48 protein-coding genes (1 of these 48 running past the window's edge) are annotated in these 45,546 nt (G+C 56.3%); 25 read left to right on the top strand and 23 right to left on the bottom strand.

All coding sequences use genetic code 11. The features are described 5' to 3' along the window. Nucleotides 1-190: 190 nt before the first annotated feature. Both FHC49_RS24220 and FHC49_RS24215 read right to left on the bottom strand, forming a co-directional pair. Entirely contained in the window at nucleotides 191-2,623 is a 2,433-nt protein-coding gene (locus tag FHC49_RS24220; RefSeq protein WP_220441055.1) for a formate C-acetyltransferase/glycerol dehydratase family glycyl radical enzyme, read from the bottom strand. 4 nt (nucleotides 2,624-2,627) lie between these two features. Beyond that, nucleotides 2,628-3,530, bottom strand: a complete 903-nt coding sequence (locus tag FHC49_RS24215; protein WP_220441054.1) for a glycyl-radical enzyme activating protein — start codon at nucleotides 3,528-3,530, stop codon at nucleotides 2,628-2,630. 133 nt (nucleotides 3,531-3,663) lie between these two features. On the opposite strand from FHC49_RS24215, the gene fsa reads away from it, so the two are divergent. After that, complete coding sequence (fsa, locus tag FHC49_RS24210; protein WP_220441053.1) at nucleotides 3,664-4,326, top strand: fructose-6-phosphate aldolase; 663 nt, start codon at nucleotides 3,664-3,666, stop codon at nucleotides 4,324-4,326. Between the two features lie 101 nt (nucleotides 4,327-4,427). On the opposite strand, the gene moeB is transcribed toward fsa, so the two are convergent. Together moeB and moeA are read right to left on the bottom strand one after the other, a co-directional pair. Beyond that, entirely contained in the window at nucleotides 4,428-5,177 is a 750-nt protein-coding gene (gene moeB, locus FHC49_RS24205; RefSeq protein WP_220441052.1) for a molybdopterin-synthase adenylyltransferase MoeB, read from the bottom strand. After that, nucleotides 5,177-6,412, bottom strand: a complete 1,236-nt coding sequence (gene moeA / locus FHC49_RS24200) for a molybdopterin molybdotransferase MoeA (protein ID WP_220441051.1) — start codon at nucleotides 6,410-6,412, stop codon at nucleotides 5,177-5,179. The genes moeB and moeA overlap by 1 nt, the downstream gene beginning before the upstream one ends. A gap of 178 nt (nucleotides 6,413-6,590) precedes the next feature. Between moeA and iaaA the strand changes: the two genes are divergently transcribed. The 5 genes from iaaA to gsiD are packed head-to-tail and all read left to right on the top strand — an operon-like array spanning nucleotide 6,591 to nucleotide 12,851. Next, a complete protein-coding gene (iaaA, locus tag FHC49_RS24195) occupies nucleotides 6,591-7,532 on the top strand; it encodes a beta-aspartyl-peptidase (protein WP_185666667.1) in 942 nt (313 codons plus the stop codon). Between the two features lie 11 nt (nucleotides 7,533-7,543). Next, on the top strand, nucleotides 7,544-9,403 hold the full coding sequence (gene gsiA / locus FHC49_RS24190; protein ID WP_220441050.1) for a glutathione ABC transporter ATP-binding protein GsiA: 1,860 nt from the start codon (nucleotides 7,544-7,546) through the stop codon (nucleotides 9,401-9,403). Nucleotides 9,404-9,426: 23 nt separating this feature from the next. After that, on the top strand, nucleotides 9,427-10,965 hold the full coding sequence (gene gsiB / locus FHC49_RS24185) for a glutathione ABC transporter substrate-binding protein GsiB (RefSeq protein ID WP_220441049.1): 1,539 nt from the start codon (nucleotides 9,427-9,429) through the stop codon (nucleotides 10,963-10,965). A 52-nt stretch (nucleotides 10,966-11,017) separates the two neighbouring features. Then, nucleotides 11,018-11,938, top strand: coding sequence for a glutathione ABC transporter permease GsiC (gene gsiC, locus FHC49_RS24180; protein WP_185666664.1), 921 nt, complete (start codon nucleotides 11,018-11,020; stop codon nucleotides 11,936-11,938). A gap of 1 nt (nucleotide 11,939) precedes the next feature. Then, nucleotides 11,940-12,851 carry a glutathione ABC transporter permease GsiD gene (gene gsiD, locus FHC49_RS24175; RefSeq protein ID WP_185666663.1) on the top strand — a complete coding sequence of 304 codons (912 nt, stop codon included), beginning with the start codon at nucleotides 11,940-11,942 and terminating at the stop codon, nucleotides 12,849-12,851. A gap of 48 nt (nucleotides 12,852-12,899) precedes the next feature. Here the strand turns inward: gsiD and FHC49_RS24170 are convergent, their stop codons facing one another. Continuing rightward, nucleotides 12,900-13,229, bottom strand: a complete 330-nt coding sequence (locus FHC49_RS24170) for a DNA-binding transcriptional regulator (RefSeq protein ID WP_185666662.1) — start codon at nucleotides 13,227-13,229, stop codon at nucleotides 12,900-12,902. Continuing rightward, the gene (locus tag FHC49_RS24165) at nucleotides 13,226-13,606 is read right to left on the bottom strand and encodes a type II toxin-antitoxin system RelE/ParE family toxin (RefSeq protein ID WP_220441048.1); all 381 of its coding nucleotides are present in this window, start codon (nucleotides 13,604-13,606) and stop codon (nucleotides 13,226-13,228) included. Before FHC49_RS24165 ends, FHC49_RS24170 begins: the two co-directional genes overlap by 4 nt. Nucleotides 13,607-13,892: 286 nt before the next feature. Between FHC49_RS24165 and FHC49_RS24160 the strand changes: the two genes are divergently transcribed. Beyond that, nucleotides 13,893-14,276 (top strand): biofilm formation regulator BssR, encoded by a 384-nt coding sequence (locus tag FHC49_RS24160; protein WP_185666660.1) that lies wholly within the window; start codon nucleotides 13,893-13,895, stop codon nucleotides 14,274-14,276. Between the two features lie 41 nt (nucleotides 14,277-14,317). Here the strand turns inward: FHC49_RS24160 and FHC49_RS24155 are convergent, their stop codons facing one another. Together FHC49_RS24155 and FHC49_RS24150 are read right to left on the bottom strand one after the other, a co-directional pair. Then, nucleotides 14,318-15,604, bottom strand: coding sequence for an ABC transporter substrate-binding protein (locus FHC49_RS24155; RefSeq protein WP_220441047.1), 1,287 nt, complete (start codon nucleotides 15,602-15,604; stop codon nucleotides 14,318-14,320). 24 nt (nucleotides 15,605-15,628) lie between these two features. Continuing rightward, entirely contained in the window at nucleotides 15,629-16,708 is a 1,080-nt protein-coding gene (locus FHC49_RS24150) for a cellulase family glycosylhydrolase (protein WP_220441046.1), read from the bottom strand. 143 nt (nucleotides 16,709-16,851) lie between these two features. On the opposite strand from FHC49_RS24150, the gene FHC49_RS24145 reads away from it, so the two are divergent. Beyond that, nucleotides 16,852-17,862, top strand: coding sequence for a LacI family DNA-binding transcriptional regulator (locus FHC49_RS24145; protein ID WP_220441045.1), 1,011 nt, complete (start codon nucleotides 16,852-16,854; stop codon nucleotides 17,860-17,862). Nucleotides 17,863-17,867: 5 nt separating this feature from the next. Here FHC49_RS24145 and FHC49_RS24140 read toward each other — a convergent pair whose 3' ends face one another. Beyond that, entirely contained in the window at nucleotides 17,868-18,488 is a 621-nt protein-coding gene (locus FHC49_RS24140; protein ID WP_220441044.1) for a glutathione S-transferase family protein, read from the bottom strand. 232 nt (nucleotides 18,489-18,720) lie between these two features. On the opposite strand from FHC49_RS24140, the gene dacC reads away from it, so the two are divergent. Continuing rightward, nucleotides 18,721-19,923 (top strand): serine-type D-Ala-D-Ala carboxypeptidase, encoded by a 1,203-nt coding sequence (dacC, locus tag FHC49_RS24135; RefSeq protein WP_220441043.1) that lies wholly within the window; start codon nucleotides 18,721-18,723, stop codon nucleotides 19,921-19,923. Nucleotides 19,924-19,930: 7 nt separating this feature from the next. Here dacC and deoR read toward each other — a convergent pair whose 3' ends face one another. Beyond that, nucleotides 19,931-20,689 (bottom strand): DNA-binding transcriptional repressor DeoR, encoded by a 759-nt coding sequence (gene deoR / locus FHC49_RS24130; RefSeq protein WP_185666654.1) that lies wholly within the window; start codon nucleotides 20,687-20,689, stop codon nucleotides 19,931-19,933. Between the two features lie 70 nt (nucleotides 20,690-20,759). After that, nucleotides 20,760-21,368, bottom strand: a complete 609-nt coding sequence (gene ybjG / locus FHC49_RS24125; RefSeq protein ID WP_220441042.1) for an undecaprenyl-diphosphate phosphatase — start codon at nucleotides 21,366-21,368, stop codon at nucleotides 20,760-20,762. A 272-nt stretch (nucleotides 21,369-21,640) separates the two neighbouring features. Here ybjG and FHC49_RS24120 point away from each other — a divergent pair, with 272 nt between their 5' ends. Then, a complete protein-coding gene (locus FHC49_RS24120) occupies nucleotides 21,641-22,876 on the top strand; it encodes an MFS transporter (RefSeq protein WP_185666641.1) in 1,236 nt (411 codons plus the stop codon). Nucleotides 22,877-22,962: 86 nt separating this feature from the next. Here FHC49_RS24120 and FHC49_RS24115 read toward each other — a convergent pair whose 3' ends face one another. Together FHC49_RS24115 and FHC49_RS24110 are read right to left on the bottom strand one after the other, a co-directional pair. Next, complete coding sequence (locus tag FHC49_RS24115; RefSeq protein ID WP_185666640.1) at nucleotides 22,963-23,775, bottom strand: Cof-type HAD-IIB family hydrolase; 813 nt, start codon at nucleotides 23,773-23,775, stop codon at nucleotides 22,963-22,965. Continuing rightward, nucleotides 23,775-24,977: an MFS transporter gene (locus FHC49_RS24110; RefSeq protein ID WP_220441041.1), complete on the bottom strand. Its 1,203-nt coding sequence runs from the start codon at nucleotides 24,975-24,977 to the stop codon at nucleotides 23,775-23,777. The genes FHC49_RS24115 and FHC49_RS24110 overlap by 1 nt, the downstream gene beginning before the upstream one ends. Before the next feature lie 81 nt (nucleotides 24,978-25,058). Between FHC49_RS24110 and FHC49_RS24105 the strand changes: the two genes are divergently transcribed. Beyond that, complete coding sequence (locus FHC49_RS24105; protein WP_185666638.1) at nucleotides 25,059-25,607, top strand: TetR/AcrR family transcriptional regulator; 549 nt, start codon at nucleotides 25,059-25,061, stop codon at nucleotides 25,605-25,607. 43 nt (nucleotides 25,608-25,650) lie between these two features. Next, complete coding sequence (locus FHC49_RS24100; protein ID WP_220441040.1) at nucleotides 25,651-26,043, top strand: GFA family protein; 393 nt, start codon at nucleotides 25,651-25,653, stop codon at nucleotides 26,041-26,043. On the opposite strand, the gene FHC49_RS24095 is transcribed toward FHC49_RS24100, so the two are convergent. Continuing rightward, on the bottom strand, nucleotides 26,040-26,837 hold the full coding sequence (locus tag FHC49_RS24095; protein ID WP_220441039.1) for an SDR family NAD(P)-dependent oxidoreductase: 798 nt from the start codon (nucleotides 26,835-26,837) through the stop codon (nucleotides 26,040-26,042). The genes FHC49_RS24100 and FHC49_RS24095 overlap by 4 nt on opposite strands. Nucleotides 26,838-27,134: 297 nt before the next feature. Beyond that, complete coding sequence (locus FHC49_RS24090; protein ID WP_220441038.1) at nucleotides 27,135-28,823, bottom strand: aspartate:alanine antiporter; 1,689 nt, start codon at nucleotides 28,821-28,823, stop codon at nucleotides 27,135-27,137. A 384-nt stretch (nucleotides 28,824-29,207) separates the two neighbouring features. Between FHC49_RS24090 and FHC49_RS24085 the strand changes: the two genes are divergently transcribed. Continuing rightward, complete coding sequence (locus tag FHC49_RS24085) at nucleotides 29,208-29,594, top strand: inner membrane protein YbjM (protein ID WP_220441037.1); 387 nt, start codon at nucleotides 29,208-29,210, stop codon at nucleotides 29,592-29,594. A 21-nt stretch (nucleotides 29,595-29,615) separates the two neighbouring features. Here FHC49_RS24085 and FHC49_RS24080 read toward each other — a convergent pair whose 3' ends face one another. Next, nucleotides 29,616-29,879, bottom strand: a complete 264-nt coding sequence (locus tag FHC49_RS24080) for a GrxA family glutaredoxin (RefSeq protein ID WP_035894505.1) — start codon at nucleotides 29,877-29,879, stop codon at nucleotides 29,616-29,618. Between the two features lie 210 nt (nucleotides 29,880-30,089). Here FHC49_RS24080 and FHC49_RS24075 point away from each other — a divergent pair, with 210 nt between their 5' ends. The 10 genes from FHC49_RS24075 to rlmC all read left to right on the top strand — a co-directional run bounded on the left by FHC49_RS24075 (nucleotide 30,090) and on the right by rlmC (nucleotide 38,998). Next, nucleotides 30,090-30,368 (top strand): YbjC family protein, encoded by a 279-nt coding sequence (locus FHC49_RS24075; RefSeq protein WP_220441036.1) that lies wholly within the window; start codon nucleotides 30,090-30,092, stop codon nucleotides 30,366-30,368. After that, nucleotides 30,352-31,074: an oxygen-insensitive NADPH nitroreductase gene (gene nfsA, locus FHC49_RS24070; protein WP_220441035.1), complete on the top strand. Its 723-nt coding sequence runs from the start codon at nucleotides 30,352-30,354 to the stop codon at nucleotides 31,072-31,074. Before FHC49_RS24075 ends, nfsA begins: the two co-directional genes overlap by 17 nt. A 95-nt stretch (nucleotides 31,075-31,169) precedes the next feature. After that, nucleotides 31,170-32,072, top strand: coding sequence for a 30S ribosomal protein S6--L-glutamate ligase (rimK, locus tag FHC49_RS24065; protein WP_185666632.1), 903 nt, complete (start codon nucleotides 31,170-31,172; stop codon nucleotides 32,070-32,072). Nucleotides 32,073-32,200: 128 nt separating this feature from the next. Next, a complete protein-coding gene (locus FHC49_RS24060; RefSeq protein ID WP_185666630.1) occupies nucleotides 32,201-32,680 on the top strand; it encodes a YbjN domain-containing protein in 480 nt (159 codons plus the stop codon). 405 nt (nucleotides 32,681-33,085) lie between these two features. Continuing rightward, nucleotides 33,086-34,198 carry a spermidine/putrescine ABC transporter substrate-binding protein PotF gene (potF, locus tag FHC49_RS24055; protein WP_185666629.1) on the top strand — a complete coding sequence of 371 codons (1,113 nt, stop codon included), beginning with the start codon at nucleotides 33,086-33,088 and terminating at the stop codon, nucleotides 34,196-34,198. 141 nt (nucleotides 34,199-34,339) lie between these two features. Further along, a complete protein-coding gene (gene potG, locus FHC49_RS24050) occupies nucleotides 34,340-35,473 on the top strand; it encodes a putrescine ABC transporter ATP-binding subunit PotG (protein WP_220441034.1) in 1,134 nt (377 codons plus the stop codon). A 9-nt stretch (nucleotides 35,474-35,482) separates the two neighbouring features. Continuing rightward, on the top strand, nucleotides 35,483-36,436 hold the full coding sequence (gene potH / locus FHC49_RS24045) for a putrescine ABC transporter permease PotH (protein WP_220441033.1): 954 nt from the start codon (nucleotides 35,483-35,485) through the stop codon (nucleotides 36,434-36,436). Further along, nucleotides 36,433-37,278, top strand: coding sequence for a putrescine ABC transporter permease PotI (potI, locus tag FHC49_RS24040; protein WP_185666623.1), 846 nt, complete (start codon nucleotides 36,433-36,435; stop codon nucleotides 37,276-37,278). Before potH ends, potI begins: the two co-directional genes overlap by 4 nt. A 40-nt stretch (nucleotides 37,279-37,318) precedes the next feature. Then, a complete protein-coding gene (locus FHC49_RS24035; RefSeq protein WP_185666756.1) occupies nucleotides 37,319-37,828 on the top strand; it encodes a YbjO family protein in 510 nt (169 codons plus the stop codon). A 42-nt stretch (nucleotides 37,829-37,870) separates the two neighbouring features. Further along, complete coding sequence (gene rlmC, locus FHC49_RS24030) at nucleotides 37,871-38,998, top strand: 23S rRNA (uracil(747)-C(5))-methyltransferase RlmC (RefSeq protein WP_220441032.1); 1,128 nt, start codon at nucleotides 37,871-37,873, stop codon at nucleotides 38,996-38,998. A gap of 79 nt (nucleotides 38,999-39,077) precedes the next feature. On the opposite strand, the gene artJ is transcribed toward rlmC, so the two are convergent. The 6 genes from artJ to FHC49_RS24000 all read right to left on the bottom strand — a co-directional run bounded on the left by artJ (nucleotide 39,078) and on the right by FHC49_RS24000 (nucleotide 43,679). Further along, a complete protein-coding gene (artJ, locus tag FHC49_RS24025; RefSeq protein WP_123651343.1) occupies nucleotides 39,078-39,809 on the bottom strand; it encodes an arginine ABC transporter substrate-binding protein ArtJ in 732 nt (243 codons plus the stop codon). A 174-nt stretch (nucleotides 39,810-39,983) separates the two neighbouring features. Next, complete coding sequence (gene artM, locus FHC49_RS24020; RefSeq protein WP_185666619.1) at nucleotides 39,984-40,652, bottom strand: arginine ABC transporter permease ArtM; 669 nt, start codon at nucleotides 40,650-40,652, stop codon at nucleotides 39,984-39,986. Continuing rightward, nucleotides 40,652-41,368 carry an arginine ABC transporter permease ArtQ gene (gene artQ / locus FHC49_RS24015; protein WP_185666617.1) on the bottom strand — a complete coding sequence of 239 codons (717 nt, stop codon included), beginning with the start codon at nucleotides 41,366-41,368 and terminating at the stop codon, nucleotides 40,652-40,654. The genes artM and artQ overlap by 1 nt, the downstream gene beginning before the upstream one ends. 6 nt (nucleotides 41,369-41,374) lie before the next feature. Continuing rightward, nucleotides 41,375-42,106: an arginine ABC transporter substrate-binding protein ArtI gene (gene artI / locus FHC49_RS24010; RefSeq protein WP_220441031.1), complete on the bottom strand. Its 732-nt coding sequence runs from the start codon at nucleotides 42,104-42,106 to the stop codon at nucleotides 41,375-41,377. A 17-nt stretch (nucleotides 42,107-42,123) separates the two neighbouring features. Continuing rightward, nucleotides 42,124-42,852 carry an arginine ABC transporter ATP-binding protein ArtP gene (gene artP / locus FHC49_RS24005; protein WP_185666614.1) on the bottom strand — a complete coding sequence of 243 codons (729 nt, stop codon included), beginning with the start codon at nucleotides 42,850-42,852 and terminating at the stop codon, nucleotides 42,124-42,126. A gap of 311 nt (nucleotides 42,853-43,163) precedes the next feature. Next, nucleotides 43,164-43,679 carry a lipoprotein gene (locus FHC49_RS24000; protein WP_185666612.1) on the bottom strand — a complete coding sequence of 172 codons (516 nt, stop codon included), beginning with the start codon at nucleotides 43,677-43,679 and terminating at the stop codon, nucleotides 43,164-43,166. 229 nt (nucleotides 43,680-43,908) lie between these two features. Between FHC49_RS24000 and FHC49_RS23995 the strand changes: the two genes are divergently transcribed. Together FHC49_RS23995 and FHC49_RS23990 are read left to right on the top strand one after the other, a co-directional pair. Then, complete coding sequence (locus tag FHC49_RS23995) at nucleotides 43,909-44,232, top strand: heavy metal-binding domain-containing protein (protein ID WP_185666610.1); 324 nt, start codon at nucleotides 43,909-43,911, stop codon at nucleotides 44,230-44,232. Next, the gene (locus FHC49_RS23990) at nucleotides 44,229-45,065 is read left to right on the top strand and encodes an N-acetylmuramoyl-L-alanine amidase (RefSeq protein ID WP_220441030.1); all 837 of its coding nucleotides are present in this window, start codon (nucleotides 44,229-44,231) and stop codon (nucleotides 45,063-45,065) included. The genes FHC49_RS23995 and FHC49_RS23990 overlap by 4 nt, the downstream gene beginning before the upstream one ends. 3 nt (nucleotides 45,066-45,068) lie before the next feature. Here the strand turns inward: FHC49_RS23990 and FHC49_RS23985 are convergent, their stop codons facing one another. Then, on the bottom strand, nucleotides 45,069-45,546 hold the final stretch of the coding sequence (locus FHC49_RS23985; RefSeq protein WP_185666607.1) for an NAD(P)-dependent oxidoreductase. Its footprint extends 536 nt past the window's final position; the window shows 478 of its 1,014 coding nt (coding positions 537-1,014); its start codon lies beyond the right edge, outside the window; the stop codon is at nucleotides 45,069-45,071.

Raw genomic sequence — 45,546 nt, 5'->3', positions numbered from 1 at the left:
GTATAACGCTTGCTTACTATGACCGGAAAAGCCGTAGTATTATCCGGATAGACTAGGAAAGTGTTACCTATGTTCCCGGTCTGAAGTGTTACCTATGTATCCGGTCGTACATGCGTTCGCCCGGGCTACCTGCTTATCGACAACGTCGATCGGTTCCCTCTCCCCAGGGGAGAGAGGGAAAAGTATCGACCTACAGCGTATGTTCCGTACGCGCAATAATATCGTCCTGCGCATCCGGCGATAGCGCGGTAAAGAACGCCGAATACCCTGCCACGCGCACCACCAGGTCACGATACTGATCCGGGTGTTTCTTCGCTTCCAGCAGCGTTTCGCGCGACACGATGTTGTACTGAATATGCCAGCCTTTGTGTACTTCGAAGAAGGTGCGCAGCAGCGCCATCAGCTTCTGCTTGTCGCTTTCGTTCTCAAGGGTTGCCTGGTTCAGCTTCTGGTTCAACAGCACACCGCCAAGAATCGCCGAGGTTGGCAACTTCCCAACCGAGCTAATCACCGCCGTTGGCCCAAGATGGTCGGTGCCGGAAGCCGGGCTGGCCCCTTCGGCAAGCGGGGTTTTGGCCTTACGGCCGTCCGGCGTTGCCATGGTCTGTGCGCCAAACGGTACGTTCGCAGAGATAGAGGACGTGCCAGCGTAGTAGTTGCCGCCAATCGGGCCACGACCGTAGCGCGGGTTGTGGTACTGCTTCAGCTCATCGATATAGGTCTGGTAAGCGCGAGCCAGCAGGGTGTCGACGCTGTCATCATCATTGCCGTACTTCGGCGCGCCGTTGATCAACCGCTGGCGGAGCTGCTCATGGGTCAGGCCGTCATAGTCTTCCGCTAGCGCTTTTGCCAGCTCCTGCTGACCAATCAGCCCCTGATCGAAGACCAGCTTTTTCACCGCCGCCAGGCTGTTGCCGAGGTTGGCGATACCGACTTGCAGGCCGGAAACCCAGTCATACTTCGCGCCACCCTGTTTGATGCTTTTCGCCCGTTCAATGCAGTCGTCAACCAGCGCCGAGCACAGAATATCATGCACGTTCTCTTCCAGCATGGTGTCGACCACGTACTCAATCTCAATCGATTTGCGGGTGTAGTAGCGAATCTGGGTATCCCAGTCGGCCAGCATTTGATCGAAGTTGGCGAAGTTGCCCTGCGACAGCGCGTGCTCTTGCGGCAAGAATACCTTGCCGCTGGTGGCATCGCGGCCGCCTTCCATCGCCGCGAGCATTACGCGGGCAAAGTTGATAAAGCTCATGCCAGTGCAGCGGTAACCCCACTTGCCGCCGACGGCGGTTTCGATACAGCCGATGGCCGCATAGTCGTAGGCATCTTCCGGCTCAACGCCGAGCTTAATAAATTCCGGGATAACGATTTCATCGTTGTTGAACGCCGGCATGCCGAAGCCGCAGCGAATTACCTGCACGCAGGCGTCGAGGAAATCGTTGCTCATGCCCGCGTGGTAGCGCACGCTCAGGTTAGGTTGAGTGGAACGCAAACGGCCGCAGGATTCGAGAATCGCGTAAGAGAGCGGGTTCACCGCGTCCAGCGCTTCACCGTTCACCAGTTTCTGACCGCCGATGGTGACGTTCTGATACAGCGGGCTACCGGCGGACGCTTTAGAGTGCGAGCCGGAGCGAATCTTGTTCACTTCCAGCAGCTTCAGCCAACAGCTGTGCAACAGCTCAATGGCGTGTTCGCGATCCAGCGTCTGTTCCAGCTCAACGTCGCGACGGTAGTACGGGTAGAGATACTGGTCCATGCGGGCAAACGACACCGAGTGGCCGTTGGACTCAATTTGCAGAATCAGCTGGATGAAGTAGCACAGCTGCAGCGCCTGCCAGAAGGTTTTTGGCGGCTCGTGGGCAATCACATCGCAGTTTTCTGCTATTGCCAGCAGTTCGTCGCGGCGGCTTTCGCGAATCTCTTCGGCGGCCATCCTGCGTGCCAGTTCAGCGAAACGTTCAATATGCAGGCTCACCGCGTCCAGTACGATATCAATCGCTTTCAGGAACTGGTCACCGTGCAGGTCTTCTAGTACGGTCAGGTTAATGCGGGTGCGGCGCTCGGCTACCTTAGCGCGCATACCGTCGAGGCCTTTTTCCAGCAGCAGCGGGAAGTTCACCGCCAGGTGGGCATCGCCGGAGGTCATGTTGCCTTCGGCTTTGATGATGCCGGTCGCCAGCAGCGCTTTTTGCTCGTCGGTGAACATGCCGTAGCAGCGGTCCTGTACGGTCTGGCCGCGCCACCATGGGCATACCTCGTGTAACACGCGTTTGTTTTCTTCGCTCACCGCAAAGCCAGCGCCTGGGCGATCGGCCAGGTCGTCGATCTCTTTTTCAATCCAGCTGACGGTATATTCCGGGAAGATAGGCGCGGCGCGCACTTCGCTTGCCTGGTTGCCGATGATCAGCTCGTCGTGTTTGATCCAGATAGTGCGTTGTGCGAGGTGATGGGCCAGGGCCAGCGCACGGCGTACCGGGATCGGTTTGTCGAGATGCTGCTGATAGGCTTCGGTATAGTGACGCGCACGTTCGGTGCACACCGGTGGCTTCACGATATGCACCAGCGCGTTTTTGTGGGCCTGAATGCGGTCGGTCAGTTTATCGAGTTTCAGAGTGGTCATCGTTTTATCCTCGTAGTGTCGCTGTTAACCCTTTTTCACCGGCATACTGTTGAGCAAAATCCAGCAGCTCAGGGTCATTCAGCGGCTTATCGGGTGCGAAGTAGGGAAGGCCGAGCAGGGCATATTTATTGATGCCGAGCGTGTGGTAAGGCAGAAAATGAATCTCGCGCACGCCGGGCATTTCGTCGGCGGCAAAATCGGTAATGGCTTTAATCGAGGTTTCGTCAGCGTTAAAGCCCTGAATCAGCGGCACGCGCAGCGTGACCTGTTTACCGGCGGCTGACAGCCGCTTCAGGTTATCCAGCACGCGCTTCGCTGAGCCGTCGGTCCACTGCTTGAAACGTGCTTCATCGACATGCTTGAGGTCGGCCAGGAACAGGTCGATATAGGGCAGCGCGGGTTCAAGGTAGCGCCACGGTACGTGCAGGCAGGTCTCAACGGCGGTATGAATCCCCTGGTCGTGCGCGCTTTTTAGCAGCGCAAGCGCCAGCTCCGGGTTCATAAACGGCTCGCCACCGGAGAGGGTCATGCCGCCACCGCTGCGGTCATAAAACGGTTTGTCGCGCAGCACGGTTGCCATGATCTCTTCAGCGCTTTTTGCTTCACCGCAGACGGTTAACGCCTGCGTCGGGCAGCAGGTGGTCAGTGTGGAAAGATGGTTGTCATCCAGTTTTTCCCGATGGATAACCAGCCCGTTCAGCGCACGTTCAATCACCGACGGCGCGGCTTTCTGGCACAGGTCACAGCCGTCCAGGCACAGACGCGGGTCGAACAGCAAATCCTGCTCGCGGGAGCGGCTCTCGGGGTTCTGGCACCAACGGCAGCCGAGCGAGCATCCTTTCAGGAAGACGACGGTGCGGATGCCTGGGCCATCGTGGGTGGAATAGCGCTGAATATTGAAAATCATATGCTGCCCTCTTCTTTCGTATAAAGATTAAAATGCTTTCGAATGAAAGTTATCTTGACGTGAGTCAACTTAAGAAGAGGTTTTGCTGTGGTAGTGTTATTCCATGCTCAATATCACGGTTTAAGGACACATCATGGAACTCTATCTCGACACCTCCGACGTCGCTGCAGTGAAGAAGCTGGCGCGCGTTTTCCCGCTGGCTGGCGTGACCACTAATCCAAGTATCGTGGCGGCAGGTAAGACGCCGCTGGACGCACTGCTGCCGGAACTGCTGGATGCCATGGGCGGTAAAGGCTGCCTGTTTGCCCAGGTGATGGCGACCACAGCGGATGGCATGGTGGCGGACGCACATAAGCTGCGGGCGATTATTCCCGATCTGGTCGTGAAAGTGCCGGTGACGGCGGAAGGTCTGGCGGCGATTAAGCTGCTGAAAGCGGAGGGGATCCCGACGCTCGGTACCGCCGTGTACGGCGCAGCGCAGGGGCTGCTGTCGGCGCTGGCGGGGGCTGATTACGTGGCGCCCTACGTCAACCGCGTAGATGCCCAGGGGGGCAACGGTATTCAGACGGTGTGTGAATTACAGGATCTGCTGACCCTGCATGCGCCGCAGGCAAAAGTGCTGGCCGCAAGCTTTAAAACACCGCGTCAGGCGCTGGACTGCCTGCTGGCGGGTTGCCAGTCAATCACGCTGCCGCTCGATGTGGCGCAGCAGTTGATTAGCTACCCGGCGGTTGATGCGGCGGTGGCGAAGTTTGAGCAGGACTGGCAGACGGCGTTTGGACGTACGTCGCTGTAGCGCGTAGCCCGGGCGAGGCATTTATGCCGACCCCGGGGCGGGGCGGAGCTGATTCCCGGCGTCGCATTCGCTCGGCCGGGCTACGATGGATTCGCCGAAGCCTACCCGCACACCTCACACGTCGGGCTACGCATCAGCTTCATCTCTCTGAACTGACAGCGCATCGCGTCATACATCACGATTTTCCCCGCTGCGGGCACCCCGTAATGGGTCAGCACCTTAATCGCTTCCATCGCCTGCATTGCGCCAATCACGCCAACCAGCGGTGACATCACCCCGGCTTCCACGCAGGTTAATGCGTTCTCGCCGAACAGGCGGCTCAGGCAGCGGTAGCACGGCTCGCCCTCCTGGTACGTAAAGACGCTGATCTGGCCTTCCATACGAATTGCCGCTCCGGAAACCAGCGGGATTTTGTGCTGGAAACAGCCCGCGTTGAGCTGGTTGCGAATGGTCACGTTGTCGGTACAGTCGAGCACCAGGTCGTGTTCGGCAATCTGCGCCCACAGCGCCGCTTCTTCCAGCATCGCATTTAGCGTATTCAGCCTAACGTGCGGGTTAATACGCGCCAGCGCCTCGCGCGCAGAGTCCACCTTCGGCTGACCGATAGTGGCATCGCTGTGCAGCGTCTGGCGCTGTAGGTTGGAGAGCGAAACGGTATCGAAGTCGAGCAGCGTCAGCTCGCCGACACCTGCGGCCGCCAGATACTGCGTGGCCGCGCAGCCCAGCCCGCCGAGGCCGACGACCAGCACGCGGGCCTCTTTCAGCCGCTCCTGACCGTCAAAATCGAAGTCGCGCAGGATGATTTGCCGGTTATAGCGCATCATCTCCGCATCGCTAAGCTCCGCTGCCATTACAGGCCTCCCAGCAGATGGTTAAACGGCTCTACCTCTACCCATTCGCCCGGCTCAACGTGACCGCGTTCGCGCTCCAGCACGATAAAGCAGTTGCCCTGGCTGAACGAACTGAAGATGTGGGAACCCTGATGACCGGTGGTGGCGACGGTCAGTTCGCCGTTTTCATTGCGGGTCAGCAGACCGCGCTGGAAGTCGAGGCGGCCCGGTGATTTTTTCAGACGGTCGGTGGTGCGTACGCGCAGACGTGGTGCCTGGGTGGCTACGCTACCGGCGCTCAGCTTCGCCAGCAGTGGCTGCACCAACTGGTAGAAAGTCAACGCCGCAGAAACCGGGTTGCCCGGCAGGCCGCAGAACCAGCTGTGGTTAAGCTTACCAAAGGCGAACGGTTTGCCCGGTTTGATGGCGAGCTTCCAGAAGCTGATTTCACCCAGCTCATCGAGGATGGTTTTGGTGTAGTCGGCTTCACCGACGGAAACACCGCCAGAGCTGATTACCACGTCGGCCTGTTGGTCAGCCTGGATAAAGGTCTGGCGCAGTTGCTCTGGATCATCACGGATGATGCCGAGGTTAATCACCTCGCAGCCCAGCTGTTCCAGCATCAGGTGCACCGCCAGACGGTTGGTGTCATAGATTTGTCCATCGCCCAGCGGCTGGCCCGGCAGCTGCAGCTCATCGCCGGTGGAGAACAGCGCGACGCGGATTTTACGCACCACGTCTACCTCAGCAATGCCGAGTGATGCCAGCACCGGCAGTTCGGCGACGGTTAAACGAGTTCCGGCAGGGAACACTACCGCGCCGTTGGCGATGTCTTCACCGCGACGGCGAATATTCTGGTTGGCTTTAACGTGGGCGGTAAAACGAATGCCGTCGTCAGTTTGCTCTGTCTCTTCCTGCATCACCACCGCGTCGCAGCCCGCAGGCACCGGCGCGCCGGTCATAATGCGAATACAGGTACCGGCAGGCCATTCACCGTGGAACGGCTGACCGGCAAAAGCTTTACCTGCCACCGTCAGCGGCGTCTGCGCCGCGAGGTCGGCCAGACGCACCGCATAGCCATCCATCGCCGAGTTATCAAAACCCGGTACGTCCAACGGGGAGACGATATCGCTCGCGGTAATGCGACCAAAAGCCTTCAGCAGCGGTACCGACTCGCGCTCGTGCAGCGGGGTAATCTGATCAAGCATTCGGCTCAACGCGGTATCAAGCGACATCAGTCCGGCGGTAAAATCCATGGGTAAACTCCTGCGGGAAACGTTCGAATGCGCACATTATGGCAGAAAAGCCTTACCGACAGTATGCCACCTGTGGTGTACCTCACTATGCGGGATGCTATTTCTATATTCAAAATTGATATAGGAACAGAGGCACTATAATGATATCTATAAAGAAAATGAGGTAAGGGATCGCTTAATGGGCAAGGCAGTCATTGCAATACACGGCGGGGCTGGCGCGATTAGCCGCAGCCAACTGCCGGCAGAAAAAGAACAACAATACGTCACCGCGCTTTCCGACATCGTCGAAAGCGTACAGGGCATGCTGGAGTCCGGCGCGAGCGCGCTGGATGCGGTCACCGAAGCGGTACGTCAGCTTGAAGAATGTCCGCTGTTTAACGCCGGGATTGGCGCGGTCTTCACCTCGGCAGAGACGCATGAGCTGGACGCCTGCGTGATGGATGGCTATTCGCTGCAGGCGGGGGCCGTTGCCGGAGTAAAACATCTGCGCAACCCGGTGCTGGCGGCCAGAAGCGTGCTGGAAAATAGTCCACACGTGATGCTGATTGGCGAGGGGGCGGAAGCCTTTGCGCAGTCGCAGGGAATCGAGTTGGTGAATAATTCGCTGTTCTCCACCGATGAACGCTTCCAGCAGCTGCTGGTGGCCCGCAGCAACGGCGACTTTATTCTCGACCATGATGCGGCTCCACTGGATGAGCAGCAAAAGATGGGCACGGTGGGTGCTGTGGCCCTGGATCTCAACGGCAACCTGGCGGCGGCAACGTCGACCGGCGGTATGACCAATAAGCTGCCGGGACGAGTGGGGGATAGCCCGCTGGTGGGGGCGGGCTGTTATGCCAATAATGCCAGCGTTGCGGTCTCTTGTACCGGTACCGGCGAGGTGTTTATTCGCACGCTCGCGGCCTATGATATTGCCGCGTTGATGGAGTACGGCAATCTCAGTCTTTATGAGGCCTGTGAGCGCGTGGTGATGGAAAAGCTGCCCGCACTGGGCGGCAGCGGTGGCCTTATTGCCATCGACCGCGAAGGTAATGTGGTACTGCCGTTTAACAGCGAAGGCATGTATCGCGCCTGGGCCTACGCCGGTGACACACCGACCATTGGCATTTATAAGGAATAGAAGGAGTTACCGTGCCGCATTCCGCTGAGCTTGATAGCGCGCAGGTGCTGAGCGTTGAAAACCTGAACGTGACGTTTCGTCAGGACGGGCAGCCCGTGCGCGCCGTACATCAGCTCTCTTTTCATCTTAATCGCGGTGAAACGCTGGCGATTGTGGGGGAGTCCGGCTCGGGGAAATCGGTCACGGCGCTGGCATTAATGCGCCTGCTGGAGCAGTCCGGCAGCCAGGTGAACATGGATAGCCTGCTGCTGCGTCGACGCAACCGCGAGGTCATTGATCTTCAGGAGCAGACACCTGCGCAGATGCGCAGCGTGCGCGGTGCCGACATCGCCATGATCTTCCAGGAGCCGATGACCTCGCTGAACCCGGTGTTTACCATCGGCGAGCAAATTGCCGAGTCTATTCGTCTGCATCAGGGGCTTGGGCGCGAAGAGGCGCTGGCCGAGGCGAAAAAAATGCTCGATAAGGTGCGTATTCCGGAAGCGCAGGCCATGCTGTCACGCTACCCGCATCAGCTTTCCGGCGGCATGCGCCAGCGGGTGATGATTGCGATGGCGCTGTCGTGCCGCCCGGCGGTGCTGATTGCCGACGAACCCACCACCGCGCTGGACGTGACGATTCAGGCGCAGATCCTGCAGCTTATCGACGTGCTGCAAAAAGAGATGTCGATGGGGGTGATTTTTATCACTCACGATATGGGCGTAGTAGCAGAAATCGCCGACCGGGTGCTGGTGATGCATCAGGGTGAAGTGGTCGAAAGCGGGCGCGTGGACGAGATCTTTACCGCGCCGCAGCACCCGTATACGCGCCGCTTGCTGGCAGCCGTCCCACGTCTAGGAGCGATGCGCGGTAGCGACTATCCTAAAAGCTTCCCGGATTTCAATGCACCGGAGAGTGAACCGCAGCAGCAAGACACCGTTGTCGAAGGTAAGCCGATCCTCAAGGTGCGCAATCTGGTGGCGCGTTTCCCGCTGCGCGGTGGCATTCTGAACCGCGTCACTCGTGAAGTGCACGCGGTAGAAAACGTCAGTTTTGATTTATGGCCTGGCGAGACGTTGGCGCTGGTGGGCGAATCCGGTTGCGGAAAATCCACCACCGGGCGAGCGCTGCTGCGGCTGGTGGAGTCGCAAAGCGGCACCATTACCTTTAACGGTGAGCGCATTGATACGCTCTCGGCGCATCAGCTTCAGCCGTTGCGCCGCGATATTCAGTTTATCTTCCAGGACCCGTACGCCTCGCTCGACCCGCGCCACACCGTCGGCTTCTCGATTATGGAGCCGCTGCGCATTCATGGCGCGTTGCAGGGCGAGGCGCTACAGCAGCGGGTGGAGTGGCTATTGCAGCGCGTGGGCCTACAGCCGGAGCACGCGTGGCGCTATCCGCATGAGTTTTCCGGCGGTCAGCGACAGCGTATCTGTATTGCCCGCGCGCTGGCGCTGAACCCGAAGGTGGTGATTGCCGATGAATCGGTCTCGGCGCTGGACGTCTCGATTCGTGCGCAGATCATCAATCTGCTGCTGTCGCTACAGTGGGAGATGGGCATCGCATTTCTGTTTATTTCGCATGATATGGCGGTGGTCGAGCGCATCAGCCACCGTGTGGCGGTGATGTACCGTGGGCGCATCGTGGAAATTGGCCCGCGCCGCGCGGTGTTTGAAAACCCGCAGCATCCGTATACCCGTAAGCTGCTCGCCGCCGTACCGGTGGCGGACCCGGCCCATCGGCGGCCGCAGCGCGTGCTGCTGTCGGACGATCTGCCGGGCAATATCTACAAACGGGGTGAAGAAGTCGAACCCATTAATTTGCAACAGGTTTCACCGGGGCACTATGTCGCCAGGGAGCCGGCTAGCAGTGCGCTGACCAATAGATAATAAAACCATAGGCAGGGGACAACATGACACAACGCGTTTCACGTAAATGGCTGGTCGCACTGGGCGTGGCTTCCGCGCTGGCGGCTTCTCCCGCGTTCGCGGCAAAAGATGTGGTCGTGGCGGTAGGCTCCAACTTCACCACGCTTGACCCATATGATGCCAACGACACGCTGTCGCAGGCGGTGGCGAAATCCTTCTATCAGGGGCTGTTTGGTCTTGATAAAGAGATGAAGCTGCAGAACGTACTGGCGGAAAGCTACACCGTTTCTGACGATGGCAAGGTCTACACTCTGAAGCTACGTCAGGGAGTCAAATTCCAGGACGGCACCGATTTTAACGCCGAGGCGGTGAAGGTTAACCTCGATCGCGCCAGCAACCCGGATAGCCACCTCAAGCGCTATAACCTGTATAAAAATATCGATAAAACCGAGGTCGTTGACGGCCAGACGGTGAAGATCACCTTGAAGCAGCCGTTCTCGGCGTTTATCAATATTCTGGCCCACCCGGCAACGGCGATGATCTCCCCGGCGGCGCTGAAGAAATACGGCAATGAAATTGGCTTCCATCCGGTGGGAACCGGGCCGTATAAGCTCGATACCTGGAACCAGACTGACTTCGTTAAGGTCAGCAAGTTTGCTGGCTACTGGCAGCAAGGGCTACCGAAGCTGGACTCTATTACCTGGCGTCCGGTGGTTGATAACAACACGCGTGCCGCGATGCTGCAAACCGGCGAGGCGCAGTTTGCTTTCCCCATTCCTTACGAGCAGGCGGCGCTGCTGGCCAAAAACAGCCAGCTTGAACTGGTGGCGAGCCCATCCATCATGCAGCGCTATATCAGCATGAACGTGACGCAAAAGCCGTTTGATAACCCGAAGGTGCGCGAGGCGATTAACTACGCCATCAACCGTCAGGCGCTGGTGAAGGTGGCCTTCGCGGGCTACGCCACACCGGCTACTGGTGTGGTGCCGCCGTCTATCGCCTACGCTCAGCAGTATCAGCCGTGGCCGTACGACCCGGCAAAAGCAAAAGCGCTGCTGAAAGAAGCGGGCTACCCGGACGGCTTTAGCACCACGCTCTGGTCGTCGCACAACCACAGTACCGCGCAGAAGGTGCTGCAGTTTACCCAGCAGCAGCTGGCGCAAATTGGTATTAAGGCACAGGTGACGGCGATGGATGCCGGTCAGCGCGCGGCGGAAGTGGAAGCGAAAGGGCAGAAAGAGAGCGGCGTGAGAATGTTCTACACTGGCTGGTCCGCCTCGACGGGCGAAGCCGATTGGGCGCTGTCGCCGCTGTTTGCCTCGTCTAACTGGCCGCCAACCCAGTTTAATACCGCGTTCTACAGCAACCCGCAGGTGGATAAAGACCTGACGGCGGCGCTGCAAACGACGGATGCGAAAGAAAAAGCGCGGCTCTACCAAGAGGCCCAGGATATTATCTGGAAAGAGTCGCCGTGGGTGCCGCTGGTGGTAGAGAAACTGGTTTCGGCGCACAGCAAGTCATTGACCGGGTTCTACATTATGCCGGACACGGGCTTCAGCTTTGACGATGCGGATTTGAAGTAAGCGAGGTCTCCCTGCGTCATGATGGCGCAGGGAGCTTACGGCAAGGAGAGTCATGCTTAACTATGTTCTTAAACGCCTGCTCGGCCTGATCCCGACGCTGTTTATCGTGGCGGTGCTGGTGTTTTTATTTGTCCATCTGCTTCCCGGCGACCCGGCGCGACTGATTGCCGGGCCGGAAGCGGACGCGCAGGTTATCGCGATGGTTCGTCAGCAGTTGGGGCTGGATCAGCCGCTGTACGTTCAGTTCTGGCACTACATCACCCACGCCGTGCAGGGCGATTTTGGCATCTCAATGGTGTCACGCCGCCCGGTATCCGAAGAGATTGCCAGCCGCTTTCTGCCAACGCTTTTACTGACCCTCGCCAGCATGGTCTGGGCGGTGATTTTTGGCATGGCCGCGGGGATTGCCGCCGCCGTATGGCGCAACCGCTGGCCGGATCGTCTCGGCATGGCGCTGGCGGTTACCGGGATCTCCTTCCCTGCGTTTGCGCTGGGGATGCTGCTGATGCAAATTTTCTCCGTTGAGCTTGGCTGGTTGCCGACCGTGGGCGCCGACAGCTGGCAGCACTACATTCTGCCGTCAATCACTCTCGGTGCCGCCGTGGCCTCGGTGATGGCGCGCTTTACCCGCGCCTCGTTTGTTGACGTGCTTAATGAAGACTATATGCGTACCGCCCGCGCCAAAGGGGTGAGCGAAAAAGTGGTGGTGCTGAAACACGGGCTGCGTAACGCCATGATCCCGGTAGTGACGATGATGGGGCTGCAGTTTGGCTTTCTGCTCGGCGGCTCGATTGTGGTAGAGAAAGTCTTTAACTGGCCGGGGCTTGGACGCCTGCTGGTGGATTCGGTGGAGATGCGTGATTACCCGGTGATTCAGGCCGAGGTGCTGCTGTTTTCGCTGGAGTTTATTCTTATCAACTTAGTGGTGGATGTGCTCTACGCCGCCATTAACCCGGCTATCAGGTATAAATAACGTGCGATTATTCAATTGGCGTCGGCAGGCGGCGCTTAACGCCATGCCGGTGATGCAAGCGGGCACGCCACGCACGCCGTGGCGAGAATTCTGGCGACGCTTTCGTCAGCAACCGGTGGCGATGGCCTCTGGTATTTTCGTTCTGCTGCTGATTATTGTGGCGGTGGTGGCGCCGTGGATTGCGCCGTTTGATGCGGAAAACTACTTCGACTACGACCGCCTGAACGACGGCCCATCGCTGATCCACTGGTTCGGCGTAGACTCATTAGGGCGCGATATTTTCAGCCGGGTGCTGGTGGGCGCACAAATCTCGCTTACCGCGGGCGTATTTGCGGTACTGATTGGCTCGCTGATTGGCACCGTGCTCGGGCTGCTGGCGGGCTACTACGAAGGCTGGTGGGACCGTATCATCATGCGTGTCTGCGACGTGCTGTTTGCCTTCCCCGGCATCCTGCTGGCGATTGCCGTGGTGGCGATTATGGGCAGCGGCATGACCAACGTGATTATCGCCGTGGCGATTTTCTCGGTTCCGGCCTTTGCCCGCCTGGTGCGCGGCAATACGCTGGTGCTGAAGCAGCAAACCTTTATCGAGTCGGCGCGCAGCATCGGCGCCAGCGACCGCGTGATCCTGTTCCAGCATATTCTGCCCGGCACGGTCTCTTCTATCGTGGTCTATTTCACCATGCGTATCGGGGTGTCGATTATCTCCGCCGCCAGCCTGTCGTTCCTCGGCCTCGGCGCACAGCCGCCGACGCCGGAATGGGGGGCGATGCTCAACGAAGCGCGCGCGGATATGGTGATTGCGCCACACGTCGCAGTCTTCCCGGCGCTGGCGATTTTCCTGACGGTGCTGGCATTTAACCTGCTGGGTGATGGCCTGCGCGACGCGCTGGATCCGAAGCTGAAAGGGTAGTCAAACTGAGAGCCCGGCTTTGCAATACCAGGCCGGGCTAGCGCTGGTTTACTTGGTGAACACTTCTGGGCCTTTAGCCGCCAGAGTATTGAGAATGCGCAGCGCTGGGCCGCTGGGTTTGATTTCGTTGCGCTCCCATTTGGACACGCTCTCTTTAGACATTCCCAGCGTGTGCGCCAATATAGACTGAGACATGCCGAAACGGGCACGAACCGCCTTAATCTCTTCACCAGACATCATCTTAACGGCGGCAATACGTGTTTTAAGCTCGCGCGCTTTTAAAAGCTTACTGATTTCAGCAACGTCGCCCTCTGGCATAAGGCCAAGTGCGTTAAGCTCTTTAGCGTCATCAAGCATTGCTTTGAGTTTGTTAGTCATTTATCTACCTCAACTAAAAAACCGGTGGTCAGGAGTTTTGCAATATCCGTATCAGTGAAGGCTAAAAACGCGCTAGCCAATTTTCGATAAGCAATAAGTTCGTCATCTTCTATTTCTTTGCCATTTCCACTGCTGACACTATTTTTCGCCCAACCATCGTAGAAAAAAATATGTCGATCGTATTTGAAAAAGATGACGGTTCTTGCGCCACCACTTTTGCCTTGCTGCAGAGGCAGGCGTTTTTTGATTACCCCTCCGCCTAAATTCGCTTCCCAAACACCCTGTTTGATATCTTCGGCAGCTTTCAATAGCACGTCGTCCGTGATGCCAGGCTTTTTGGTGTTTTGGTTGAATCGTTTTGCCTTATAGATAGCCATGATTCACCTCAACCTGGTAACTATTACTATAGTAAAGATTACGGTGTTTTCATACAAGAAGAGGAGGGGGGGCTAAGGGGAAAATTCAGAATATGACCGGGTTACTGTAACAGGTAGTCCGGTTACGTGAGTGCTCTACTGCCCGTTTGCCCTCTCAGTGCGCCTTAAAATCATTGCTATTTTGTTAAAAGTGTTATGAATGATGAATTGTTGATATCGCGCAGCATTTCTTTCGTTAAGCAATCTCATAATGAAAGAGCCAATGGGTGGCAAGGGAGGTAAATGCATGACGGATAGCAAACTGAAACGCCAGATGATGAGGCGACTCATCAATGCGCGAATTGACCTTGATGCCTATTTGCAGCTTCGAAAGGCAAAGGGGTATATGTCAGTCGGTGATAACGATCATCTGCGTACTAACCTGCTCGAACTGTGTGGCGAACTACGGGGTAACGCTGTGCCGCTTAAGCGGTGTAGTTCGTTGAACGAACTGGAAATGATGCGGCAGGCGGGTGAGGCTTTAGCATCCGCTGCCGTATGCTTGATGACGGGGCGCTACGACTGCCCGTCCTATATTGCGGTTAACGTGGAAACCCTGGAGCGCTGCCTGACGGCGTTGACGACCAGCATTCGTAAGCTGGATGCTGAATCACCAATGACTCACGCTTGAAATCAGGGGGACAGCCGTCCCCCTGTCTATGATCTTCTCCCTTAGCGCATGATTCGCCGCAGAATACGGTTCGCTTGCTCTTCAAAGTGGGTGGCGGCCTGGTCTACCGTGGCTTTGCCGTAGTCGATGCTTTGCAGCGCCGCGAGGAAAAGGGCGGTGAACTGCGGGTCTTCAAGATAGGGCAGCGCTTTCGCGTGGTTTGGCAACGCGGCGGACTGCGTCAGCCCGGTCAGCACCGGATCGTCCTCTTTCAGTAACCCGGCATCGCGCAGGATCTGCGCCCCGGCCTTACTCAGCGGCACGCCGCGCTCTAACCCCACCGGCACCACGCCCTCTTTTTCACTCATCAGGAAGTTGATCAGCAGCGCCGCTTCCTGCGGGTGGCGGGTATTTTTACTGATGGAAAGCATCAACGCGGTCTTATTAAACTGCCCGGCATCTTTGGCGCCTTCGCGCATCGGATAATCGCCCATCACCAGGTCTGCCGGGTTACTCAGGTTCTGCGACTCGGCGGTGTACATCACGTTCCAGTTGTAGATACCGCCCCATTCACCGTTAATCCACGGCTTCATTTCATAGGCAATGCCTTTGCCGAATGAGGCCATCGTGCGGGAGTCCGGCACGGTGTGCGCCGCCACCAGTTGACGATAGAAGGTGAAGGCTTGTACCAGATCGTCATGGTTCCAGCCGAGTTTACGGGTCTTCTCATCCACCATCGGTTTCTGATTCCCCTGATAGACCCAGGAGTTCAGGAGCAGCAGCGAATCCTGCTCGGTCAGGATCAGCGGATAGTAGTTATCCCCGAGCTTCTCTTTAAACACCGGCCCGGCTTTGAGCAGGTCTTCCCAGCTTTTCGGCAGCGGCACGCCGGCTTTTTTCCAGGTGGCGGCGTTGTAATAAAACAGCATTACGTTGGCGGAAACCGGGATGGCGTTGACCTTGCCATTCACCGTCGTGCTGGCGAGTGAGGCGGGGGAGAACTGATCGAGGCCGATGGGCTGGCTCAGTTTGTTGAGATCGTAAAAACCGTCGCCGGTTTTGGACAGCAGCGTCAGCCAGTTCCAGTTGGTCTGAATCACGTCGGCTTCGGTGTTGCTGTTAATCTGCGTGGTCAGCCGCGAGTAGAACCCGTCCCAGCCGGTGTATTCCGCCTTCACTTTAATATTGGGATATTTAGCCTCAAAGGCGTCCAGCGCCTTTAAGGTGGCCTGATTACGGGCCTTACCGCCCCACCAGGCAAAACGGAGTTCCACCTGATCGGCGCTGTGCGCGACAGGCATCGCACCGAAACCGCAGCAGGCAAGCAGGAACAAGGCTGACTTTTTCATGGATGAATCCTCCGTGTATCACAATTAACGATGCGTCTTGCGATAGCCGGTCAGCGCTTTCACCAGCTGCATTTCTTCTTCACACCACGGTTTGCCGTCGGGTGTCAGCACGTCGTGGAACCACAGCGATTGGGGGTCGGGATGATCTCTGTTGACGCTGGTCCACGGGATCCAGGTCTGCGTTTTGCCCTGCACCAGCCCCCATTGATAGCAGCCAGTATCGAAAGCGCAGAACAGCGGCAACTGCTCGCTGAACGTGCAGTTCATGTGCCGCGCCAGCCATTCGGTGCACAGTATCGGGCGCTGATAGGCCGTCAGGCTTTCCAGCACGCCGAGCTGGCGGGCGGCGTTGTTGTAGTTGTGGTAGCTGATGATGTCGGATAACCGCAACGCGGCGATATCAATCGGGTGCTGTAGCGTGCCGTACTGGGGGTGATCAATATGCCACGCGCCCACGGTGAGCGGCTGGCTTGGGCCCACTTCACGCGCCCAGCCGAAGGTCGCGGTCATCAGCTCCAGTGCGAAGGTCTCCAGCGCTTGGTCATACTCGGCCGATTCGGTCGCTGACAGGTTAATGCCACGGTTGCCCGGTTCGTTGTAGAGATCCCAGATGGTGATGCGCTCATCATCCTTAAAACGGCTGAGTACGTCGCGGACGTAGGCTTCAATGCGTGGCCACTGGCTTGGGTCCATCACGATGGCCCGACCGGGGCTTGCCGCCGCCTGGCTGTTGTGCACGCCCTCGCGCGGTGGCTTTTGCGGGCCGAGGTACGGCTCATCGCCGGAGAAACCACAGTCGTCCATCAGGGTGAGCATCACCTGAATCTGGTGTTTTTTCGCCAGTGCTAAAAAGGCGTCGATGCGTGCCAGCAGGCCGTCACGGTCGGCTTCCCAGACGATAAACGGCAGGTTAGTGCGCAGCGCGTTATAGCCGTAGCCGTGGGCCCAGCCCAGCTCCTGGTCGATGGTCTGCACATCGAAAGTCTCCGCCTGCCACATTTCGGTCCAGTTGACCGCGCTGCGCGGCAGATAGTTAAAGCCGCATGCCCAACCATGCTGTTGATACCAGGCCTGTGCCTGTGATTCGCGCCATTGTGAGTGCATATTTTTTCTCCTTGATAATAATTATTAGCTAATATTTATTAACTCAGGCGCAAGGCGCAATCCTGACGCGGTTGAACTGTCGGGTTGTTCACAAAAAAAGCGTGGGGTAACTGTGCTATAGTCGGCGGCGACAAGGAGTGAACATGGCGAAGAAAAACAAAATAACGATGAGTGATATTGCCAGGGAAGCGGGCGTTTCGCAGGCAACGGTCTCTCTGGTGCTCAACAATAGCCGGGCGATTCGCCTGAGTGAAGCCACCCGCGACCGCGTCTATGCGGCAGCGGCGGCGCTTGGCTATCAAAAGATTATCGTGCCTCATCGTCAGGAAGGGCAGGAGGAGATTGCCCTGCTGCTGTGCGGAATGCCGAACTATGACCCCTTCGTCGAGGCCATTAGCGATGCCGTCTCCGCCGCCTGGCAGCGGGATACTCTACTGACCGTTTATGACTATGGCGACGATCTGGAGATGGCGGCGCATATTCTGCGTCAGCTGGATCAGCGTGCTTGTGCGGGAGTTATTCTGGCAAGCCCGGTGACCCGCGCCTTTGATTTCTCGCCGTTCGACGCGCTTATTCATAAGCCGGTGGTGTTGTTAAACCAGTACGACCCGCAGCGCCCGCTGCTGCCGACCTTTCTGCCTGATGACCGCGCCAACGCCTGCCAGATAGTCAGCCATCTGCTGTTGCAGGGCATCACGCGTATTGCGCATATCATGGGCGATGACTGGATGGATGCCAGCGTGCTGCGCCTCGAAGGGTATCGCCAGACGCTGGAGCAGGCCGGGATCGCGGTGGACGACACGCTGATTAAACCGACTGACTGGTCGTTGAATGCCACCTTTAACGCCACGCTTGAGCTGATGCGCTTGCCGGAACCGCCGCAGGCTATTTTCTGCGCCAGCGACTGGATGACCCTTGGCTGCTATCAGGCGCTCGCCACGCTCAATATTGCTATTCCGCGCGACGTGCTGGTGTGTGGTTATGACGATCAGCGTATTGCGCACCAACTGACTCCGGCGCTGACCAGCGTGCAGCTAGCCTATAGCGAGCTGGGAAGAATGGCGGTGAACTACCTGTGTGAGGGGGATGATACGGCGGCGCATGTCCGGCTGGTGGGGAAACTGCAGGTGCGCGGGAGTAGCCAGCGCACCTGAGTGGTTTAACTCACCGGAATCATCACCACGTCGCGGAACGCCGGACGCTGTGCCAGTTGCTGATACCAGCGCTCAAGATGTGGCAGTGACGGCCAGGTTTTGACGGTTTCCAGCACGTTATAGACAAATGGCGCCACGGCGATATCGCCCACGCCAAACTGCTCACCGGAAAGCCAGGTTTGGTTCGCCAGCGTGTTGTCGAGGATTGCCAGCAGCGGTTTGCAGGCTTCAATCGCCGCATTGATTTCGGCCATGTTACGCTGCTCTACCGGCGTTCTCACCAGCCCGAAGAGGATTTTACGGTGCACCGGCGAGAGGGTTTCGTTGGCCCAGTCCATCCACTTTTCGCTCTTTGCCCGCTGAACCGGCGACGCCTGCCACAGGCTCTCGGCGCCGTACTGCGCCGCCAGATAACGTACGATGGAGTTTGATTCCCACAGCACGTCGTCGCCGTCTTTTAGCATCGGTACCAGGCCGTTAGGGTTAAGTGCCAGATAGGCCGAGTCGCGGTTCACGCCAAATCCCTGGCCCGCCATAATTTGCTCATACGGCAGGCCAAGCTCTGCCAGCGTCCAGCGCACTTTTTTCACGTTCGTTGAGTTATTTCTTCCCCACAGCGTAATCATGACCACTCCCGTTTATTTAGCAGAGATTAAATGTGGGCCAAAGTAAACGCTTACGCAATCTCGATCAAAAAAAATGTCAGGTTTTCAGCACAATCAGGTGATCTTGCGTAAACTTAAAAAACTTTACCAACTCACTGTTTCTTTAAGAGAGTTTCTACGTTATTACTCACGGCCTGGTGCAGCACGGTACTGTCGTGGCGTGTTTTTGGGAATGGATACTTGGGTGGCTTTTATGATGTGTAACGCTAACTCCTTCAAGAGTCTGATGGCAGGCTCAGCGCTTTTACTTTTAGTGGCACCGGCGGTGCAGGCGGCGGAACAACTTCCGGACGCGCCAGCAATCGACGCCCGTGCTTTTATATTAATGGATTACGCCAGCGGTAAGGTCCTGACAGAGGGCAATGCCGATGAGAAGCTCGACCCGGCCAGCCTGACAAAAATCATGACCAGCTACGTGGTCGGTCAGGCGCTGAAGGCGAATAAAATCAAGCTCACCGATATGGTGACCATCGGACGTGACGCGTGGGCCACCGGTAACCCGGCGCTGCGCGGCTCATCGGTGATGTTCCTCAAGCCCGGCGAGCAGGTTTCCGTTGAGAACCTCAATAAAGGGGTGATAATCCAGTCGGGCAACGATGCCAGCATCGCCATTGCCGACTACGTTGCCGGCAGCCAGGACTCCTTCGTCAGCCTGATGAACGGCTATGCGCAGAAAATCGGCCTCACCAATACCACCTTCAAAACCGTTCACGGCCTGGATGCGCCTGGGCAGTACAGCACCGCGCGCGATATGGCGTTGCTGACCAGAGCGATGATTCACGATGTGCCGGAAGAGTATGCGGTACATAAAGAGAAAGAGTTCACCTTCAACAACATCCGCCAGCCAAACCGCAACCGTCTGCTGTGGAGTTCGAACCTCAACGTTGATGGCGTGAAAACCGGTACTACGGCGGGTGCGGGCTATAACCTGGTGTCCTCGGCCACTCAGGGCGATATGCGCCTGATTGCGGTGGTGCTGGGTACCAAGAGCGACCGCGTGCGTTTTAACGAGTCGGAGAAGCTGCTGACCTGGGGCTTCCGTTTCTATGAAACCGTTACGCCAATCAAGCCGGATGCCACTTTTATCAGCCAGCGCGTCTGGTTTGGTGATAAGAGTGAAGTGAACCTTGGGGCAGGGGAAGCCGGTTCGGTGACCATCCCGAAAGGCCAGCTGAAAAACCTGAAGGCCAGCTATACCTTAAGCCAGCCGCAGCTGACCGCGCCGTTAACTAAAGGCCAGGTGGTCGGCACCATCGACTTCAAGCTTAACGACAAAACCATTGAGCAGCGTCCGCTGATCGTGATGGAAGCGGTCGAAGAGGGCGGCTTCTTCAGCCGCATGATGGACTTCGTGCTGATGAAATTCCACGAGTGGTTCGGCAGCTGGTTCTCGTAATATCCCGCTAATACAGTAGCGAAATTTGCTGCTGTTTTGCCAGCGCCACCAGCTCATCATCCGGGCAGATGTCGCTGGCAATCACATCAAAGCGCGTCAGGTCACCCATGCGGGCCGGGCGCACTTTGCCAAACTTGCTGTGATCCGCCACCAGCACATGGTAGCGCGCCTGGCGCATCGCCCAGTGCTTCACCGGCAGCTCTTCAAGATTAAAACAGGTTGCCCCCATTTCAATATCGATACCGGCTGCGGAATAGAAGGCGATGTCCGGGCAGAGGTGTGAAAGCGTGTCCTGCTCGCTCAGTGGTTTGAAAATAGCGTTGCTGGCGTGGAATTCGCCGCCGCAGAGAATGGGCCGACAGTTGGGTTTATCCTGCAGCGCTAAAAAAGTGTTTAGCGAGTAACAGACGGCGGTAAACGGCAGGTCGTTATCAATGGCATCGATAATCCACGGCGTGGTGGTGCCGCAGTCGAAAAAGGCCATCTGATGCGGTTTCAGCAGCGCTGCCGCGTGGCGCGCCGCTCGCTTTTTTTCTTCAACCAGGCGGGTTTTCTGGTCGCTTAGCAGATAGTGAGGAACGCTACGTGGCTCCAGCACGACGTAGCCGCCGAGCAGTACAACGGGCCCGCTCTCGCTGTTAAGATCGCGACGAATCGTCATTTCAGAAACGCCAAGCAGTGCTGCCGCTTCTTTGAGATGCAGCTTATCGCTACGTTTCAGTGCCTGAATCAGTTGACCCATTCGCTCGTCGCGTCGTGTTTCCATAGTTCCTCTAGCGGAAATGCCCCGGCAAGGATGCCGGGGTCAACGCGGTATTTTACCTGCGAGCGCAGGTCTAGTCACGCACCCAGCCTTTACGAATCGGCACCGAGAAGATCACGCGGTACAGCTGTTGCAGGCGCGGGTAGACGGTGGCGCCGATAAACTGCCACAGCATTTGCGACACCATGCAGCCGACAAGGCCGCTCAGGAAGCCGCCGAGCATATCCATTGGCCAGTGCACGCCGAGGTAGACGCGGGACCAGGCGATCGCGACGCCGACCACCATCAGCACCAGCCCGGACCACAGACGATGCCAGAACAAGAAGGCCAGCGCAAAGGTGAAGATCACCGTGCCGTGGTCGCTTGGGAAGGAGTTATCCGGCGCGTGGTGCAGGAAGGTGTGGCCGATGTTCTCCACAAACGGGCGTTCATGCGGGAACAGTTGACCAATCATCCACGACAGCGAGAGGCTAACGGCGATGGCTAACGCGACTTTAATCACCAGATGGCGCTGTGCCTGAACCTGCTTACGTTCCCCCCACAGCCACATCGCCGCGGCGAGCAGGGGAACGATCAGGATCAGATCCTGAGCAATAAAAGTGGCGAATGAAATTGCCCAGGGGGCGGACGCTGGGGTTGCGTTAATCAGCAAAAACAGCGAGTGGTTAAGGTTTTCCAGCATAACGTTCCGGTTTCGCAAATGACGGTTTTATGACAGCTACCTTAAAAAGCCAATCCTGGACCGTAAAGCGGTATTGTCTGAATCACGCTATCGGCGTACAAGTGTCTGAAATTAAGGTCCTGCACTCAGTGGCGTAGAGTATAACGCTCGCTACCTTAAGCGAATCTTAACAGCGTCAATTTGTGCGAAATCGTTAAGCTGCGTGATAATTAACTATCACCACTACTGCGCATTGATTAAACTTGCGCGTTTTTATGATAGATGCGAGCCACATGGATACTTCCTCTTCTTCCCGGAAACGCTTAGGGCGTAAGGCAATTTTGTTCCCGCTTTGCCTCGTGCTCTACGAATTTTCCACCTATATCGGCAACGATATGATCCAGCCGGGCATGCTTGCTGTCGTCAAAGAATTTAACGCGGGTAACGAGTGGGTACCGACCTCGATGACCGCGTATCTGGCCGGCGGCATGTTCCTGCAATGGCTGCTTGGGCCGCTATCGGACCGTATCGGCCGCCGCCCGGTGATGCTAACCGGCGTTATCTGGTTTATCGTCACCTGTCTTGCCACGTTGCTGGTGAGCAATATTGAGCAGTTTACGTTCCTGCGTTTCTTGCAGGGGGTGAGCCTGTGCTTTATCGGCGCGGTGGGCTATGCGGCAATCCAGGAGTCGTTCGACGAGGCGACCTGTATCAAGATTACGGCGCTGATGGCGAACGTCGCGCTGATTGCGCCGCTGTTGGGGCCGCTGGTGGGCGCGGCGTGGATCCACGTGGCGCGCTGGGAAGGGATGTTTGTGCTCTTCGCCGCGCTGTCGGCTATTGCCTTCGTCGGCCTGTTTAAATCAATGCCGGAAACGGCGACCCGGATCGGTGAAACGCTGTCGCTGAAAACGCTGGGCCGTGATTACCGCGAAGTGCTGAAAAACGGGCGTTTCGTTGCGGGTGCGCTGGCAACGGGTTTTGTCAGCCTGCCGCTGCTGGCGTGGATTGCTCAGTCACCGGTGATTATCATCAGCGGCGAGCATGCCAGCAGCTATGAGTACGGCCTGCTGCAGGTGCCCATTTTCGGCGCGCTGATCCTCGGTAACCTGGTGCTGGCGCGTCTGACCTCACGCCGTACGGTGCGTGCGCTGATTATCGCCGGTGGCTACCCGATTATGTTTGGTCTGGTGCTGGCTGCGGCGGCGACGGTGGTGTCATCCCATGCCTATTTATGGATGACCGCTGGTTTAAGCTTCTACGCCTTCGGGATTGGCCTTGCCAACGCCGGACTGGTGCGTCTGACGCTGTTTGCCAGCGATATGAGTAAAGGCACGGTCTCTGCGGCGATGGGGATGCTGCAAATGCTGATCTTCACGGTGGGGATTGAGCTCAGTAAGCATTGCTATGAGCTGGGCGGAATTGGTCTGTTCAGCCTGTTTAACCTGGCGGGCGGCCTGCTGTGGCTGGGGTTGATGACGATGTTCCTGCGGGATAAAGCGGTAGGTAGCGGGTTGCAACCGCAGTAAATAACCCCGGCGGCGCTTCGCTTGGCCGGGCTACTGGTGTGGTAGCCCGGACGAGGTGCGGAGCACCGACTCCGGGGTTGGCACTATCAAGCAAACGGCGCTTCACCCTTCAACGCCTTATCAATGATCTCCAGCACGCCTTCTTCATTGTTGTGCGGCGCATGATAGCCCGCCACGGCTTTCACCGCGTCGTTGGCGTTAGCCATCGCAAAACCGTAGCCTGCCTGCTTCACCATCTCAATATCGTTGCCGCTGTCGCCAAAGGCCACGACTTCATCATCGCTCACGCCCCAGCGATCCTGCAATAAGCGCAGGCCGTTGGCCTTGTGGACGCCGGGTATAATCAGGTCAATACTGCCGTGACCGGTGGTCACTGCGGTCAGCATATGGCCGAGTTTCTCATCGAGCAGCGCCTGCATTTGCGGCACTTTCTCGTCCGGGATATTCAGCGCGAACTTCAGAATGGTGTCATCGAGATTATCGAAATTGTCCACCAGTTCCAGACGGTGGTAGTAGCGTACGGCAATATCGTGGAAGCTTTGGTCGTAGCTTTTCAGCGTGTAGGCGCTCTTTTTGCCGCAGACGATAATCTCAATTTCCGGACGGGTGTGCAGGAAAGCGGCGATTTTATCGACGTGGTCACGTGGCATAGCGCAGTTATAGACGTCCTCACCGGCATCGCGCACCCAGCCGCCGTTTTCGGCGACAAAGGCAATTTCATCCACAATCTCCGGGAAGAACGATGCCAGCTGGTAATACTGGTTGCCGCTGGCGACCACAAAGTGGATCTGCTGCGCTTTCATCTGCTGATATTGTTGCTGAAAGCGCTCGCGGTTATAGGTTTTTTTATCGTTCAGGAACGTGCCATCCATGTCGACAGCGATCAGTTTAACGCTCATCAATGACTCTCCATTACAACGCGGGGCTCAGGTTTCGCCACCGCTTTCGCCACCAGAGCGGCAATAAGAACCAGCGCCAGTACGGCCAGCATCGCGCTGCGCAGGCCGTAATGTTCGCCGAGGAAGCCGAGCAGCGGCGGGCCAACCAGGAAGGCCAGATACCCGGTGGTGGCGACAACGCTCACGCGGGTAGGGGCGTCCGGGCCGGTGTCGCTGGCGGCGGAAATAGTCAGCGGGAAGCCAAGCGATGCGCCAAGGCCCCACAGAATAACCGACACGCCCGCAACCCAGGCGCTGTCGACAAAGATAATCAGGGCGATACCCAGCGCACCCATCAGCGCGCTGGCGCGTACCACGGTAACACGGCTGTAGCGGTCGATAAACCAGCCGCCGGTAAAGCGCCCGACCGTCATGCCCAGCGTGAAGCCAGCGTAAATCAGCGAGCCGGAGGTTGGGCTAAAGCCGTGGCCGTCAACCATCAGCAGCGGCAGCCAGTCGTTGGCGGAGCCTTCGGCGAAGGCCATCGCCAGTACCACCACGCCAATCAGCATCAGCTGCATATCGCGCCAGAACGGCACGCCTTTTTCCTGATGGTGCGCATCTTCCGCCGCGTTTTTGCCAGTGCCTTCCGGAATGGCTTTAATGGCGATAGCGATTGGCGCAATGCCTATCAGAGCCGCCACGAAGATGTGCCACATCGCCGGTAAGCCAAACGCGGTGACCGCCATACCAACGCCCGCGCCCACTAACGTTCCGAAGCTATAAAAGCCGTGCATCATCGGCAGCACGGTTTTTTTCATTTCACGCTCAACTGCTGCGCCTTCGACGTTGATGGCCACTTCGGCGGAACCGAAGCTAGCACCGAAAATAGCCAACCCGAAAGCGAAAATCCACGCGGAGCCAAAGTGCAGCGCGAGGCTTAAAATCACCATGCCAAAGACGGCGCACGACATGGTGGTACGGATGACCTTACGGGTCCCGAATCGTTTCACCAGAAACGCGGAACAAAGGATGCCGCTCATCGAACCAATCGACAGGCCAAACAGCACGATGCCCATCTCAGCCGTTGAAACCGATAAAATATCGCGGATTGCCGGGGTTCGCGTAGCCCAGGAGGCCATGAGTAAACCGGGTAAAAAGAAGAACATAAAGAGCGCCCACATGCGTAACTGCAGGGCTTTACGGGAGGTTAACGTTGTCATCCATTCGCGTCAGGTCGGAAAGTGTGCAGACAACACTAACAAGCTTGTGTACATTTGTACATAACCAGAAAGAGGAGAATTATGGCTCGCCGACCGAATGACCCGCAGCGCCGGGAGCGCATCCTGGATGCGACGCTCGAAACTATCGCCACGCACGGGATTAGCGCGGTAACGCACCGTAAAATCGCCAGCTGCGCCGACGTGCCGCTCGGCTCGATGACCTATTATTTTGACGGTATTGAAGCCCTGCTCGGGGAAGCGTTCAGCGCCTTTACCGAACGGATGTCACTGGAGTACACCGCCTTTTTTGATGATGTAGGGACGCCGCACGATGCCTGTGATGCGGTAGCGGAGCTTATCTTCAGCAGCCAGGTCACCACGCCGAAGAATATGACCCTGATGTACCAGTTCTATGCGCTGGCGAGCAGTTCGCCCGCGATGAAGGCGGTCATGCAACGCTGGATGCAGCGCAGCCAGCAGACGCTGGAGCAGTGGTTCGATCCGGCAACCGCACGTGCGCTGGATGCCTTTATTGAAGGGATGACGCTGCATTTCGTAACCGACCGCCAGCCGCTCGATCGCGACGCCATCCGAAAAATGGTAGGGCGGATCGCCGGGGAGAGCGCCTGAAAAGCGTGTACGCTTAGCGAGAACGCAAAACGGAGATCTCGCGATGACAACCCTGCTTTCCGGTGGCTGCCTGTGCGGCCATATTACCTTCACCGCCGCTAACCCCGGCGCTTCCCACAGCTGCTCCTGCGATCTCTGCCAGAAGCATACCGGCGCCCAGTCGGTTATCTGGCTGGAGTTTGACGCCGATGATGTGCAATGGACAGGAGAGGGCGGAAAGCCTGCGACCTGGCGCTCTTCCGAGGCATCCAGCCGGGCTTTCTGCCCACGCTGCGGCAGCTCGCTGGGGGCGATTGATGATGGCCCGGTTATTGCGCTGTTGAGCGGTGTTTTTGACCAGAACCAGGATGCGCGATTTGCACCCGCCTCCCACTCGTTTGAAGATATGAAGCCGCAGTGGTGGCGGGCGCTGTTTGCTGATGGACATGGGAACTAGCTAAGCGTTACTCCGGCGGTCACGTTAACCACCGTGGCCGTCATTGCTCCTGCGCTGCTGGAGGCGAGAAAGGTCATCACCCCGGCGACTTGCTCAAGCGTTGGCAGGCGTTTCAGCATAGTGCCCTGTGCCGCGCCTCCTAACCATTCATCGACCGTTAGCGACATCGCCTGTGCTTTTTCAGCAAACAGTTCACCGGTATAAGACCCTGCTTCGACCGCCCCCTCGATAGCATGCGACCGTACGCCTAGCACCCGAATATTACGCGGCCCCAGTTCGCCTGCCAGCGCTCTGACCATCGCCTCCATTCCTGCACAGCCAACGATATGTCCCAGATGTCCCGGCATCGCCATGGTCGCCGCGGGGGCGACAACGTTCAGCATTACGCTATCGCGCTTGCCGCCCATATAGGGTGCCGTTGATTTGGCAATGATGAACTGCGCGGTGAGGAAAGGATCAATACCTTGCTTAAACTCTGCCAGCGACAGACGTTCCAGGTGTTTGCCTTGCTGATGCATAAACCCGGTAGCGTTGACCACTATATCGATGCCCAGCGTTTGTTCCGCCAGTTGCGCCACGCGCCGTTGGGTCGCTTGTTCATCAAGCACATCAACGGTAAAGGTACTGACGGTGCCACCTTCTGAACGAATACGCTCTGCGGTAGCGTCGAGCTTCTGCTGGTTACGCGCTGCCAGATGCACCAGCGCCCCTTCCCGCGCCATGGCAAGCGCCACCGCGCCCCCAATCGCGCCGCTGCCGCCGAAGATGACGGCGACTTTGCCTGCAAGCAACATGAGTCACCTCGAGTGTTGAGTGGGTGTCATAGAAGTATGGGACAGGGGGAGGGGGATGCAAGCGAAGGGGCAACGTGGTGGTGGTTTCTGGGAGCGTAGTGGATTGATTTTTAAAGGGGATGTGAAATTCAGGCAACAAAAAACCCATCAACCTTGAACCAAAGATGGCGGGGTTGATGGGCTCCACAAAATGGGGACATCAAAGAAAAGCAGTGGCACTAATTAAGACTCGCACCCTGATAAAAAGTTCTGCGTTGCGCAAAAATTTTTTTCTTTTCTTTGTTCCCCTGGCCAGGGCTAGCCGCCTAGCCCTGGCCAGATGATGATAATCAGCGTACCGGCAAGGGTTAGCAGCACGTTGGCGATGGCGTAGGTGCCCGCATAGCCCAGCGCAGGAATGTTGCTGCGAGCCGTATCGCTGATGATTTCCATCGCCGGAGCGCAGGTGCGTGCGCCCATGATGGCACCGAACAACAGTGCGCGGTTCATGCGCAGTACGTAGGCGCCGAACAGGAAGCAAATCACTACTGGGATCAGGCTGACCAGCAGACCGGCCACCAGCATTTGACCGCCGACCACGCCGAGGCTCTTGCCGATGCCGCCGCCCGCGCTTAAGCCGACGCCTGCCATAAAGACCATCAGGCCAAACTCTTTCACCATGTTCAGCGCCCCTTGCGGGATATAGCCGAAGGTCGGGTGGTTGGCACGCAGGAAGCCCAGCATGATACCGGCGAACAGCAGACCGGCGGCGTTACCGATACCGAAGTTAAAGTTGCTGAACTGGAAGGTGATCATGCCGATCATCAGGCCGACGATAAAGAAGGCACAGAAGGCTAGCAGGTCAGTGACCTGGCTGTGAATGGAGACGAAGCCGATGCGGTCGGCGACGGTTTTCACGCGGCGGGCATCGCCGCTTACCTGTAACACGTCACCCTTGTTGAGTACGATGTTGTCGTCGATTGGCATTTCAATCTGGCTGCGGATCACGCGGTTAAGGAAACAGCCGTGGTCGGTTAGCTTCAGTTGCGCCAGGCGGCGACCTACCACATTGTGGTTTTTAACCACGATCTCTTCGGTGACGATGCGCATGTCTAGCAGGTCGCGGTCGAACACCTCTTTGCCGTTACGGAAGCTTGGGTCAAGGCGTGCGTGCGCGTCCGGGTAGCCAACCAGCGAAATTTCATCGCCCATCTGCAGTACGGCATCACCGTCAGGGTTGGCCAGAATACCGTTACGGCGAATACGCTCGATGTAGCAGCCGGTCTGGCGATAAATGCCAAGCTCGCGCAGATTTTTGCCGTCGGCCCACGCCACCAGTTCCGGGCCTACACGATAAGCGCGGATAACCGGCAGATAGACTTTACGGTTGGAGTCGGTGTCCAGACCGCGCTCGCGGGCGATTTGTTGGGCGCTGGTTTGAAGATCCTGATGCTGGAATTTTGGCAGGTAGCGGGCGGCGACAATCAAACTCACGAGACCAATAAGATAGGTCAGCGCATAGCCGAGGCTCAGGTGATCTTGTGCCTGCGCGAGCAAGCTCGCCTCCATGCCGGAGTGGCGCAGTGTATCGCCGGCGCCCACCAGTACCGGGGTGGAGGTCATTGAGCCGGCGAGCATCCCGGCCGTCAGGCCGATGTCCCAGCCAAATAGCTTACCGAGGCCTAATGCAATCAGCAGCGCGCTACCGACCATCACCAGGCCGAGCATCAGATAATTTTTGCCGTCGCGGAAGAAAATTGAAAAAAAGTTCGGTCCGGCTTCTACACCGACGCAGAAAATAAACAGCATAAAGCCCAGATTCAGCGCTTCGGTGTTAATACTGAAGTGTTGCTGTCCTAATAGGAGAGAAACCACTAAAACGCCAATGGAATTACCGAGTTGGATGGAGCCCAGACGTAATTTGCCAAGACAAAGCCCCAGCGCTAATACCACGAATAATAACAGGATGTAATTCCCGTTTAACAAATCTGCGACGTTTATATTCACGGAGTCTAACTTATCGTTTACCAGTAACGTGTTGAAAGGAATGGTTATTTGGTCTACTGTTTACCACGGGCTAAGGTATGCGTTTTGCTATCCAGAACCCGAATAATAACCAGAAAATAGCGGTCAGTAGTTTAATCGTTCCTGATAGCTACGGCTAGCAACAATCGCTTTTAATACACATTACATATGATCAATCAGTCTGCATCGCGACGGTCAGAGAGTGAATCATCGGGCGCACGATATTTTAGCTCGGGAGAACGCTCCGAAAGTACTGATAGATAAAATGTAGCGAAGTTTTGGCAGGGAAGGCCAACAACTTTATCTGACTGGGTGTCCGTAAGGACGAAGTCTGGGGTTTGATAGAGATATTTTCAGGAGATACGTGTGAAATCTGAACGCGGTTGGGCAGGGGTTATTTGCTGCTTCTTACTCTTTATTGTGGTCTTTTTTTCACTGATTCTGAACGTGAAGGGCGCGTTTCGTGCCAGCGGAAGTCCCGAACTGGGGCTGCTGTTTTTTATCGTCCCCGGTATTGTCTCGAGCTTTATCTCATCGCGTCGTCGAGTGCTGCGTCCGCTGGTTGGCGCCATTCTTGCGGCACCGCTTTGTCTTGTCCTGATGCGTCTCTTCTTCAGCAGCGATCGTTCGTTCTGGCAGGAACTGGCCTGGCTCTTCAGCGCCGTATTCTGGTGCGCGCTCGGTGCATTATGCTATCTGTTTATCAGCTCGCTCCTGCACGATAAGCGGCGAGAAAACAAACGCCCGCTTTAAGGGCGGGCGTTGATGGTGCTATCAGGCAAACAGGCCGAGATTCTCTTTCGCCCAGGCTTCAAAGTCTGTGCACCCGCCAATGTGTTTCTGATCGACAAAAATCTGCGGTACGGTTTCAACCGGCTTACCGACGGTTTTTTCCAGATCGGCTTTCGTGATGCCTTCCGCGTGGATGTCTACGTAGCGGTAGTTGAAATCATCACGCTCCTGGGTCAGCTTTTCCGCCAGCTCTTTTGCACGTACACAGTAAGGGCAGCCTGGACGACCAAAAATTACGGTAAACATAATGTCTCTCCTCAAACGAGCGGAATAATCAACGTGCCTGTCGGCGAATGGCGCTTATCATGCCGCGCGAAGCGCTGTGGGGAAAGAAGGTTCTACCTGTTACTCTGATTCATTCTGGCTATGTCTCGCTAATTATTTTTCATCCGCATACCGTTATAATCGTCATCAATTGGCTATCAAAATGCGCTAAGGGTTCACAGGAGGAGAAGCATGCGTTCGCTCGGAGCACTACCGAAAAGCGTTTTAATTCTGGAAGCGGTCGGCATGATCGTGCTGGCGGTGGCGTGGCTATCGCTCAATCAGTACATCACGCTGCCCGCGCCGTTTGCCAGCCAACTGGCAGCGGTAGTGATGATTTTTCTCGGTATTGCGCTGATGCTTCCCGCCGCGGGCGTGCTCTTTTGGGGAATTGCCCGCGCCGTTGCTCCACAGCTGATGAACCCTAACCTGCCGCGAGACAAGGAAAAAAAAGATGACTCCGACCATTGAGGTTCTGCTTAACCATCGCTCTATTCGTCACTTTACCGGCGAGCCGATAAGCGACGAACAGCGCAGCGCGATTATCGCCAGCGCCCAGGCCACTTCCAGCTCCAGCTTTTTACAGTGCAGTTCGATTATTCGCATCACCGATAGCGACATGCGCGAACAGCTGGTCAAGCTGACCGGCGGCCAGGAGCACGTTGCTCAGGCGGCGGAGTTCTGGGTATTTTGCGCCGACTTTAACCGCCATCTGCAGATTTGCCCTGAGGCGCAGTTGGGTCTGGCGGAACAGCTGTTGCTTGGCGTGGTGGATACTTCGCTGATGGCGCAAAACGCGCTGACTGCCGCTGAATCTCTGGGATTGGGTGGCGTCTATATCGGCGGCTTGCGCAATAATATTGCTCAGGTGACCGAACTGCTGAAGCTACCAAAGCACGTGCTGCCGCTGTTTGGTCTGTGCCTTGGTTGGCCTGCAAGCCATCCAGACCTCAAACCGCGCCTGCCGGCCGCGCTGGTGGTGCATGAAAATCACTACCAGCCAATGGACCCCGAAGTGCTGGCGCAGTACGACGAAGATCTCGCCCAGTACTATTTATCGCGCAGCACCAACGCGCGTCGCGATACCTGGAGCGACCATATTCGCCGCACGCTTATCAAAGAGAGCCGCCCGTTTATTCTTGATTATCTGCATCAGCAGGGGTTTGCTACGCGCTGATTCATTAACGAATTTGTGCCAGGGCTCAAGCCTCTGCGGATGCGAAAAACGTATGATATGCCGGTTTTTTTGCGGCTTTTTTGGAGAGGTAAAGGGTGAAAATCGCCATATTGTCCCGGGATGGAACGCTCTTTTCGTGTAAGCGTCTGCGCGAAGCCGCCCAGCGCCGCGGTCATATTGTTGAAGTGCTCGATCCGCTGTCTTGCTATATGAACGTCGACCCGGCGGCCTCGTCGATACACTATAAAGGTCGACAGTTGCCGCACTACGACGCGGTGATCCCACGTATTGGCTCGGCGATTACCTACTACGGTATGGCAACGCTGCGCCAGTTTGAGATGCTGGGCAGCTACCCGCTCAATGAATCGGTGGCGATTACTCGTGCCCGCGACAAGCTGCGATCGCTACAGCTGCTGGCGCGTCAGGGAATCGATCTACCGGTTACCGGCATCGCCCATTCACCGGACGATACCAGCGATCTTATCGACATGGTCGGCGGCGCGCCGCTGGTGGTTAAACTGGTGGAAGGTACGCAGGGAATCGGCGTGGTGCTTGCCGAAACGCGGCAGGCGGCGGAAAGCGTGATTGATGCGTTTCGCGGTCTGAACGCGCATATCCTGGTGCAGGAGTATATCGAAGAGGCGAAAGGGTGCGACATTCGCTGTTTGGTAGTCGGCAATGAAGTGGTGGCATCGATTGAACGCCGGGCAAAATCAGGCGATTTTCGTTCTAACCTGCACCGCGGTGGCGTGGCGACGGTGGCTGAGATCACCCCCGCTGAACGGGCGATTGCCATTAAGGCCGCGCAAACCCTCGGTCTGGATGTCGCGGGCGTAGATATTCTGCGTGCCAATCGCGGTCCGCTGGTGATGGAAGTCAATGCCTCGCCGGGGCTGGAAGGGGTGGAGACCACTACCGGCATCGATATTGCGGGAAAAATGATCGAATGGATCGAGCGTCAGGCTCACCCCGGATTTTGTCTGAAAATCGGCGGATAGTGCGCTTTCATGGTATGTGACGCCTTTTTTGCGTAAGCTATGCGCTACTCTCGTACTTATACCGGGCTGCTGCCCGGTAATTTGTTGGTCTGGAATGTTTTACTTTACCGCATGAGGTCATAGGCAATATGGATTCTCTCGTCGTCCCGAGTCTGGATACGTTACGTCAGTGGCTCGACGAAATGGGCATGAACTTTTTTGAGTGCGACACCTGTCAGGCGCTGCACCTGCCGCATATGCAAAATTTTGAAGGCGTCTTTGATGCCAAAATTGATCTCATCGATAACGTCGTGCTGTTCTCGGCGCTGGCCGAGGTCAAGCCATCTGCGCTGCTGGCGCTGGGCGCCGATCTCTCCGCCATTAACGCCAGTTCGCTGACGGTTAAGGCGTTTCTCGACATGCAGGATGATAATCTGCCAAAGCTGGTGGTTTGCCAGTCTTTATCCGCAGGCGTTGGGGTAACCTTCGAACAGTTCGCCGCTTTTGTAACCCAGAGCGAAGAGCAGGTCTCGATGGTTATCCTCGAGGCCAACGCGCATCAACTGCTCTATAAGCCAGAAGACGAAGAGCAGCCGCCGGAAGATATCCAATACCATTTTCTTCACTGATCATCCCCGTTAAATAGCGCAGTCACTGCCATAGTGGCTGCGTATTACCTGCTTTTATTCTGCATTTAACCTATTTTTAAAGATTCATTCACTACCTGATTGCCCATTTTGGCTTATCAGATAGAGTGATCTTGCATAAAAAATTGATAAAAGGCGTTTTTTACACTGACCTATAGCCTCCAGTCCGGGCTACAGTTATTCTTGCGACATATCAATGCCCCCCTATTTATTGCTGACAATACCCTATGTTGGCGAGGTTCTTGCATTGATAAAGCGAGCAATGACTGCAGGGGAGCCCGTTCTCTTCTCTTTCATGCAGTACGAAAAAATATGCATGATTTTTGCATACTCTAAATTGCGTATATTTCGTCCGTTTGTTAACGGATGACGAGAGGGATAAGAGATATGGCCGCCTTAAATAAAAAATGGTTAACAGGTCTGGTGACGGGTGTGCTGATGGCCGCCTCGGCAAGCGTGCTCGCTGCGGAACAAAAAACGCTGCATATCTATAACTGGTCTGACTATATCGCGCCGGACACCGTGGCGAATTTTGAGAAAGAGACCGGAATTAAAGTCGTCTATGACGTGTTTGACTCCAACGAAGTGCTGGAAGGCAAACTGATGGCGGGCAGCACCGGTTTTGACCTGGTGGTGCCGTCGGCAAGCTTCCTGGAGCGTCAGCTCACCGCCGGTGTGTTCCAGCCGCTCGATAAGAGCAAGCTGCCAAATTGGAAAAACCTCGACCCGGACGTGCTCAAGCTGGTGGCTAAACACGACCCGGACAACAAGTACGCGATGCCTTATCTGTGGGCGACGACCGGTATCGGCTACAACGTTGACAAAGTCAAAGCCGTGCTGGGCAAAGATGTACCGCTGAACAGCTGGGATCTGGTGATGAAGCCGGAAAACCTGGAGAAACTGAAAAGCTGCGGCGTCTCCTTCCTTGATGCGCCAGAAGAAATCTTTGCCACTGTGCTTAACTACTTAGGCAAAGATCCCAACAGCACCAAGGCCGATGACTACACCGGCCCGGCGACCGATCTGCTGCTGAAACTGCGTCCTAACATTCGCTACTTCCACTCTTCTCAGTACATTAACGACCTGGCAAACGGTGATATCTGTGTGGCCATCGGCTGGGCGGGTGATGTGTGGCAGGCGGCAAACCGTGCCAAAGAAGCGAAAAACGGCGTGAATGTTTCTTACTTTATTCCGAAAGAGGGCGCACTGGCCTTCTTTGATGTCTTCGCCATGCCAGCCGATGCGAAGAATAAAGATGAAGCCTATCAGTTCCTTAACTATCTGATGCGCCCGGACGTGATTGCGCACATCAGTGACCATGTGTTCTACGCGAATGGCAACAAGGCTTCCACGCCTCTGGTCAGCGCCGAAATTCGCGATAATCCGGCGATTTACCCGCCGGCAGATGTTTTCGCTAAGCTGTTTACGCTGAAAGTTCAGGATCCAAAAATTGACCGTGTGAGAACGCGCGCATGGACCAAAGTGAAAAGCGGTAAATAAATCAATCACCCATAACGTGATAAGCCTGCACCGGGGCAGTGCATCTGCCCCAATCTGGACACCGGCCGGGTGGTCGGTGTCCAGGGGTTGATATGACAACCGGGTCATATCGATATTTGTATTTTGCCGGAGAGCACCAGATTGAACGACGCTATTCCCCGCCCACAGGCGAAAATCCGCAAAGCGCTCACCCCGCTGCTGGAAATCCGTAATCTGACCAAATCCTTCGACGGCCAGCACGCCGTAGACGACGTTAACCTCACCATCTATAAAGGCGAAATCTTTGCGCTGCTGGGTGCTTCCGGCTGCGGAAAGTCGACCCTGCTGCGTATGCTGGCGGGCTTTGAACAACCGACCGCTGGGCAGATTATGCTGGACGGCGTTGACCTGGCGCACGTGCCGCCTTATCTGCGCCCGATTAACATGATGTTCCAGTCCTACGCGCTGTTCCCGCACATGACCGTGGAGCAGAACATCGCTTTCGGCCTCAAGCAGGACAAGCTGCCGAAAGCGGAAATTACCGCTCGCGTTGCCGAGATGCTGGCGCTGGTGCACATGCAGGAGTTTGCCAAGCGCAAACCGCACCAGCTTTCCGGCGGTCAGCGTCAGCGTGTGGCGCTGGCGCGTAGCCTGGCGAAGCGCCCGAAGCTGCTGTTGCTGGATGAACCCATGGGCGCACTGGATAAAAAGCTGCGTGACCGTATGCAGCTGGAAGTGGTCGATATTCTGGAACGCGTTGGCGTCACCTGCGTCATGGTGACCCACGACCAGGAAGAGGCGATGACCATGGCCGGGCGCATTGCCATTATGAACCGCGGCAAGTTCGTGCAAATTGGCGAGCCGGAAGAGATTTACGAGCACCCGACTACCCGTTATAGCGCTGAGTTTATTGGCTCGGTTAACGTATTCGAGGGGCTGCTGAAGTCGCGTGAGGACGACGGCCTGGTGATTGATTCACCGGGGCTGGTGCACCCGCTGAAGGTCGATCCGGATGCCTCAGTCGTCGATAACGTTCCGGTGTACGTCGCGCTGCGCCCGGAAAAAATCATGCTTTGCGAAGAGCCACCTGCGGACGGCTATAACTTTGCCGTCGGCGAAGTGGTGCATATCGCCTATCTGGGCGATCTCTCCATTTACCACGTGCGGCTCAAAAGCGGGCAGATGATCAGCGCCCAGTTGCAGAATGCCCATCGCTACCAGAAAGGGTTACCAACCTGGGGCGATGAGGTACGTCTGTGCTGGGATGCCGATAGCTGCGTGGTGTTGACGGTTTAAGGAGGGGCTATGAGTACGTTTGAACCACCAGCCCGTTCGCGCAAACCGGGCGGCTTCGTCCTGTGGCTAGCGCGCATCAATATGAAGCACGGGCGCAAGCTGGTCATTGCCATGCCGTACGTGTGGCTGATCCTGCTGTTTCTGCTGCCGTTCCTGATTGTTTTCAAAATCAGCCTGGCGGAGATGGCGCGCGCGATCCCGCCGTATACCGATCTCATGGAGTGGGCCGACGGTCAGCTCACACTTGCGTTGAACTTCGGCAACTTCCTGCAGCTTACCGACGATCCGCTCTACTTTGAGGCCTATTTGCAATCATTGCAGGTGGCGGGGATCTCGACGATCTGTTGTCTGCTGCTTGGCTACCCATTGGCGTGGGCGGTGGCGCACAGCAAACCATCAACGCGTAATATTCTGCTGCTGTTGGTGATTCTGCCGTCGTGGACCTCGTTCTTAATCCGCGTTTATGCGTGGATGGGGATCCTGAAAAACAACGGCATTCTGAATAACTTCTTGATGTGGTTAGGCGTTATCGATCAGCCGCTGACGATTCTGCACACCAACCTGGCGGTCTATATCGGCATTGTCTACGCCTATCTGCCGTTTATGGTGTTGCCTATCTATACCACGCTGACCCGCATCGACTATTCGCTGGTGGAAGCCTCGCTGGATCTGGGCGCTCGCCCGCTGAAAACCTTCTTCAGCGTGATTGTGCCGCTCACCAAAGGTGGGATTATTGCTGGTTCGATGCTGGTGTTTATCCCAGCGGTCGGGGAGTTTGTGATCCCGGAACTGCTCGGCGGCCCGGACAGCATTATGATTGGCCGCGTGCTGTGGCAGGAGTTCTTTAACAACCGCGACTGGCCGGTGGCCTCGGCGGTGGCGATTGTGATGCTGTTGCTGCTGATCGTGCCGATCATGTGGTTCCATAAGTATCAGCAAAAACAGATGGGAGACCACGGATGAACAACCTGCCTGTCGTAAGATCGCCGTGGCGCATTCTGATTCTGGTGATTGGCTTTACCTTCCTCTATGCGCCGATGCTGATGCTGGTGGTCTACTCGTTTAACAGCTCGAAGCTGGTCACCGTGTGGGCGGGCTGGTCGACGCGCTGGTACGGCGAACTGTTCCGCGATGATGCGATGATGAGCGCTGTAGGGCTAAGCCTGACGATTGCGGCCTGCGCGGCAACCATGGCGGCCATCCTCGGCACCATTGCCGCTGTAGTGATGGTGCGCTTTGGTCGTTTCCGCGGGTCCAATGGCTTTGCCTTTATGATAACGGCACCGCTGGTTATGCCGGATGTCATTACTGGGCTGTCGCTGCTGCTGCTCTTTGTGGCATTGGGCCACGCGATTGGCTGGCCTGCCGACCGTGGCATGCTGACCATCTGGCTGGCGCACGTTACCTTCTGTACGGCGTATGTGGCGGTGGTTATCTCTTCGCGGTTGCGTGAACTTGACCGTTCGATTGAAGAGGCCGCGATGGATCTCGGAGCGACGCCGCTGAAGGTCTTTTTCATTATTACGCTACCGATGATCATGCCTGCTGTGGTCTCCGGCTGGCTGCTTGCCTTCACGCTGTCGCTCGACGATCTGGTGATTGCCAGCTTCGTCTCGGGTCCAGGTGCGACCACGCTGCCAATGCTGGTCTTCTCCAGCGTACGCATGGGGGTGAATCCGGAGATTAACGCCCTGGCGACGCTTATCCTCGGCGTGGTCGGAATTGTCGGATTTATCGCCTGGTATCTGATGGCGCGAGCAGAAAAACAGCGAGTGCGCGATATCCAGCGTGCAAGACGCGGATAATCCTCTTAAAATCAGTAGGGATGTGCAGTCGATGCCGCGAATGTTCGCGGCATCGTTTTCATGGAAGGCAACAACATTGGAACTGTTTACTCGAAGCCGTCAGTCGCATGCTCGTCTGAATGTCCCTGCTTTGGTGCAGGTGGCGGCGCTCGCCATTATTTTAATCCGCTGTCTCGATCTGATTATGATAATCAACCTGCTCGGGCTGCATGGCATTGGCGAGTTTATTCACCGTAGCGTACAGACCTGGACGCTGACGCTGGTTTTCCTCAGTAGTCTGGTGCTGGTTTTTGTCGAAATAGGCTGCGCATTTTCGCTGGTGAAAGGGCGTAACTGGGCACGCTGGGTCTACCTGCTGACGCAGGTAATTGCTGCCAGCTATCTGTGGGCGGCATCGCTGGGCTATGGCTATCCTGAGCTGTTCAGCATCGCGGGCGAGTCGAAGCGGGAGATCTTCCGCTCGCTGGTAATGCAAAAAATGCCGGATCTGCTGGTTTTATGCCTGCTTTTTCTGCCCGCGGCCTCCCGGCGATTTTTCCGCTTACAATAACGGTGATACAATCCACGCCCCCGATTTTCTCAAGGTCTTTTTATGCAGTGCGCACTTTATGATGCCCATCGTTGCCGTTCCTGTCAGTGGATTGAGCAGCCGATAGCCGAGCAACTCGCGGCCAAAATGGCCGATCTCCAGACGTTGTTGGCGGATTTTTCCGTTAACGCCTGGTGCGCACCGGTATCTGGCCCGGAACAGGGCTTTCGTAATAAAGCCAAAATGGTGGTCAGTGGTAGCGTTGAGCGTCCGCTGCTCGGCATGCTGCACCGTGACGGTACGCCGGAAGACTTAACCGACTGCCCGCTTTATCCCGATTCGTTTGCCCCGGTCTTTGCTGCACTGAAGCCGTTTATCGCCCGTGCGGGTTTGACGCCCTACAACGTAGCGCGTAAGCGCGGCGAGCTGAAGTATCTGCTGCTCACCGAAAGCCAGCTGGACGGTGGCATGATGCTGCGTTTCGTGCTGCGCTCAGAAGCCAAGCTGGCCCAACTTCGCGCAGCGCTGCCGTCGCTACAGGCGCAGCTGCCGCAGTTGAAGGTCATTACCGCCAATATCCAGCCGGTGCATATGGCGATTATGGAAGGCGAGCAGGAAATCTTTTTTACCGAGCAGCAGGCGCTGGCAGAAAGCTTTAACGACGTGCCGCTGTGGATCCGCCCGCAGAGCTTCTTCCAGACCAACCCGACGGTGGCGAGCGCGCTGTACGCCACCGCGCGCGACTGGGTGAGGGCGCTGCCGGTTAACCATATGTGGGATCTGTTCTGCGGCGTCGGCGGTTTTGGTCTGCACTGTGCTACGCCGGAGATGACGTTGACCGGCATCGAAATTGCGCCAGAAGCTATCGCCTGTGCTAAGCAGTCGGCGGCGGCGCTGGGTCTGGATAAGCTCCATTTCCAGGCGCTGGATTCGACGCAGTTTGCTACCGCTCAGGCCGATATTCCGCAGCTGGTGCTGGTTAATCCACCGCGTCGCGGCATTGGTAAGGCGCTGTGTGACTATTTAAGTGAGATGGCGCCGGAGTTCATTATTTATTCAAGCTGTAATGCGCAGACGATGGCGAAGGATTTTGCGTATCTGGTGGGGTATCGCGTGGAGAAGGTGCAGCTGTTTGATATGTTCCCGCATACGGCGCATTACGAGGTGTTGACGCTGTTGGTGCGGCGATAGTCCCGGCGGCGCTTCGCTTGGCCGGGCTACGTGTTTCTGGTAGCCCGGGCGTACAGTTAGCGACCCCGGGAACGGCTGATTACTCAGCAAACCACTTATCGTTAATCTTCTGGTAGGTCCCGTCAGCTTTAATCGCCTTCAGCGCGCCGTTCAGTTTTTCCAGCAGCGCTTTGTTATCCGGACGTACTGCAATGCCCAGACCGATACCGAAGTATTGCGGATCGGTCACTTTTTCGGTGGCCGCGCCCAGCTGCGGGTTGGTTTTCAGCCATTCATTCACCACCGCGGTATCACCGAACACGCCGTCGATACGGCCATTTTTCAGGTCGATAATCGCGTTCTGGTAGCTGTCATAAGCCACGGTTTTCACTTCCGGATGCTTATCCATCAGGTATTTCTGGTGGGTGGTGCCGTTTTCCATCCCGATACGTTTGCCTTTCAGGTCATCAAAGGTTTTGAACTCACCTTTTTTGGCAATCACCAGCGCCGAGTTGGCATAGTAGGCATCGGTAAAGGCAACTTGCTTGCTACGCTCTGGGGTGATGTCCATGCCGGAAATGACCGCATCGTATTTCTTAAACTTCAGCGCCGGAATCAGGCTATCGAACGCATGGTTGGTGAACGTACACTCAGCCTGCATCTGCTTACAGAGCGCGTTAGCCAGATCGATATCAAAGCCGACAATCTGGTTGCTGGCATCCATGGATTCAAACGGCGGGTAGGTGGCGGAAACGCCAAAGCTGATTTTATCTGCGGCCTGAGCGCCTGCGGCGACGGTGGCAAGTAAGGCGGCCAATACTAATTTTTTCATGGATGAGCTCCTGTCTGTCTCGCTTATTGGATGCTGCCCTGCGTGTGGCATGGAGCTACAATGCCACTAAGTGAATTTGTATGCAATATATTTGATTAAGTATTTTATGTGTCGCAAAAAAAAACGGACAAGCCAATGGCTTATCCGTTTTTATAAACGCAGTTTATGCAGAAGTTAGTCGCGATGTTCGAAGGCCAGCGCCTTGCGCTCGATTAAACGCATCATCAGCGTCAGCAGGCCGTTTACGACCAGATAAACCAGCCCGGCAGCGCCAAAGACCATCACGTCATAGGTGCGCCCGTAGAGCAACTGACCGTGGCCCATCACTTCCATCAGCGTGATGGTGTAGGCAAGAGACGTACTCTTGAACACCAGCACCACTTCGTTGGAGTAGGACGAGAGCGCGCGTTTAAACGCATACGGCAGCAAAATAGCCAGCGTATCTTTCTTACTCATCCCCAGCGCATCACAGGACTGCCACTGGCCTTCTGGAATGGCGCGAATCGCCCCGAAGAACAGCTGTGTGGTGTAAGCGGCGCTGTTCAGCGACAGCGCAATCAGCGCACACAGCCACGGCTCAGAGAGCAGGTGCCACAGCACCGGGTAGTTCTGCAGCGTCGGGAACTGGCCTGGGCCGTAGTAGATGAGGAAGATCTGCACCAGCAGCGGCGTACCGGTGAACAGCGTAATGTAGCCGCGAACCAGCCACACCAGCACCGGCGTTTTCAGCGTCAGAATGATGGTGAAAATCAGCGCCAGCACCAGCGCCACCACGATGGAGGCAACGGTCAACGTCAGGCTGGTGTGCAGCCCTTTCATCAGTTCCGGTAAATACTCGAGCATCAGCCTGGTCTCCGTTCAAAGCGAGTGGTACGCAGGTCAATGCGTTTGAGGATGTACTGGCTGAGCAGGGTAATCACCAGGTAAATAGCCGCCGCCACGATATACCAGGTAAACGGCTCCTGGGTGCGAGTGGCGATACTCTTGGTTTGCAGCATCAGATCGTTCACGCTAATCAGCGACACCAGCGCGGTATCTTTCAGCAGCACCAGCCACTGGTTCCCGAGACCCGGCAACGCGTGACGCCACATCTGCGGCATCACCAGCCGGAAGAAGATGGCGCTTTTCGACATACCCAATGCCTGACCGGACTCCCACTGACCTGCCGGTACCGCTTTTAACGCGCCGCGCAGAGTCTGTGAAGCGTAGGCTGCGTAGAGCAGAGAGAGGGCAATCACGCCGCACAGGAACGGGCTGACGTCGAAGTTTTCGATCTGCATCTGTACCGGAATCTGTACGAAGCCGAGGTTGATGTTAAAACCGTCGGACAGCGTCAGCAGCAGCTGTGAAGAGCCGAAGTAAATAAACAGCACCACCAGAATTTCCGGCAGGCCGCGCAGCACGGTAACCACCGCGGAGCCGAGCCATGCGATAGGGCGCCATTTAACTGACTCCCATACCGCAAAGAACATCGCCAGCGCGAGGCCGATTATCAGTGCACAAACGGCAAGGCCGACGGTCATGCCGGCGGCGCTTGCTAAAGGAAACATTTCGTTCATCAAGTCTTACTTCTGGAACCATTTAGCGTAGATGGTTTGGTAGGTACCGTCTTTCTTCACTTTTTCCAGCGCAGCGTTGAATTTCTGCTGCAGCTCGGTGTTGCCCTGACGGACAGCAATACCCAGGCCGGTGCCAAAGTAGTCTTTATCGGTCACTTTATCGCCGACGGCCGCCAGCTTATCGTTGGCTTTCAGCCACTCGGTCACCACGGCGGTATCACCGAAGACCGCGTCGATACGACCGTTCTGCAGATCCAACTTGGCGTTCTGATAGCTGTCGTAAGGCACAGTCGTGATTTCCGGATGTTTATCCATGATGAATTTCTGGTGCGTGGTGCCGTTCTGCACGCCCACTTTTTTGCCTTTCAGTTGGTCGACGCCGGTGAACTTGCCTTTCACGCCGATAAACAGGGCTGAGTTGTCGTAGTACGGGGTGGTGAACAGCACCTGTTTTTCACGTTCTGGGGTGATATCCATACCGGCCATCACCGCATCGATACGGCGGAATTTCAGGCTAGGAATCAGGCTATCGAAAGACTGGTTGCTGAAGGTACAGGTCGCATCGATCTCTTTACACAGGGCGTTCGCCAGATCCACGTCGAAGCCGACGATCTTATTGTTGGCGTCCATGGATTCAAACGGAGGGTAAGAAGCTTCGGTCGCGAAACGGATAGTTTGAGCGGCGGCAGCGGAGAGGCTGACGCTAGCAAGCAGCGCGGCAATCAGTACTTTTTTCATCGTCATTGTCCTGAATCTCAGTGAGAAAGATAACTTCTAAATTCATCAGTCTGTGGGCTGTTAAAACAGCTTGCATCGCCTTGTTCGACGATATAACCGTTTTCCATGTACACCACACGGCTGGCCGTTTTACGCGCCACTTCCACTTCGTGGGTGACGATAACCTGGGTAATGTTGGTTTCAGCCAGTTCGTGAATAATGCTGACGATCTGGGCGGTGATTTCCGGGTCAAGCGCGGCGGTCGGTTCATCAAACAGCAGAACCTGCGGCTCCATCATCAGCGCACGGGCAATCGCCACGCGCTGCTGCTGACCACCGGAAAGGTGCAGCGGATAGCGATCGCTAAACGGCTTGAGACGTAAACGCTCCAGCAGTTTTTCCGCCCGTGCCATCGCTTGATCTTTGCTTAAGCCCAGCACGCGGCATGGCGCTTCAATCAGGTTTTGCACCACCGTCAGGTGAGGCCAGAGATTGTATTGCTGGAAGACCATGCCGACGTTTTGACGCAGTTCGCGAATCGCTTTGTCTGACGGGGTCTTAGCAAAATCGAAATGGTTACCCGCAATCGCCAGGGTGCCGGATTTCGGCATTTCCAGCAGATTCAGCACGCGCAGGAGTGAGCTTTTACCTGCGCCACTTGGGCCAAGCAGTACCAGCGTTTCGCCCTCAGGGCATTGCAGCGTGATGTCGAACAGCGCCTGATGCGCGCCATAAAAGCAGTTAATGCCGTCTAATTTAATGCTCATTGATACCCGTCACGAATGTGTTGTTCTCGCCCTGGAAAGGCCAGGTGCATGCTCTGCTGTCGTTTTTGGATTTCTCCGCTGAAGGTATCAGCCCATAGAGAATTATCAGCAATTGAGGCCGCAAATAGTACCTTTGACAGAATAGTTATGCAATATTTGTGCGTTAAAACTTAAATATAAACCAACTTTTCTTTTAAAGTTAGCACAAAATAACGGGCGGGGTGGGCGAGGGGTATAAATGTCGGCATTCCACGGGGAATGCCAGACATTTTGCCGGGATAAGGCATTTGACAGAATTACGTTACAATTTATTAACGTTTCTCAAGAGATTGACGCAATGTGCCTGCTGGAGCATGGGTGTTGTTGCCGAGATAGCGAACGTCATCAACGGCCCAGCAGTTGCCTTCGCGAACCATCAGCACTTCATCTTTCCAGCTCTGGGTTCCCTGTTTTAACTCCACGCGCAGCGGAATATTGCGGGCGTCGGTATTCGGGATGGTGGAAGCGCTAGCAACATCGGTACTGTCAGGTGCGCCCGCGCTGCTGGAGAACAGGTTAGATTGCAGCAGCGCACGTTTGTCTGGATCCTGACTGCTATCGCTCAGCAGCTTCGCCAGACCGTCGCTCAGGTAAGGGCGAAGTGCGGTAAAGTCGGTGCTACGTTGCTGTTTTTGTGCGTCGTAAAATTTCTGCGCCACGGCGTCCGGGCCGCCTTCTACGCACTGTCCTACACGGGTTCCGGTATCTTTATAGGCCGGTGTTACGGTGGTACAAGCGCTCAGCAGAAGTGCTGCGGGAAGAAGAAGTGTAAGGTTGGTGTAACGCATAGTGATTCCTTGTTAGCTGTCTCAACATTCATCGCCCATATGCCGCCATGCAGCGGGCGCGATTTATGTACACCCGTCATACTTCAAGTTGCATGTGCGTTGGCTGCAACTCGAATTATTTAGGGTATATACAATAATGAAGTAATCCCTTTTCAAGCATAGCGTATCGGTCCGATAATGCGTTTAGCGCAGAGAGCTAAGGCATTGAACGTTAACGAAGGAGTAGTCCATGCAATTTTCTACGACCCCCACCCTCGAAGGGCAGTCCATTACTGAATACTGCGGCGTAGTGACGGGAGAGGCGATTCTCGGGGCCAATATTTTCCGCGATTTTTTTGCCGGTATTCGTGACATCGTTGGTGGCCGCTCTGGCGCCTATGAAAAAGAGCTGCGCAAGGCGCGTGAGATTGCATTTAAGGAGTTGGGCGAGCAGGCCAAAGCGCTGGGTGCGGATGCGGTCGTCGGGATTGATATTGACTATGAAACCGTGGGCAAAGACAGCAGCATGTTGATGGTCAGCGTGAGCGGTACGGCGGTCAAAACGCGCCGATGAAACGTTTATTCACCGTGATGATGCTGGCGATGGTGCTGGCGGGGTGTGCCGGGGAAGATAAAAAGGCCGTAGTTGAAAAGCAAAACTATGTGCTGGATACCAGCCGGGCGTCGCCGCAGGCCTATCCCCGCATCAAGGAACTGGTGATCCACTATACGGCAGATGATTTTGACGTCTCGCTGGCGACGCTACTCGGTCAGCAGGTAAGCGTGCATTACCTGATTCCAGCGGTGCCGCCGCTGCTGCACGGCAAGCCAAAAATCTGGCAGTTGGTGCCGGAGTCGAAGCTTGCCTGGCATGCGGGCATCAGCTTCTGGCGCGGCGCAACGCGCATCAACGATACCTCTATTGGCATTGAACTGGAGAACCGCGGCTGGCAGAAAGCCGACGGTGCGAAGTTCTTTACGCCGTTTGAACCGGCACAGATTCAGGCGCTGGTGCCGCTGGCGAAAGATATCATTAAGCGCTACAACATTGAGCCGCAAAACGTGGTTGCCCATTCGGACATTGCGCCACAGCGTAAAGACGATCCAGGGCCGCTGTTTCCGTGGAAGTCGCTGGCGCAGCAGGGTATTGGCGCATGGCCGGATGAAAATCGGGTGGCGTTCTACCTGAACGGGCGTGCACCTAACGCACCGGTAGCGACCAATAATCTGCTCGATCTGTTGGGGCGCTATGGCTATGAAGTGAAGCCTGGGATGACCAGAATGCAGCAAATCAGGGTTATTGCCGCCTTCCAGATGCACTTCCGCCCGACACGCTATGATGGCGTTGCCGATGCGGAAAGTCTGGCGATTGTCGAGGCGCTGTTGGAGAAATACGGGCAGGGCTAAGCCCTAGCGGGGCAGCTTACCGTGATCTTCCAGCCAGGCGGCGGTACGGATAATACCGTCGTCAAGCGAGACGATGGGCTCATAGCCCAGCTCTTCGCGAGCGCGGCTGATATCCAGCGTAAAATCGAAGTTCAGCTTTGAGACGCCGTAGTGAGTGAGCGAAGGCTCTTTCGCTTTTTTATCACCAAAACGCTCCATGCTGCGGGCGATCATGTCCAGCATTGGATAAGGCACCGAACGGATCCGGCAGGGGATATCCAGTTCGTCAATCAAACGCTCTACGATGCTACGCAGGGTGCGTGGTTCACCGTTAGTGATGTTGTAGGCGCGGCCGGAAGGCAGGTCGTCACAGCGTGGTTGGCTGGCAAGCCACATCGCGTGAACCGCATTTTCGTAGTAGGTCATATCGACCATCGCATGGCCGCCGCGCGGTAATAATACGCTGCCGTAATGGTGCATCATCTGCGCCAGACGCGGAATA

The organism is Kluyvera sp. EC_51 (genome assembly GCF_019584505.1).
GTDB lineage: Bacteria > Pseudomonadota > Gammaproteobacteria > Enterobacterales > Enterobacteriaceae > Kluyvera > Kluyvera sichuanensis.
Note: the sequence above shows the minus strand (reverse complement) of the source record. Positions and strands in the feature narration are given on the sequence as shown.

Bases quoted from the DNA above. Each gene is read 5' to 3' on its own strand.
- FHC49_RS24000 (WP_185666612.1), bottom strand. From the start codon at position 43,679: ATGCGTTACACCAACCTTACACTTCTTCTTCCCGCAGCACTTCTGCTG.
- gsiC (WP_185666664.1), top strand. From the start codon at position 11,018: ATGCTTAACTATGTTCTTAAACGCCTGCTCGGCCTGATCCCGACGCTG.
- artP (WP_185666614.1), bottom strand. From the start codon at position 42,852: ATGAGCATTAAATTAGACGGCATTAACTGCTTTTATGGCGCGCATCAG.
- moeA (WP_220441051.1), bottom strand. From the start codon at position 6,412: ATGGATTTTACCGCCGGACTGATGTCGCTTGATACCGCGTTGAGCCGA.
- FHC49_RS24170 (WP_185666662.1), bottom strand. From the start codon at position 13,229: ATGACTAACAAACTCAAAGCAATGCTTGATGACGCTAAAGAGCTTAAC.
- rlmC (WP_220441032.1), top strand. From the start codon at position 37,871: ATGCAGTGCGCACTTTATGATGCCCATCGTTGCCGTTCCTGTCAGTGG.
- FHC49_RS24215 (WP_220441054.1), bottom strand. From the start codon at position 3,530: ATGATTTTCAATATTCAGCGCTATTCCACCCACGATGGCCCAGGCATC.
- potI (WP_185666623.1), top strand. From the start codon at position 36,433: ATGAACAACCTGCCTGTCGTAAGATCGCCGTGGCGCATTCTGATTCTG.
- potH (WP_220441033.1), top strand. From the start codon at position 35,483: ATGAGTACGTTTGAACCACCAGCCCGTTCGCGCAAACCGGGCGGCTTC.
- FHC49_RS24060 (WP_185666630.1), top strand. From the start codon at position 32,201: ATGGATTCTCTCGTCGTCCCGAGTCTGGATACGTTACGTCAGTGGCTC.
- artM (WP_185666619.1), bottom strand. From the start codon at position 40,652: ATGCTCGAGTATTTACCGGAACTGATGAAAGGGCTGCACACCAGCCTG.
- FHC49_RS24145 (WP_220441045.1), top strand. From the start codon at position 16,852: ATGGCGAAGAAAAACAAAATAACGATGAGTGATATTGCCAGGGAAGCG.
- fsa (WP_220441053.1), top strand. From the start codon at position 3,664: ATGGAACTCTATCTCGACACCTCCGACGTCGCTGCAGTGAAGAAGCTG.
- FHC49_RS24035 (WP_185666756.1), top strand. From the start codon at position 37,319: ATGTTCGCGGCATCGTTTTCATGGAAGGCAACAACATTGGAACTGTTT.
- FHC49_RS24095 (WP_220441039.1), bottom strand. From the start codon at position 26,837: ATGTTGCTTGCAGGCAAAGTCGCCGTCATCTTCGGCGGCAGCGGCGCG.
- artI (WP_220441031.1), bottom strand. From the start codon at position 42,106: ATGAAAAAAGTACTGATTGCCGCGCTGCTTGCTAGCGTCAGCCTCTCC.
- FHC49_RS24080 (WP_035894505.1), bottom strand. From the start codon at position 29,879: ATGTTTACCGTAATTTTTGGTCGTCCAGGCTGCCCTTACTGTGTACGT.
- gsiB (WP_220441049.1), top strand. From the start codon at position 9,427: ATGACACAACGCGTTTCACGTAAATGGCTGGTCGCACTGGGCGTGGCT.
- FHC49_RS23990 (WP_220441030.1), top strand. From the start codon at position 44,229: ATGAAACGTTTATTCACCGTGATGATGCTGGCGATGGTGCTGGCGGGG.
- FHC49_RS24160 (WP_185666660.1), top strand. From the start codon at position 13,893: ATGACGGATAGCAAACTGAAACGCCAGATGATGAGGCGACTCATCAAT.
- FHC49_RS24220 (WP_220441055.1), bottom strand. From the start codon at position 2,623: ATGACCACTCTGAAACTCGATAAACTGACCGACCGCATTCAGGCCCAC.
- FHC49_RS23995 (WP_185666610.1), top strand. From the start codon at position 43,909: ATGCAATTTTCTACGACCCCCACCCTCGAAGGGCAGTCCATTACTGAA.
- FHC49_RS24165 (WP_220441048.1), bottom strand. From the start codon at position 13,606: ATGGCTATCTATAAGGCAAAACGATTCAACCAAAACACCAAAAAGCCT.
- potF (WP_185666629.1), top strand. From the start codon at position 33,086: ATGGCCGCCTTAAATAAAAAATGGTTAACAGGTCTGGTGACGGGTGTG.
- iaaA (WP_185666667.1), top strand. From the start codon at position 6,591: ATGGGCAAGGCAGTCATTGCAATACACGGCGGGGCTGGCGCGATTAGC.
- FHC49_RS24110 (WP_220441041.1), bottom strand. From the start codon at position 24,977: ATGACAACGTTAACCTCCCGTAAAGCCCTGCAGTTACGCATGTGGGCG.
- moeB (WP_220441052.1), bottom strand. From the start codon at position 5,177: ATGGCAGCGGAGCTTAGCGATGCGGAGATGATGCGCTATAACCGGCAA.
- FHC49_RS24115 (WP_185666640.1), bottom strand. From the start codon at position 23,775: ATGAGCGTTAAACTGATCGCTGTCGACATGGATGGCACGTTCCTGAAC.
- deoR (WP_185666654.1), bottom strand. From the start codon at position 20,689: ATGGAAACACGACGCGACGAGCGAATGGGTCAACTGATTCAGGCACTG.
- FHC49_RS24120 (WP_185666641.1), top strand. From the start codon at position 21,641: ATGGATACTTCCTCTTCTTCCCGGAAACGCTTAGGGCGTAAGGCAATT.
- FHC49_RS24140 (WP_220441044.1), bottom strand. From the start codon at position 18,488: ATGATTACGCTGTGGGGAAGAAATAACTCAACGAACGTGAAAAAAGTG.
- FHC49_RS24150 (WP_220441046.1), bottom strand. From the start codon at position 16,708: ATGCACTCACAATGGCGCGAATCACAGGCACAGGCCTGGTATCAACAG.
- FHC49_RS24105 (WP_185666638.1), top strand. From the start codon at position 25,059: ATGGCTCGCCGACCGAATGACCCGCAGCGCCGGGAGCGCATCCTGGAT.
- ybjG (WP_220441042.1), bottom strand. From the start codon at position 21,368: ATGCTGGAAAACCTTAACCACTCGCTGTTTTTGCTGATTAACGCAACC.
- nfsA (WP_220441035.1), top strand. From the start codon at position 30,352: ATGACTCCGACCATTGAGGTTCTGCTTAACCATCGCTCTATTCGTCAC.
- dacC (WP_220441043.1), top strand. From the start codon at position 18,721: ATGATGTGTAACGCTAACTCCTTCAAGAGTCTGATGGCAGGCTCAGCG.
- FHC49_RS24075 (WP_220441036.1), top strand. From the start codon at position 30,090: ATGCGTTCGCTCGGAGCACTACCGAAAAGCGTTTTAATTCTGGAAGCG.
- FHC49_RS24155 (WP_220441047.1), bottom strand. From the start codon at position 15,604: ATGAAAAAGTCAGCCTTGTTCCTGCTTGCCTGCTGCGGTTTCGGTGCG.
- artJ (WP_123651343.1), bottom strand. From the start codon at position 39,809: ATGAAAAAATTAGTATTGGCCGCCTTACTTGCCACCGTCGCCGCAGGC.
- FHC49_RS24100 (WP_220441040.1), top strand. From the start codon at position 25,651: ATGACAACCCTGCTTTCCGGTGGCTGCCTGTGCGGCCATATTACCTTC.
- artQ (WP_185666617.1), bottom strand. From the start codon at position 41,368: ATGAACGAAATGTTTCCTTTAGCAAGCGCCGCCGGCATGACCGTCGGC.